42 protein-coding genes and 1 riboswitch (2 of these 43 cut by a window edge) are annotated in these 57,671 nt (G+C 33.0%); of the genes, 32 read left to right on the top strand and 10 right to left on the bottom strand.

All coding sequences use genetic code 11. From position 1 onward, the window contains the following. From HSX10_RS01405 to argH, 4 genes are all read left to right on the top strand, one after another. Positions 1-848, top strand: the 3' portion of a protein-coding gene (locus tag HSX10_RS01405; RefSeq protein ID WP_173586412.1) for a Rossmann-fold NAD(P)-binding domain-containing protein. It extends 88 nt beyond the left edge of the window; the window shows 848 of its 936 coding nt (coding positions 89-936); its start codon lies off the left edge, out of view; it ends in the stop codon at positions 846-848. Positions 849-1,002: 154 nt separating this feature from the next. Then, the gene (gene argB / locus HSX10_RS01400; RefSeq protein WP_173586411.1) at positions 1,003-1,779 is read left to right on the top strand and encodes an acetylglutamate kinase; all 777 of its coding nucleotides are present in this window, start codon (positions 1,003-1,005) and stop codon (positions 1,777-1,779) included. Then, complete coding sequence (locus tag HSX10_RS01395) at positions 1,776-2,837, top strand: M20 family metallo-hydrolase (protein ID WP_173586410.1); 1,062 nt, start codon at positions 1,776-1,778, stop codon at positions 2,835-2,837. The genes argB and HSX10_RS01395 overlap by 4 nt, the downstream gene beginning before the upstream one ends. A 111-nt stretch (positions 2,838-2,948) precedes the next feature. Then, positions 2,949-4,223 carry an argininosuccinate lyase gene (gene argH, locus HSX10_RS01390; RefSeq protein ID WP_173586409.1) on the top strand — a complete coding sequence of 425 codons (1,275 nt, stop codon included), beginning with the start codon at positions 2,949-2,951 and terminating at the stop codon, positions 4,221-4,223. Positions 4,224-4,352: 129 nt separating this feature from the next. Here the strand turns inward: argH and HSX10_RS01385 are convergent, their stop codons facing one another. Then, positions 4,353-5,816, bottom strand: coding sequence for a glutamate synthase subunit beta (locus HSX10_RS01385; RefSeq protein WP_173586408.1), 1,464 nt, complete (start codon positions 5,814-5,816; stop codon positions 4,353-4,355). Between the two features lie 4 nt (positions 5,817-5,820). Beyond that, positions 5,821-10,335, bottom strand: coding sequence for a glutamate synthase large subunit (gene gltB, locus HSX10_RS01380; RefSeq protein ID WP_254453182.1), 4,515 nt, complete (start codon positions 10,333-10,335; stop codon positions 5,821-5,823). Positions 10,336-10,778: 443 nt separating this feature from the next. On the opposite strand from gltB, the gene HSX10_RS01375 reads away from it, so the two are divergent. Then, on the top strand, positions 10,779-11,798 hold the full coding sequence (locus HSX10_RS01375) for an outer membrane beta-barrel protein (protein WP_173586407.1): 1,020 nt from the start codon (positions 10,779-10,781) through the stop codon (positions 11,796-11,798). A 27-nt stretch (positions 11,799-11,825) separates the two neighbouring features. Then, positions 11,826-13,124 carry an ammonium transporter gene (locus tag HSX10_RS01370; RefSeq protein ID WP_173586406.1) on the top strand — a complete coding sequence of 433 codons (1,299 nt, stop codon included), beginning with the start codon at positions 11,826-11,828 and terminating at the stop codon, positions 13,122-13,124. 173 nt (positions 13,125-13,297) lie between these two features. Here HSX10_RS01370 and HSX10_RS01365 read toward each other — a convergent pair whose 3' ends face one another. From HSX10_RS01365 to HSX10_RS01345, 5 genes are read right to left on the bottom strand one after another with little or no spacing between them, the layout of a single operon-like run. Further along, positions 13,298-15,877 carry a phosphoenolpyruvate carboxylase gene (locus tag HSX10_RS01365; RefSeq protein WP_173586405.1) on the bottom strand — a complete coding sequence of 860 codons (2,580 nt, stop codon included), beginning with the start codon at positions 15,875-15,877 and terminating at the stop codon, positions 13,298-13,300. Positions 15,878-15,891: 14 nt separating this feature from the next. Beyond that, the gene (leuB, locus tag HSX10_RS01360; RefSeq protein ID WP_173586404.1) at positions 15,892-17,010 is read right to left on the bottom strand and encodes a 3-isopropylmalate dehydrogenase; all 1,119 of its coding nucleotides are present in this window, start codon (positions 17,008-17,010) and stop codon (positions 15,892-15,894) included. Positions 17,011-17,019: 9 nt separating this feature from the next. After that, on the bottom strand, positions 17,020-17,610 hold the full coding sequence (gene leuD, locus HSX10_RS01355) for a 3-isopropylmalate dehydratase small subunit (RefSeq protein WP_173586403.1): 591 nt from the start codon (positions 17,608-17,610) through the stop codon (positions 17,020-17,022). Next, positions 17,610-18,992 carry a 3-isopropylmalate dehydratase large subunit gene (leuC, locus tag HSX10_RS01350; RefSeq protein WP_173586402.1) on the bottom strand — a complete coding sequence of 461 codons (1,383 nt, stop codon included), beginning with the start codon at positions 18,990-18,992 and terminating at the stop codon, positions 17,610-17,612. Before leuC ends, leuD begins: the two co-directional genes overlap by 1 nt. A 4-nt stretch (positions 18,993-18,996) precedes the next feature. Continuing rightward, the gene (locus HSX10_RS01345) at positions 18,997-20,172 is read right to left on the bottom strand and encodes a 2-isopropylmalate synthase (RefSeq protein ID WP_173586401.1); all 1,176 of its coding nucleotides are present in this window, start codon (positions 20,170-20,172) and stop codon (positions 18,997-18,999) included. 149 nt (positions 20,173-20,321) lie between these two features. Here HSX10_RS01345 and HSX10_RS01340 point away from each other — a divergent pair, with 149 nt between their 5' ends. The 20 genes from HSX10_RS01340 to HSX10_RS01245 all read left to right on the top strand — a co-directional run bounded on the left by HSX10_RS01340 (position 20,322) and on the right by HSX10_RS01245 (position 47,253). Next, the gene (locus HSX10_RS01340; protein ID WP_173586594.1) at positions 20,322-21,872 is read left to right on the top strand and encodes a hypothetical protein; all 1,551 of its coding nucleotides are present in this window, start codon (positions 20,322-20,324) and stop codon (positions 21,870-21,872) included. A 99-nt stretch (positions 21,873-21,971) separates the two neighbouring features. Further along, positions 21,972-22,095, top strand: a riboswitch (SAM riboswitch). Between the two features lie 145 nt (positions 22,096-22,240). Further along, positions 22,241-23,536, top strand: a complete 1,296-nt coding sequence (locus HSX10_RS01335) for an O-acetylhomoserine aminocarboxypropyltransferase/cysteine synthase family protein (RefSeq protein ID WP_173586400.1) — start codon at positions 22,241-22,243, stop codon at positions 23,534-23,536. Between the two features lie 130 nt (positions 23,537-23,666). Then, positions 23,667-24,116: an OsmC family protein gene (locus tag HSX10_RS01330; RefSeq protein ID WP_173586399.1), complete on the top strand. Its 450-nt coding sequence runs from the start codon at positions 23,667-23,669 to the stop codon at positions 24,114-24,116. Between the two features lie 12 nt (positions 24,117-24,128). Next, positions 24,129-25,139 carry an alpha/beta fold hydrolase gene (locus HSX10_RS01325; protein ID WP_173586398.1) on the top strand — a complete coding sequence of 337 codons (1,011 nt, stop codon included), beginning with the start codon at positions 24,129-24,131 and terminating at the stop codon, positions 25,137-25,139. A 215-nt stretch (positions 25,140-25,354) separates the two neighbouring features. Next, positions 25,355-30,445 carry a translocation/assembly module TamB domain-containing protein gene (locus HSX10_RS01320; protein WP_173586397.1) on the top strand — a complete coding sequence of 1,697 codons (5,091 nt, stop codon included), beginning with the start codon at positions 25,355-25,357 and terminating at the stop codon, positions 30,443-30,445. 3 nt (positions 30,446-30,448) lie between these two features. Then, positions 30,449-32,734: a translocation and assembly module lipoprotein TamL gene (gene tamL, locus HSX10_RS01315; RefSeq protein WP_173586396.1), complete on the top strand. Its 2,286-nt coding sequence runs from the start codon at positions 30,449-30,451 to the stop codon at positions 32,732-32,734. A gap of 99 nt (positions 32,735-32,833) precedes the next feature. Next, the gene (locus tag HSX10_RS01310) at positions 32,834-33,307 is read left to right on the top strand and encodes a nucleoside deaminase (RefSeq protein ID WP_173586395.1); all 474 of its coding nucleotides are present in this window, start codon (positions 32,834-32,836) and stop codon (positions 33,305-33,307) included. A gap of 89 nt (positions 33,308-33,396) precedes the next feature. Beyond that, the gene (locus HSX10_RS01305; RefSeq protein WP_173586394.1) at positions 33,397-33,732 is read left to right on the top strand and encodes an arsenosugar biosynthesis-associated peroxidase-like protein; all 336 of its coding nucleotides are present in this window, start codon (positions 33,397-33,399) and stop codon (positions 33,730-33,732) included. A gap of 56 nt (positions 33,733-33,788) precedes the next feature. Next, on the top strand, positions 33,789-34,844 hold the full coding sequence (arsS, locus tag HSX10_RS01300; RefSeq protein WP_173586393.1) for an arsenosugar biosynthesis radical SAM (seleno)protein ArsS: 1,056 nt from the start codon (positions 33,789-33,791) through the stop codon (positions 34,842-34,844). Positions 34,845-34,915: 71 nt separating this feature from the next. Beyond that, positions 34,916-35,596, top strand: coding sequence for a TIGR04282 family arsenosugar biosynthesis glycosyltransferase (locus HSX10_RS01295; RefSeq protein WP_173586392.1), 681 nt, complete (start codon positions 34,916-34,918; stop codon positions 35,594-35,596). An 89-nt stretch (positions 35,597-35,685) separates the two neighbouring features. Beyond that, the gene (locus tag HSX10_RS01290) at positions 35,686-38,880 is read left to right on the top strand and encodes a SusC/RagA family TonB-linked outer membrane protein (protein ID WP_173586391.1); all 3,195 of its coding nucleotides are present in this window, start codon (positions 35,686-35,688) and stop codon (positions 38,878-38,880) included. Between the two features lie 86 nt (positions 38,881-38,966). Further along, a complete protein-coding gene (locus HSX10_RS01285; protein WP_173586390.1) occupies positions 38,967-40,409 on the top strand; it encodes a SusD/RagB family nutrient-binding outer membrane lipoprotein in 1,443 nt (480 codons plus the stop codon). 6 nt (positions 40,410-40,415) lie between these two features. Continuing rightward, positions 40,416-41,756 (top strand): sodium:solute symporter family transporter, encoded by a 1,341-nt coding sequence (locus tag HSX10_RS01280; RefSeq protein WP_173586389.1) that lies wholly within the window; start codon positions 40,416-40,418, stop codon positions 41,754-41,756. Between the two features lie 25 nt (positions 41,757-41,781). Then, positions 41,782-42,609, top strand: coding sequence for a metallophosphoesterase family protein (locus HSX10_RS01275; RefSeq protein ID WP_173586388.1), 828 nt, complete (start codon positions 41,782-41,784; stop codon positions 42,607-42,609). A 30-nt stretch (positions 42,610-42,639) separates the two neighbouring features. Next, the gene (locus HSX10_RS01270) at positions 42,640-43,134 is read left to right on the top strand and encodes a rhodanese-like domain-containing protein (protein ID WP_173586387.1); all 495 of its coding nucleotides are present in this window, start codon (positions 42,640-42,642) and stop codon (positions 43,132-43,134) included. Further along, positions 43,127-43,756 (top strand): TIGR04282 family arsenosugar biosynthesis glycosyltransferase, encoded by a 630-nt coding sequence (locus HSX10_RS01265; RefSeq protein WP_173586386.1) that lies wholly within the window; start codon positions 43,127-43,129, stop codon positions 43,754-43,756. The genes HSX10_RS01270 and HSX10_RS01265 overlap by 8 nt, the downstream gene beginning before the upstream one ends. After that, positions 43,749-44,561 carry a purine-nucleoside phosphorylase gene (locus HSX10_RS01260; protein WP_173586385.1) on the top strand — a complete coding sequence of 271 codons (813 nt, stop codon included), beginning with the start codon at positions 43,749-43,751 and terminating at the stop codon, positions 44,559-44,561. The genes HSX10_RS01265 and HSX10_RS01260 overlap by 8 nt, the downstream gene beginning before the upstream one ends. A gap of 68 nt (positions 44,562-44,629) precedes the next feature. Beyond that, complete coding sequence (locus HSX10_RS01255) at positions 44,630-45,538, top strand: sterol desaturase family protein (protein WP_173586384.1); 909 nt, start codon at positions 44,630-44,632, stop codon at positions 45,536-45,538. 32 nt (positions 45,539-45,570) lie between these two features. Continuing rightward, positions 45,571-46,374, top strand: a complete 804-nt coding sequence (locus HSX10_RS01250; RefSeq protein WP_173586383.1) for a DUF547 domain-containing protein — start codon at positions 45,571-45,573, stop codon at positions 46,372-46,374. A gap of 33 nt (positions 46,375-46,407) precedes the next feature. Then, the gene (locus HSX10_RS01245; protein WP_173586382.1) at positions 46,408-47,253 is read left to right on the top strand and encodes a TIGR04283 family arsenosugar biosynthesis glycosyltransferase; all 846 of its coding nucleotides are present in this window, start codon (positions 46,408-46,410) and stop codon (positions 47,251-47,253) included. Positions 47,254-47,260: 7 nt separating this feature from the next. Here HSX10_RS01245 and HSX10_RS01240 read toward each other — a convergent pair whose 3' ends face one another. Further along, positions 47,261-47,995, bottom strand: a complete 735-nt coding sequence (locus HSX10_RS01240; RefSeq protein WP_173586381.1) for a metallophosphoesterase — start codon at positions 47,993-47,995, stop codon at positions 47,261-47,263. A 186-nt stretch (positions 47,996-48,181) separates the two neighbouring features. On the opposite strand from HSX10_RS01240, the gene HSX10_RS01235 reads away from it, so the two are divergent. After that, the gene (locus tag HSX10_RS01235; protein ID WP_173586380.1) at positions 48,182-49,708 is read left to right on the top strand and encodes a carboxypeptidase-like regulatory domain-containing protein; all 1,527 of its coding nucleotides are present in this window, start codon (positions 48,182-48,184) and stop codon (positions 49,706-49,708) included. A 32-nt stretch (positions 49,709-49,740) separates the two neighbouring features. On the opposite strand, the gene HSX10_RS01230 is transcribed toward HSX10_RS01235, so the two are convergent. Next, entirely contained in the window at positions 49,741-50,757 is a 1,017-nt protein-coding gene (locus tag HSX10_RS01230) for a glycoside hydrolase family 113 (RefSeq protein WP_173586379.1), read from the bottom strand. Between the two features lie 121 nt (positions 50,758-50,878). Here HSX10_RS01230 and HSX10_RS01225 point away from each other — a divergent pair, with 121 nt between their 5' ends. The 4 genes from HSX10_RS01225 (at position 50,879) to HSX10_RS01210 (ending at position 56,171) form a co-directional block, all read left to right on the top strand. Further along, a complete protein-coding gene (locus tag HSX10_RS01225) occupies positions 50,879-52,183 on the top strand; it encodes an NAD(P)/FAD-dependent oxidoreductase (protein ID WP_173586378.1) in 1,305 nt (434 codons plus the stop codon). A gap of 1 nt (position 52,184) precedes the next feature. Next, the gene (locus HSX10_RS01220; RefSeq protein WP_173586377.1) at positions 52,185-53,774 is read left to right on the top strand and encodes a 4Fe-4S binding protein; all 1,590 of its coding nucleotides are present in this window, start codon (positions 52,185-52,187) and stop codon (positions 53,772-53,774) included. A 217-nt stretch (positions 53,775-53,991) separates the two neighbouring features. Then, positions 53,992-54,681 carry a glycosyltransferase family 2 protein gene (locus tag HSX10_RS01215; protein WP_173586376.1) on the top strand — a complete coding sequence of 230 codons (690 nt, stop codon included), beginning with the start codon at positions 53,992-53,994 and terminating at the stop codon, positions 54,679-54,681. Between the two features lie 56 nt (positions 54,682-54,737). Beyond that, complete coding sequence (locus HSX10_RS01210) at positions 54,738-56,171, top strand: cellulose synthase family protein (protein ID WP_217363215.1); 1,434 nt, start codon at positions 54,738-54,740, stop codon at positions 56,169-56,171. A gap of 102 nt (positions 56,172-56,273) precedes the next feature. On the opposite strand, the gene HSX10_RS01205 is transcribed toward HSX10_RS01210, so the two are convergent. After that, positions 56,274-57,365 carry an SMP-30/gluconolactonase/LRE family protein gene (locus tag HSX10_RS01205; protein WP_173586375.1) on the bottom strand — a complete coding sequence of 364 codons (1,092 nt, stop codon included), beginning with the start codon at positions 57,363-57,365 and terminating at the stop codon, positions 56,274-56,276. A 204-nt stretch (positions 57,366-57,569) separates the two neighbouring features. On the opposite strand from HSX10_RS01205, the gene HSX10_RS01200 reads away from it, so the two are divergent. Then, positions 57,570-57,671: the beginning of an MptA/MptB family glycosyltransferase gene (locus HSX10_RS01200; RefSeq protein WP_173586374.1), read on the top strand. 1,263 nt of this gene lie beyond the right edge of the window; the window shows 102 of its 1,365 coding nt (coding positions 1-102); its start codon is at positions 57,570-57,572; the stop codon falls past the right edge of the window.

The raw sequence follows: 57,671 nt of genomic DNA, 5'->3' as shown, positions 1-57,671 counted from the left end.
TTTCAGAATTAGGGAAAAATAAAACCTTGGTTATGCTATTTTTTAACTCGAGCTTAAGAACGCGATTAAGCACCGAAAAAGCAGCAAAAAACTTAGGTATGAATGTGACCATTTTAAATGTTAATGATGCTTGGAATTTAGAGTTTGAAGATGGAGCTATCATGAACATGGACAAATCTGAACACGTTAAAGATGCAGCACAAGTCATTTCACAATATGCAGACATTATTGCCGTAAGAGCTTTTCCGAGTTTAACGGATAAAGCAAAAGATGAATCTGAATTAATTCTGAATAGCTTCAAAAAACACGCAACGGTTCCTATTGTAAACATGGAAAGCGCTACAGCGCATCCTTTACAAGCCTTAGCAGATGCTATTACCATCACAGAATTGACAGAAAAAGCAAAACCAAAGGTCGTTATATCTTGGGCACCACACCCAAAAGCATTACCACAAGCCGTTGCAAATTCGTTTATAGAAATGATGCAAGAAATGGAAGTTGATTTAACCATTACACATCCTGAAGGTTATGAATTAAATGAAGAAATCACCAAAGACACCCCTATAAATTACAATCAAGAAGAAGCCTTAAAAGATGCTGATTTTGTTTACGTAAAAAACTGGAGTAGCTATAAAGACTATGGAAAAGTACTTCATCAAGATGAAAAATGGATGATGACCAAAGCAAAATTAGGTCATGCAAAATTTATGCATTGTTTACCTGTACGACGAAATGTAGTTGTAGAAGATGCGGTTTTAGACAGCGATCAATCCGTAGTCATTAAAGAAGCTAATAACAGAACTTTTGCAGCACAAGTCGTTTTGAAGCAGATTTTGGAAAAAATATAGCTCTTCGAGCGCAGTCGAGACCTCATATACCTCTCGACTGCGCTCGAGGTGACTGACATCGTAAAATAGAATTATAGAAGACCTTGCAGGTTTCAAAAACCTAGCAGGTCTAAAAAAATAGAAATCAAAAGATACTCGCTTTATCGAGCATAACATGGAAACACTAAAAGTCATAAAAATCGGAGGAAACATCATTGATAACGACGTTGCGTTATCATCTTTTCTAAAAGATTTCTCAAAATTAAAAGGCCCTAAAATCCTCGTTCATGGTGGTGGAAAATTAGCTTCAAAACTAGCTACACAAATGAATATTCCTGTAACTATGATTGAAGGCAGACGTGTTACCAACAATGAAACTTTAGATATTATCACAATGGTTTACGCCGGTAAGATCAATAAAAATATTGTAGCACAATTACAATCTCATCAATGTAATTCAATTGGTTTTTCTGGTGCCGATGGCAATTCTATTGTCTCTATAAAAAGACCAACAGAACCTATTAACTATGGGTTTGCTGGAGATGTAAAACAAGTTAATACTGAAACTCTAAAAATACTTCTACAAAACAATATCACACCTGTTTTTTGCGCCATAACTCATGATAAAAAAGGGCAATTACTAAATACGAATGCAGATACTATTGCTTCAGAATTAGCTATAGGTTTCGCAACAAGTTATCTTACAAAATTGTATTATTGTTTTGAGAAAAATGGAGTTTTAGAAAATGTAGAAAATGATGATTCTGTTATAGAAGAAATTAATACCAAAACATACAAAACACTAATTGAAAACGGCATTATTTATGAAGGTATGTTACCTAAACTAAATAATTGTTTTTATGCCATTAATCATAACGTTAAAAAGGTTTGTATTGGAAAATCAGATATGCTTTTCCATACCAATGCTAAACACACAACAATCACAAAATGATAGAAAGACTTACAACAGAAGCCATAGCGTTACTAAAACAACTTATAGAAACGCAATCATTTTCTTCCGAAGAAGACCAAACTGCTTTATTAATTGAAGATTGGTTTAAAACACAAAAAATTCCTTTTAACAGGAATCAAAACAATATTTGGGCGACCAATAAATATTTTGATGAGAGTATGCCTACTCTATTATTAAACTCACATCACGATACCGTAAAACCAAACAACGGCTACACTAAAGATCCACTAAAAGCCATTGTAGAAGATGGTAAACTATACGGTTTAGGCAGTAATGATGCAGGTGGTTGCTTAGTATCTTTAATAGCTACTTTTACTTACTATTACAACAAGAAAAACCTCAACTATAACTTAGTTATTGTAGCTTCTGCAGAAGAAGAAAGCAGCGGTCCAAATGGACTAAATAGCATGCTATCTATTATTCCAAATATAGACGTTGCTATTGTAGGCGAACCAACATTAATGAATCTTGCTATTGCAGAAAAAGGATTAGTGGTTTTTGATGCTAAAGTAAAAGGTACTGCTGGACATGCCGCACACCCAAATGAAGACAATTCTATTTACAATACAATAGAGGTTTTAAAATGGTTTAAAGATTATGAGTTCACCAAAAAATCACCCACTTTAGGTGATGTAAAAATGACGGTAACACAAATCAATGCAGGCAAACAACACAATGCAATACCATCAGAAGTAGATTTAGTGATTGATGTTCGTGTAAATGATAAATATACCAACGAGCAAATTGCTGAAATCTTAAAAAGAAAATCACCCTGTACTAGCATCATACCAAGGAGCTTACGATTAAATTCTTCTTCAATCCCTATAAATCACGAATTAGTAGAAGCCGGAATTGAACTAGAAAGAGAAACCTATGGTTCACCTACCCTATCAGATCAAGCAGTTTTAAGCTGTCCTTCCTTAAAATTAGGCCCTGGCGACAGCACACGCTCGCATACAGCAGATGAATTTATTTATTTAGCTGAAATTGAAGAAGGAATTGATATTTATATTAAATTATTAGAAAAAGTATTGTAAAAACAGAAGAATCAAGATCATATGCTTTATCGCATGAATAAAGAGTCCGTGTTCTAACAGTGAAGCGGTCTTGCTTCTTGGTTCTAAATTTTAAGAATTAAAATTTATATTATGAAATTGTGGGACAAAGGATTTTCAATCGATAAAAAAATAGAATTATTCACCGTTGGTAACGACCGAGAAATAGACATGCATATTGCAAAATATGATGTCCAAGCATCTTTAGCACATGCTATAATGTTAGAATCAATAGGAATTATAACTTCTGAAGAATTAACACAACTTAAATCAGGATTAGAAATATTAGCAACATCTATTAAAGAAGGTACTTTTATTATTGAAGATTCGTTTGAAGATGTACATTCTAAAATTGAACACGAATTGACCAAAACCTTAGGTGAAGTTGGAAAGAAAATTCACACTGCTCGTTCTAGAAATGATCAAGTTTTAGTCGCACTTCAACTCTATTACAAAGAGAATCTAGAAATTATTAATAACAAAACAAAAACATTTTTTGATACCCTTTTAGGCTTAGCCGACACCTATAAAACCAAATTAATACCTGGTTACACACATTTACAAGTTGCAATGCCTTCCTCTTTTGGATTATGGTTCTCTGCTTATGCGGAATTATTAATCGATGATGTTTACGTTTTAAATGCGGTTTCAAAAATAGCAGATCAAAACCCTTTAGGTTCAGCTGCTGGTTACGGAAGTTCATTTCCTATTGATAGAAATATCACCACCAAAGAACTTGGTTTTTCTACTTTAAAATATAACGTTGTTGCTGCACAATTGAGTAGAGGAAAAAGTGAACGTGCTATTGCAAGTGCTTTAGGCGGACTTTGTAACACGATGTCTCGTTTTGCTATGGATATTTGCCTGTATATGAGTCAGAATTTTGGTTTTGTAACGTTCCCTGATGAATTAACAACAGGAAGCAGTATTATGCCACACAAAAAGAATCCTGATGTATTTGAACTGATTAGAGGAAAGTGTAATAAAATTCAAGCTTTACATTCTGAAATGTTACTTATCACCAATAATTTACCAAGTGGTTATCACAGAGATTTTCAATTATTAAAAGAGAACATCATTAATGCTTTTGAAGACGTAAAAGACATTTTAGATATCTTTAATTATGCTATTCAACAAATCATTGTAAAAGATATTGATTTGAAGGATGAAAAATACCAATACTTATTTACAGTAGATAGCATCAATAATTTAGTGGTGGATGGCATGAGTTTTAGAGAAGCTTATCAAAAAATTGGAGGACAAGTCCAAGCTGGTACTTATAAACCAGATTTAGGTAAAAAACATTCTCATATTGGAAGTATTCATAATTTATGCTTAGAAGACATTAAAGCTAAATACCCAAAATAAATACAATTAAAATATAAAATAGTTTAAACAAAAAAAGCATCTGAAATCAGATGCTTTTTAGTTTCTACTCTAACAAAAAGACTACCCCTAGATTTTATAGTAGTAGAAATATTTTTAAAATTGATTTGATTATAAACCAATCAAATCTCCTTCTTCATTTTTAGTTGCTAAATCAGATGTTCCCATTAAGAAAATATCTACCTGACGAGCTGCTTCTCGTCCCTCAGAAATAGCCCAAACAATTAACGATTGTCCACGACGCATATCTCCAGCAGTAAACACTTTTGGTACATTAGTTTGATATTTACCATATTCAGCCTTATAATTAGAACGTACATCTCTGTGAATCCCTAATTGATCAGCTATTGTAGCTTCAGGACCAGTAAAACCAAGTGCAAGTAATGCTAAATCACATTTCCAAGTTTTTTCAGTTCCAGGAACCTCAATTAATTTAGGTTTTTCTCCCGGAACCATTTCCCATTCTACATTTACGGTTTTTAATGCCGTAAGTTCTCCTTTACTATTAGTAACAAATTCTTTTGTATTAATCAACCAGTTTCTCTCCACACCTTCTTTATGAGAGGTAGATGTTTTTAACTGTAACGGCCAATATGGCCATGGTGTAGAAGGTGAACGATGCCCTGGTGGCTTTGGCATAATTTCAAAATTAACAACCGATTTTGCACCTTGACGATTCGATGTACCAATACAATCTGAACCTGTATCACCACCACCGATAACAATCACATTTTTTCCTGTAGCTAATACTTGATTTTTTACTTTTTGACCAAATACAACTTTAGTTTGCTGCGTTAAGAAATCCATAGCTTGCACAACACCATCAGCTTCAATACCTGGTGTTGGTAAACTTCTACGTTCCGTTGACCCACCGCAAAGTACTACAGCATCAAACTTTTTCAATTCTTTAATATCGTAATTTACACCAACATTGACATTGGTTTTAAATATAATTCCTTCAGCTTCTAAAATCGCTATACGACGATCAATAATTCCTTTTTCCATTTTAAAATTAGGAATTCCATAGCGTAATAAGCCACCAATAGCATCATCGCGCTCAAAAACAGTAACCGTATGACCTGCTCTGTTTAATTGTTGAGCTGCAGCTAAACCTGCAGGCCCAGAACCAACAACAGCAATTGTTTTTCCTGTTCTTACCTTTGGCGGTTGTGGCTTAATCCAACCTTCTTTAAAGGCGCGTTCAACAATATTTTTTTCAATATTCTCTATAGAAACCGGATCTTCAATAATACCTAAAACACATGCTTGCTCACATGGCGCAGGACATAAGCGACCTGTAAATTCAGGAAAATTATTTGTAGCATGTAATATCCAAGATGCTTTTTGCCACTCTCCTTGGTGTACCATATGGTTAAAATCCGGGATTAAATTCCCTAACGGACAACCACTATGACAAAACGGAATACCACAATCCATACAACGAGAACCTTGCTCTGTCATACCTTTATCACTTAAAGGCACCGTAAACTCATTATAGTTTTTTACACGATCCTTTACTGGTTTATATGTCTCATCTTTTCTTTCGAATTCCTTAAAACCTGTTACTTTTCCCATTGTCCTATACTGTTTCTAATTCTTCAACCATTTGTTCTTCTGTCGCCAAACGCTTTAAAGCACGTTTGTATTCTGTTGGCATTACCCTAACAAAATGACGTAAACTCACATCCCAATCTGCTAATAAATCAGCACCTCTTTGGCTATTTGTATATTTTACATGCTTCTCTATAATGGCCTTTAACTCAAGTCCATCTTTTTTGAGAATTTTTTCAAACTCTATAGTTTCGGTATTACACAAACCGTTTATAAATTTACTTTCAGGGTCGTAAACGTAAGCGATACCTCCACTCATTCCGGCTGCAAAGTTTCTTCCTGTTTTACCAAGCACTATTACTTTACCACCCGTCATGTACTCACAGCAGTGATCACCAACACCTTCTACCACAGCTGTTGCTCCTGAGTTTCTTACCGCAAAACGTTCTCCTGCAATTCCGTTAATATAAGCTTCACCTTCTACGGCTCCGAATAAACAAACATTACCTACAATAATATTGTCTGCAGCTATAAAATCTGCTTTTGCAGGCTTTTTAATAATAAGTTTTGCCCCCGACAAACCTTTACCTAAATAATCATTTGTATTTCCTTCTAAAGTAAATGTAAGTCCGTGTGCACTAAATGCACCAAAACTTTGCCCTGCCGAACCTGTGAAATTGATATTTAAAGTATCTTCTGGCAATCCTAAATGACCATAAATCTTAGAAATCTCATTACTTACAATTGCCCCAACAGTTCTATTTGTATTTTTAATAGGATACGCTAAAGCCATTTTCTCTTTTCGATATAAAGCACGATGCGAATCTTTTAGTATTTGAAAATCTAAGACATTATCTAAATTATGATCTTGTTTCTCCGTATTCTTAACCACCATTTTACCGTAAGATTCTGGTCGATGTAAGATTGAAGATAAATCTAAACCTTTAGCTTTATAATGCTTAATCGCTTTATTAGCATTTATTTTATGAGTCTGACCAATCATTTCAGCCATCGTTCTAAACCCTAATTCTGCCATAATTGATCTTAACTCTTCAGCTATATAATAGAAGAAATTAATTACATGTTCTGGTGTTCCTTTAAAGTTTTTTCTCAACTCTTTATCTTGTGTTGCAATACCAACCGGACAAGTATTTAAATGACATTTACGCATCATTATACAACCCGAAGCTACTAAAGGCGCTGTTGCAAACCCAAATTCTTCAGCTCCTAGCAATGCTGCAATTGCAACATCTCGTCCTGTTTTTAATTGACCATCACACTCAACAACTATTCTACTTCTTAAATTATTAAGCACTAAAGTTTGTTGCGCTTCTGCCAAACCAAGTTCCCAAGGTAAACCCGCATGCTTTAATGATGTTAAAGGCGAAGCACCTGTACCACCATCGTAACCCGAAATAAGAACAACATCTGCTTTTGCTTTAGCAACACCTGCTGCAATAGTACCTACACCAACTTCAGAAACTAGTTTCACATTAATTCTGGCTTCGCGATTCGCATTTTTTAAATCATAAATTAATTGTGCTAAATCTTCAATTGAATAAATATCATGATGTGGTGGCGGTGAAATTAAACCTACAAAAGGTGTTGAATTCCTAGCCGCAGCAATCCATGGTAAAACTTTTTCACCAGGTAATTGACCACCTTCTCCAGGTTTTGCACCTTGAGCCATTTTTATTTGAATCTCTCTAGCATTTGCTAAATAATGAGACGTAACTCCAAAACGTCCTGAAGCCACTTGCTTTATTGCAGAATTACGACTATCGCCATTTACATCGGGCTGAAAACGTCTTCTATCTTCACCTCCTTCACCTGAATTAGATTTTCCTCCAATTCTATTCATAGCAATGGCTAAATTTTCATGAGCCTCACGAGAAATAGATCCGTAAGACATCGCTCCCGTTTTAAAACGCTTAACGATTTCTGTCCATGGCTCCACTTCATCTAAAGAAATCGGATCGATATTATTAAACTCAAATAAACCACGGATGGTCATTAAATTTTCAGACTGTTCATTAATCGTTTTTGCATAAACATCATAACTCGCCTGATCACTTAACCTTACCGCTTGTTGTAATTTAGCAACGGTTGTTGGATTAAATAAATGCTTCTCACCATTTCGTCTCCATCTGTAATCTCCTCCAATATTTAAACTTAATCGTGTGTCTGATAAATTATCTGGATAAGCATATTTATAACGCTGGTTAATTTCTTTTTCAATTTCATATAAGCCAATACCTTCAATTCTTGACGCTGTATATGGGAAATATTTTTCTACAAATTGAGAATTAAAACCAACAATTTCGAATATCTGAGAACCTCTGTATGAATGTAATGTAGAGATCCCTATTTTGTTCATCACCTTAAGAATTCCTTTTCCTATGGCTTGATTAAAATTATCTACAGCCTGTTGCTCATCCATTCCGGTAATAAAACCATCTTTAACTTGTATTCTGATAATTTCATTTACCATATACGGATTTACAGCACTGGCACCATAACCAAATAGAGTCGCAAAGTGATGAGGCTCTCTTGGCTCTGCCGATTCTATAATAATATCAAAATAAGAACGCTTACGTAAACGGTTCATTTGATGATTCACATAAGAACAAGCTAACAATGAAGGAATCGGAGCAAATTCTTTATTAACCCCTCTATCAGACAAGATAATAATATTCGTTTTTCTTTCAAGTGCTTTTTCAATCTGCACTATAATATTATCTAATGCATCTTCTAAACCATTTAATCCTTTATCTTTTTGATAAAGCATTTCAATTGTTTCTGCCTTAAAACCTTCAACTTTAATATTTCTTATTTTATCTAAATCGTCGTTAGAAATTACTGGATTCTGAATTTTAAGTTTCCTACATTGACGTTCTGTAATGTTAAAAATATTTCTATCCTCACCCAGAGATAAACTAATATCCGTTACAATTTCCTCTCTAATTCCATCTAAAGGCGGATTTGTGACTTGCGCAAATAATTGTTTGAAATAATTTGAAATGATTTGAGGTTTATTTGAAAGAACCGCTAATGGAGTATCAATTCCCATAGAACCCAAAGCCTCTTTTCCTTTTTGAGCCATTGGAGTGATAACCTCTTGAATATCCTCAAAGGTATAGTTGAATAGACGTTCTCTAGTCTTCATATCTATAGCCTCAATCGGACAAGTCTGCCCTGTATATGGAATATCTTTAAGATGTAATCTTGTTTTATCTAACCATTCTTGATAAGGTCTTTCTCTAACAATTTTACTTTTTATTTCTTCGTCATTTATAATACGACCCTGGTTCATATCTACAAGAAACATTTTCCCAGGCTCTAAACGACCATGACTTTCTACATCTTCTGGAGCAATATCTACCACACCAATTTCTGAAGACATAATAAGCTTACCACTCTTTGTAACCGTATATCTAGAAGGTCTTAATCCATTTCTATCCAATAATGCACCAATATAATTTCCATCTGTAAAAGGCACAGAAGCCGGTCCGTCCCAAGGTTCCATAATACATGCATTATAATCGTAAAATGCTTTACGTTCAGGTGACATTGTTTTGTGCTTTTCCCAAGCCTCAGGAATCATCATCATCATGACTTCTGGCAACGATCTTCCTGTATGCGTTAATAATTCTACCACCATATCCATAGAAGCAGAATCTGATTTTCCGGGTAAAATAATTGGAAATAATTTATCTATTTGAGGTCCAAAAACATCACTTTTCATAATCTCTTCTCGCACACGCATTCTACTTACATTTCCACGAAGGGTATTAATCTCTCCGTTTTGACACATAAATCGGAAGGGTTGAGCTAATTCCCAAGTAGGCATTGTATTTGTAGAAAAACGCTGATGCACTAATGCTAAGCGTGTTACCAAATCTGATTCTTGTAAATCTTTATAGTAAGTTCCAATATCTTCGGGCATAATAATCCCTTTATAAATAAGCGTATTAACAGACAAACTAGAAACATAAAAATAAGAACTTTGAGACATTTTAGAATTCGCAATCGTATGCTCAGTTATTTTCCTTGCGGCATATAATTTAGCTTTAAAAACTTCTTCTGAAACCTCATTAGATTTCCCAATAAACAGCTGCTCAATATTCGGCTCTGATGCTAAAGCTATTGGACCTAATTGGGTAGAATCTACAGGCACTTCTCGCCAGCCAATAATTGAAAGCCCTTGAGCAATCACCTCTTTTTCAAAAGTATCTTTACAAAATTTATATTGATTTCTATTTTTAGGCAAAAACACCATTCCTATCGCATATTTGCCACGAACAGGGATTTTAAATCCACAAACGCGTTTAAAATAAGCATGAGGAATATCTATTAATAAACCTGCACCATCACCCGTTTTTCCATCAGAGCTCACACCTCCCCTATGCTCTAATTTTACTAGTATTTCTAGAGCATCATGTATAATTTGATTGGTCTTCTCTCCTTTGAGATTACATATAAAACCCGCACCACAATTTTCGTGTTCAAATTCTGGTAAATAAAGGCCTTGTTTCTTCAGCATAATTCAAAAAATTTTAAAGGTTTTAACACCTCATTACTCCCCTAATATATATGCAATAATTTTATAAAAAAAATAGTTGAAACACTTTTCTCAAATCGATAGTTTAGAGCACCGAAACTAAACATTTTTCAAAATATAACAGTTTAGACTAGGAATTAGCTAATATGTAATATTTAATATTTTTCAAAAAAAATTATTAAATCCACTGTTTAAGCGAGTGAAAAGTAAAAATAACACACTAAATCGTGAATTTTAACAAAAAATTACAGATTGTAAATTATTGATATATCAATAAAAACAGCAAAAAAAAAAATTAACCCTAAAATTTATAGGGTATAAAATTATATATTCGCAAAAATCATCATTTAACCCCTATTTTTTTTAGGGTGTAATTAAATATTGCATAGATTTGAGAGACACTAACTATTTATAAACACTTAATTATGAAAAAATTACTCTCTTTAACTTTACTATTATCAACTATAGTTTTAAGCGCTCAGGACACTGAAGAGACCACAACTAAAAAGTCATTTACCATTAGCGGTAGTGTAGATGCTTATTACCAAACTTATTTAACAGCTTCAGATGATTCCGGACAATCTTTTGGAACTGCTTTTGCAGATCAAACTGGATTTGCTCTAGGAATGGGTAACATTATTGCCAGCTACGAAAGTGGAAAAGTAGGTGCTGTCCTTGATTTAGTAACAGGACCAAGAGGTGGTAGCGCCACATTTAGCAATGACATTGTTGACGGTATTGTAAATCAAGCATACGTTTACTGGAATGTTTCAGAAAGCACCACGTTAACAATGGGACGTTTTAATACGTTTTTAGGATACGAAGTAATTGCACCAGCTGCAAACTTTAATTACAGCACATCTTATTTATTTTCTAGCGGACCTTTCTCTCATGTAGGTTTAAAAGCTGATTTTGCTCTATCTGATGATTTCAGCTTAATGTTAGCTGTTATGAATCCTTGGGATACTAATGACACTTCGACCACAGGTGAATATTCATTCGGAGCTCAATTAGGATATTCTGGTCAATATTTAAATTTATACTACGATAGTGGTAATAACGGCGGGTTAGGTTTTGAAGTTGATTATACTGGCGGATTCGATCTTAACGATAGTTTATTCTTAGGTATCAACGCTGCTTATAATGACAATGATGGAAGTGGTTTTTACGGAGCCGCACTTTACCCACAATACTCGCTTTCTGATGATTTCGCACTTGGATTAAGAGGCGAATATTTTTCATTGCATGATGATGAGCTTGATGATTTACCTAGCGTAATAGGATTAACTGTTACAGGTAGTTACATAGTAGATAGCAACTTAATTATTAAACCAGAAATAAGACTAGATTCTTGGAGCAATAACGATGCAGTTTATTTTGATGCAGATGGAGAAAACTCAAGTAGTTTAGAAGCTTTTACACTTGCAGCAATCTATACTTTTTAAATAAATACACTAACTAACATATACATTATGACAAACATTTTTTTAACATTTATTCCTAGTTTAATTGCAGCGCAAGATGCCGCTACATCTGCAGACATAGAAGCTGCAGTTAGCGCCATAAACGGAGACATGGGAATGCTTTGGATGCTAATTTCAGCAATCTTAGTATTTTTTATGCAAGCCGGATTTACACTCGTTGAAACTGGTATGACGAGATCGAAGAACGCAGCCAATATTGCAATGAAAAACTTACTTGACATTTGCGTTGGATCATTAACCTACTGGTTTGTTGGTTACTCTTTAATGTATGGTGACACTTCTAACGGATGGTTTTTTTGGAGCGGCATAATGCAAGGAGAAGGAGCTGATTTACTTTTCCAAACAATGTTTGCTGCAACAGCTGCAACTATTGTATCTGGAGCAATTGCTGGACGTACAAAATATTCTACTTACGCTATATTTTCAATTGTAATGACTGCTTTAATCTACCCTATAGCAGGTGGATGGCAATGGCAAGGTTCTGGTTGGTTAACCGAACTTGGATTTATTGACTTTGCAGGATCTTCAATTGTACACTCTGTTGGTGGATGGGCTGCATTAGTTGCCGCTTTTATGGTTGGACCAAGAATTGGAAAATACGTAGATGGAAAAGTAATGCCAATACCTGGACATAACCAAATTCTTGCAACCTTAGGAGTATTTGTACTTTGGATGGGTTGGTTTGGATTTAACGGTGGTTCTCAACTTGCTTGGGGTGGTGCCGATTCAATCGCAGCTTCAAATGTTGTATTAGTTACAAACTTAGCAGCGGGCGCTGGTGGTTTAGGCGCATTAATCACAACATGGATATGGTACGGTAAACCAAATTTACCACAAACTTTAAATGGTGTTTTAGCCGGCTTAGTTAGTATTACTGCTGGCTGTGGAAACATGACCCCAATAGGAGCCGTAATGGCAGGATTAATTGGTGGTGTTATCGTTGTTTTCTCTATAGAAATTATTGAGAAAAAACTTAAAATTGATGATGCTATTGGTGCTGCTTCAGTTCACGGTGTTGCCGGAGCTTGGGGAACATTAGTTATTGGACTTTGGGGCGTTAACGGAGACGAAGCTATTGGACTACTTAATGGTGGTGGATTCTCTCAACTAGGAACTCAGGCAATTGGAGTTTTAGCATACGCAGCTTGGTCTGTTACACTATCATTTATTATTCTTAAAATATTAAAATCTACAATGGGTCTACGTGTAAGTGAAGAAGAAGAACTTGTTGGTCTTGACCTTTCTGAGCATGGAGAAATTGCATACCCAGGGAAGAGAGAAAGATAAAATCATTTATTAGTTTAAATCGATAATTAATTTAGTTGTTAAAGTGAAAACCCTCGAAGTATTTTATTTCGAGGGTTTTCTATTACCTTTTGTTTTAGAACTAATGCATAAAAAAAACCTTAGAAGCTTTTATCACTTCTAAGGTTTTTTTATTTACTCTAAATTATTAATTTTTAAGCTGAATTACGACTTGCATTAATATTACCAAACAATGATCGCGTCACCATTTTTTCAAAGGTTTTAATCAACTCCTCGTCTCTTACTTCTGCTTTCTCAAGCTCTTGTATTTGCTTTAAAGCATATTGCTGTATTGTTATTAAAGGTAATACAATTGATTCTCTAACCGCAATTGATGCTTTTCCTGAAGGCTCTTCTTGCATTAAATCTTTATAACCTGTAAGTTTCAAGATTAAACGTTTAGAAGTTTCATACTCTTCATTTATAAGACTCCAGAATTCACCGTACTCTTCATCTTCTGCCATATAACGTGTTAAATCGAAAAACGACTTAGACAAAGACATCATACTGTTTTCAATTAAAGTTTTAAAGAAGTTTGAAGTTTTAAATAACTCTTTAACTTTATCAAATTCACCAATATCTTCATAATGCTTTAAAGCTGTCCCAACTCCAAAAAACCCTGGCACATTTTGTTTTAACTGACTCCAAGAACCAACAAAAGGTATCGCTCTTAAATCTTCAAAAACCAATGCATCAGATTTCCCTCGTTTAGACGGACGACTACCAATATTTGTTTTCGCATAGTACTTAAGCGTACTCATATTCTCTAAATAAGGAATAAATTTTGGATGCGCTTTAAAAGCCGAATAAGCTTCATAACTACGCTCTGCCAAATTAGTCATTACAACTCTATCTTCAGAACGCATTGTTAAATCGACATCACTTAGACTATTACCAATACCAGAACTTATTAATTGTTCTAAATTATATTGAGAAGAATCTAAAGTCCCAAAATTAGAACTAATAGTCTGCCCTTGTATCGTTAACTGAACTTCATTATCTTCTATTGTAGATCCTAAAGACGCATAAAAATCATGTGTTTTTCCTCCTCCACGAGCAGGTGGTCCCCCACGCCCATCAAAGAAAATTACTTTTACACCATACTCTCTAGAAACTCTAGTTAAGTTTTCTTTAGCTTCAAAGATTGCCCAATTCGCCATTAAGTAACCACCATCTTTTGTTCCATCACTAAAACCAAGCATAATAGTTTGCTTATTACCTCTTGATTTTAAATGCGCAGCATATTCTGGATTAGTATATAATTCCGTCATTATTTGAGGTGCATTCTCTAAATCTGTAATCGTTTCAAACAAAGGACCAACATCTACGGTTAACTTATCTTGAAATGCAACTAACTTTAACATCGCAAACAATTGCATGACATGTAAAGTACTTTGATTATTACTAATAATGTATCTATTTGCAGCCTGCTCACCATTCGTTTCCTGAATAGTTTTAATCGCCTTCATCGTTTGTAAAGCCATTAAAGTTTCTTCATCTTTTATTAAAGATAAATCTATTGAACCTTCAATTTTAGATAAAATCTTAACCTGCTCTTCTTCTGATAAATCTTGATAATCTTTAGGGAAAATAGCAGTACCACTTTCTATTAAAGCATTAACCATATTATTAAAAAACTGCTCATGCTTACGACTATCTTGTCTAATATCTAAACTAGCAAAATGAAACCCGAATAAATGCGTTTTGTTGATAAAGCTATTTAACTCATCAACATATAATGACTGATGTTTATCTATAACAATCTGCTTAATAGCTTTTAATTCTGAAACAAAAAATTCTAAAGTTAAATCTGACTCTTTATCTGTAACTAAATTATATAATTCTTGCTCTAAATATGCTATTCTTTCTTCAACCCCCTGAAATGTTAATTTCCTTTTCAATTGTCTTAAGTTTCCATAGTAACTTTTTACAATTGAATTTCTTAATCTACCCGCTACTTTTAAAGTTATTTCTGGCGTTACAAAAGGGTTTCCATCTCTATCTCCACCTGGCCAAAAACCAACATTGATAATATTATTATCGATATGCTCTCCATCAAAAATATTCTGTTGAATATAATCGTAAATACCCCCAAATGATTCATAAAATACATTTTGAAGATACCATATTAAACTTATTGCCTCGTCGTAAGGCGTTGGTTTTTCATGCTTAAAGAAAGGTGTTTTCCCTAATTGCGCTAAAAGATCATTAATTTTAAGCAAATCATTTTCACGAATTGCCGCCGTTAAATCTGTAATAATACCTAAAACTGAACCTGGGTAAAACTGTGTTGGGTGAGCAGTTAATACGATTCGAACTTTAAACTCTTCTAAATATTTTTTTAAAGTTTCTAATTTATTATCTGCTGTAGCTGTTTCTTTTAAACTCCTTAAAGTACCAATACCATCCATATTGTTAACCACAGGAAATGCAGCATCTTCAATTGCATCAAACAAAACGACTTGTCGCTCTATATATTGAATAAATCGAAATAATAAGTTGATTTGACTTTCTGAAGAACGCCTCGCTTGATATTTATCGAAAAAAGAATCCACGATAGTTGTTGGATCCTCATGATTCTCAAAACCATTATGGCAAGTTTCATGAAACAAAGGCAAAAGCGCTCCTGTTTTCGTAACCGAATCAAAAGGCAATGTCATAAATATACTATTGTATATCTGATATTTAGACAATACGTTTTGATTAAAACGTGTTAATTTTGGTTGTGTGGACATTATATTTTTTAAAATTAAATTATAGTGGATTGTCCTAAGTGGATATTCTTAAAATTGATATTTGAATCTTTAGGATGATAAAGAAAATCTTCAATAAAATCACCAACATTAGACGTTGTCACCGTATTTACTACCGAATTTATATCCGGAGTTGTTATGTTTAATTTTAATGATTTTTCTACAGCTAACCTAATTAATTCGGCTTCATTATGTAATTCAAAATGACTCAACAACATAGCCGCCGATAAAATTGAAGCGATAGGATTTGCAATTCCTTTGTTTGCACCTTGAGGATATGACCCATGAATAGGCTCGAACATCGCATATTTATCACCAACCGAAGCCGATGCTAATAAACCAATAGAACCACCAATTACACTAGCTTCATCACTAATAATATCACCAAACATATTTTCAGTTAAAATAACATCGAATTGCTTAGGATTTAAAATCATTTGCATAGCAGCATTATCTACAAATAAGAAATCGAGTTCAACATCTGGATACTGCTCCGCAACTTCTTTTACTACTTTCCTCCAAAGTCTAGAAGATTCTAAAACATTTGCTTTATCTACCAAGGTAACTTTATGACTTCTATTTTCTGCTGCAACAAAAGCTAAATGCGCAATACGCTCAATTTCTTCACGAGAATAACCACATAAATCCGAAGCATAATTTCCATCTTCAGACAGCTGTTTTTCACCAAAATAAATACCTCCAGTTAATTCTCTATAAATAGATATATCTGTCCCTTCAATGATATGTTTCTTTAAAGGAGATTTATCTAATAGCGTTTCATATGCTTTTACAGGTCTAATGTTCGCAAATAAACCTAGTTCTTTACGCAGCTTAAGCAAGCCTTGTTCTGGACGAACTTTAGCAGTAGGGTCGTTATCATATTTAGGATCACCAATAGCACCAAACAAAATAGCATCACTATTTTTACATAATTCTAACGTTTCATCTGGCAAAGCATCATTGTGCTTATCGATAGCAATAGCACCAACATCTGCCGTTGTAAACTTAAAATTATGATTAAATTCTGAAGCAATTGCTTTTAACGCCTTAATAGCCTGATTAGTTACTTCTGGACCAATACCATCCCCTGGTAAAACTGCTATATTTAATTTCATTTGTATGGACTAATATATTTTCTGAGCTTCAAAAGCTTCAATTAATTTTTTATTATTCACAAGGTAATCAATATCATCGTAACCATTGATCATACACGTCTTTTTATAGGCATCTATTTCAAATTTTTCTGATAAATCAGAATCTTTTACAGAAATGGTCTGATTTTCTAAATCAACAAGTAACTCTGTCTCTGAATTAGACGCAATAATCTGAAGTAAGTCACTTAAAAACGCTTTAGAAACCTGAACCGGTAATAATCCATTATTTAAGGCATTCCCTTTAAAAATATCTGCAAAAAAACTAGAGACAACCACTTTAAATCCAAAATCTGTAATTGCCCAAGCCGCATGTTCCCTACTTGATCCGCATCCAAAATTATCTCCAGCAACTAAAATTTTACCTGAATATTGAGCATCGTTAAGTATAAAATCTATATTAACGGAACCGTCTTTATGATATCTCCAGTCTCTAAATAAATTATCACCAAACCCTTTTCTGTCTGTTGCTTTTAAAAAACGCGCAGGTATAATTTGATCGGTATCGACATTCTCAATATTTAAAGGAATGGCTTTTGATTTTAAGGTTGTAAATTTTTCCATTAATTTAAATGCTTTGTTATATCTATAATTTTTCCTTCTACTGCTGTTGCCGCTGCAACTAATGGACTTGCTAAAATTGTTCTTGAACCTTGTCCTTGCCTACCCTCAAAATTTCTATTTGAAGTAGACACACAATATTCTCCTTGTGGAATTTTATCATCATTCATGGCTAAACATGCCGAACACCCCGGTTGACGCAATTCAAAACCAGCATCATCAAAAATAGTTTTCAAACCTTCTTCAATAATCTGATGTTCTACCTGCTTACTTCCTGGAACCAACCAAGCCGTTACATTATCTGCCTTTTTCTTTCCTTTTATATATTTAGCAGCAACCCTAAAATCTTCAATTCTAGAATTGGTACAACTTCCTATAAAAACAAAATTAATAGGTTTATTTATTAAACTTTCACCAGCTTCAAAATTCATATAAGCTAATGACTTTTTAAACGAAGGATTATCATTTACAGGAATCGTTTCTGAAATTTTAATTCCCATACCTGGATTTGTACCATAAGTAATCATTGGCTCAATATCCTCTGCAGCAAAACTATATTCTTGATCAAAAACAGCATCTTCATCCGTAGGAAGGGTTTTCCAATAGGCTACTTTTTTATCAAAATCTTCACCTTTAGGCGCAAATTCTCTTCCTTTCACATAACTAAAAGTCGTTTCGTCTGGAGCAATCATGCCTCCTCTTGCTCCCATTTCAATACTCATATTACAAACCGTCATACGACCTTCCATACTCATATCTTCAAAAACATTTCCTGCATATTCACAGAAATAACCTGTACCAGAATTGGTTCCTAATTTTGAAATAATATAAAGAATAACATCTTTTGGTAGAACTCCTGCTTTCAATTTTCCATTAACCGACACCCTTAAACTTTTAGGCTTAGTAAGCAACAAACATTGACTCGCAAAAACCTGCGCAACCTGACTTGTTCCTATACCAAAAGCAATAGCTCCGAACGCACCATGTGTTGAGGTATGACTATCACCGCAAACCATCGTTAAGCCTGGTTGAGTCACTCCCAACTCAGGAGCCATTACATGCACAATACCATTGTATTTATGACCTAATTGGTATAATGTGATATTGTTTTTTTTACAATTTTTAGACAACTGCTCTAATTGTTTTCTAGAGAGTTCATCTTTTATTGGTTGATCTTGATTTAATGTTGGCGTATTATGATCTGCCGTAGCCACAATTTGATTGGGCCTATATACAGGAATTCCGCGTTCTTCCAATTCATTGAAAGCCTGCGGACTTGTTACCTCGTGTATTAAATGTTTATCTATATAAAGTATCTGTGGTCCATTATCTATCGCATCTACCACATGCGCGTCCCAAACTTTATCGAATAGTGTTTTCCCCATGTATTTAAGCTGAAATTATTTGTTTATAGACACTACTTGTTTCTATAATTTGATGAATATCATTATCGTTGATTTCTTTTTTACGATCTGCAAAACTTAAAAAATTAGAATATACATCATCTAACTGAAGTTTTGTTAATTCGTAACCTACATTTTTAGCTCTGTATGCCAAAGCTGCTCTTCCACTTCTTGCTGTTAAAACAATTGCAGACTCAGTAACACCAACATCTGCTGGGTTAATAATTTCGTAAGTTTCTCTGTTTTTTATCACACCATCTTGATGAATACCAGAACTGTGAGCAAAAGCATTAGCACCTACAATCGCTTTATTTGGCTGCGTATAAATCCCCATATTATCACTAACAAGTTGACTCATTCCATACAACATTGACGTATTAATATTAGTATCTAAATTAAGATAAGGGTGTTGCTTCAATACCATAACAACTTCCTCCAATGCTGTATTACCAGCACGCTCACCAATACCATTGATAGTACATTCTATCTGTCGTGCTCCATTAATCACACCCTCAATAGAATTTGCTGTAGCTAAACCCAAATCGTTATGACAGTGACAAGACAATATAGCCTCCTCAATACCTTTTACATTTTCTTTAAGGTATTTTATTTTTGCTCCATACTCACTTGGTAAACAATACCCAGTTGTATCTGGAATATTTAACACAGTAGCACCTGCTTTAATTGCAGCTTCACATACTCTTGCTAAATATTCATTATCAGTTCTTCCTGCATCTTCAGCATAAAACTCTACATCTTCAACAAAAGACTTCGCATATTTTACAGCTTGAAAAGCACGCTCAATAATAGCTTCTTTGTTTGATTTAAATTTATGAATAATATGAGAGTCTGACGTACCTATACCTGTATGTATTCTCGGTAATTTAGCATATTTTAAAGACTCAGCAGCAACTTTTATATCATTTTCAACAGCACGTGTTAAACCACAAACTGTTGCATTTTTTACAATTTTTGAAATTGCTTCTACAGACTTAAAGTCTCCTGGACTAGACACTGGAAATCCAGCTTCAATCACATCAACTCCCAAAAGATCTAATTGCTTTGCAATGATTACTTTTTGTTCTGAGTTAAGCTTGCAACCTGGCACTTGTTCTCCATCTCGCAGTGTAGTATCGAATATTTGAATACGGTTATTAGACATTTATCAAAATATATTTTATAGTATTGTCTTACGAATATATATTTTGATTTTGCTTTAAAATACCGATCTTAGTTTAACTTTACGATGCCCAGTCGTTAAAATATATTTCAATTAACTGATTAACAGACAGATAAATCTATTCTCAATTGATAACTAAAGACCAAAAAGATAATTTATTCTCACTAGTTAAGTCTTTAACTAAATCTGAAAAACGTCAGTTTAAACTGTATGTTGGTCGGCTTGGTGTGAATTCTGACTCTAAATTTTTGAATCTTTTTAATTTTTTAGACAAGGCTAAAGCCTATAATGAAACTTCAATTTTAAAAAGTAATATTATTAAAAAACAACAGCTTGCAAATGTAAAATCGCATTTATATAAGCAAATTTTAATCAGCTTAAAACTGAATCCTTCACATCAAAACATAAGATTACAAATTAGAGAACAATTAGATTTTGCTTCAATTTTATACCATAAAGGTTTATATAAACAAAGTTTAAAAATTTTAGATAAAGCTAAAGAGCTAGCCATAGTCAATGAAGAAAAAAACTCGGCTTTCGAGATTGTTGAACTCGAAAAAGTTATTGAATCACAATACATTACACGAAGTATTAGCACACGCGCAGATGAACTAGCTGTGCAAGCTAAAGAATTAAGTACACTTAACGTTATAACCAGTAAGCTCTCCAACCTATCACTTCAACTCTACAGCAATATTCTAAAAACAGGTTATGTAAAAAATGAAGATGAAGCCAAAATGGTCATCAATTATTTCAATAAGCAATTACCCAAAGTTAAAATTGAAGACTTAGGGTTTCGAGAAAAATTATGGCTATATAAAGCTAATTTATGGCAAAGCTTTTTACTTCAAGATTTTTTAAACTGTTTTAAGTATGCTTTAAAATGGGTGGATTTATTTTATCAAAACCCAAGCATGATTAATCTTAATCCGGTATTCTTTTTAAAAGGAAACAACTACCTTTTAGAGGCTTTGGTTTTTATTGGTAACAAAACAAAATTTGTAGAAAAATTTAATGACTTTGAAGCCACAGTTCAAAAATTAAGCTTTCCAAAAGACGAAAATGTTGCTTCTTTAGTCTTCCTTTACACTAACTTTCACAAAATTAATCAACATTTTATTGACGGTAGTTTTGCAGAAGGACTCGATATTATTCCGACAATAGAAAAAGAACTAATCCCTTTTGGTGAAAAGATTGACCCACACCATAAAATGATTTTTTATTACAAGTTTGCTAGCTTACAATTTGGAGCAGGCAACAATAAAGAATGCATAAAATATCTTGATAAAATCATTTCTAACAAGTCGCTTTCCATGCGAGAAGACCTACTCTGTTTTTCCAGAGTTTTAAATCTTGTTGCTCATTACGAAGCAGGCTTAGATTACCACCTAGAAACACTACTAAGAAGCACTTACAAGTTTTTAATTAAAATGAACGACCTTCATGAGGTACAAAAAGAAATGATAAAATTCATTAGAAGTTTACAAGATATTTACCCTCATGACCTTAAAAATGCATTTAAAGAATTACACAAAACATTAAAAACTTTTGAAGATCATCCCTACGAGCGTCGTGCCTTTTTATACCTAGATGTTATTTCATGGCTTGAAAGTAAAATTGAAAACAAACCTGTCTCTGAAATTATTCATATTAAATATTTAGCAAAGAATAACTTAATTTAATATGATTTTCATAAAAAACTCATAAAATCGCCAAATTATTTGGATTTGTGATTTTTGTATTGCAATATTTGTGCTCACAAAGTTCAAACACTTACTGAAATGTTATCAAGAAAGGCGGAGGGAATGACCCTATGAAGCCTTAGCAACCCTTAGATTCACTAAGAAGGTGCTAAATTCTACTTAATAATCCGATTCATTAATCGGAAAATTGGATAGATAACTCAAGACTAATTACCCATCTGTAATTAGCATTTTCTTCATAATATTTTTCTATTAAGTATGCTTCACACTTCGATTTAAAATCGAAAATATATGAAGCTTATTTTGGCTTTTGGTTTAATCTTTTATTAACTCAAAAACTTAGAAAAATGAGTACACAAAAATTCGCAACCAAAGCGTTGCACGCAGGACACGACGCAAGTCAAACATCAGGGACAAGAGCTGTTCCTATTTACCAAACATCATCTTACGTCTTTAAAGATTCAGATGAAGCAGCAGGAAGATTTAACCTTTCGGTTCCTGGTTACATTTACACCCGTTTAAACAACCCAACCAACGACATTTTAGAGCAGCGTTTAGCAGCTTTAGAAGGCGGAATAGGCGCAGTAGCAACAGCTTCTGGAACCTCAGCCATTTCTACAACATTACTAACATTACTAAGAGCTGGCGATCACATCGTAGCATCGAGTAGCTTATATGGAGGAACCTACAATTTATTAAGCGTTACACTACCTAGACATGGTATTACAACCACTTTTGTAGATCCTTCTGATCCTGACTCATTCAAAAAAGCAACTCAAGAAAACACAAGAGCCTTTTTTGTAGAATCCTTAGGAAACCCAAAATTAGATGTTTTAGACTTAGAAGCTATTTCTAAAGAAGCAAAAGCTTTTAAGGTTCCATTAATCGTAGATAATACTGTAGCAACACCTTACTTACTTAGACCAATTGAGTACGGGGCAGACATTGTTATTCACTCTTTAACAAAATACATCACCGGAAATGGAACTTCATTAGGAGGTATTATAATTGATAGTGGCAATTTTGATTGGACTAATGGGAAATTCCCAGAATTCACAGAACCATCTGCTGGTTACCATGGTTTAGTTTATAGCGAAGCTATTGGAGCAGCTGCTTTTATTGCAAAAATTAGAGTTGAAGGCTTACGGGATTATGGTGGTGCTTTAAGTCCATTTAATGCTTTTCAAATCATTCAAGGTTTAGAAACTTTAGAATTACGTATTAAAAAACATAGTGAAAATGCTTTAGAATTAGCAAAATGGCTACAAGAACAGCCGGAAGTCAATTGGGTAAACTACCCTGGTTTAGAAACTAGTAAATACAAAAAATTAGCAGACAAATACTTACCAAAAGGTCAGAGTGGCGTTGTTACTTTTGGCGTTGATGGAGGTTACGAAGCTGCTAAAACAATCTCTGACACTACAAAGTTGTTCTCATTATTAGCAAATATTGGAGACACAAAATCTCTTATCATTCATCCTGCAAGCACAACACATCAGCAACTAAGCGATGAAGCGCAATTAACCTCTGGAGTTACCAAAGACTTAATTCGTTTATCTGTAGGAATTGAAAATATAGAAGATTTGAAAAATGATTTAAAAGAAGCTTTTGCAGTTGTAAAACAAAAAGCGCTTCAGCATTAATCAAAAAGTCACTATCACATTAAGCACAGTAAAAAACATAGCAAAATTATTTTTTTGCAGCTGTGCTTTATGTGATATTTTGATGACTCTAAAATTTTAAATTAAAATATTTTCAAAATTAAAAAACAAAATGAGCGATATAAAATTTTCTGTAGCAGGAGCTAGTGCTTCACCTACAAAATTTATAGGAAAAACAAGACAATTTACTTTAGTCGTAGACGAACCTTCTGATTTAGGAGGTACAGATACGGATGCAAATCCGGTAGAATATATTTTAGCTGGTTTTGCGGGCTGTGCTAATGTTATTGGGCATATAGTAGCCAAAGAGTTAGGTTTCACTATAAAAAATTTAAAAATAGAAGTCTCTGGCGAATTAAATCCAAATCGGTTTTTAGGTAACTCCAACAAAGAACGTGCTGGATTTAAATCTATAAGTTTAAATCTTATTCCTGAAACGGACGCAAGTATTGAAACCTTATCTAAATGGCTTCAATTAGTTGAAGAACGATGCCCTGTAAAAGACAATCTTCAAAATAAAACACCTTTAAAAATATCCGTAGTAAAAGAATTTGCGGTTTAAAAAAAACTAGCGATGATAAATCTAAAACATATTACAATTGCTAACTATGCAACCGAAAGTGGTAAGACAACTTCACTAAACTTGTCTTACCAAACTTTTGGTAAACCCCTACATACAGCACCTATTATTTTAGTGAATCATGCGCTAACTGGAAACTCTAATGTTATCGGAGAAAATGGTTGGTGGAATGATATTATCGGAGAAAATAAATGTATCGACACTAATGAATACACAATTTTATCTTTTAATATTCTTGGTAATGGCTACGATAATAAAGCTGAAAACATCATAGAAAATTATAAAGATTTCACAGCAAGAGATATTGCAAAACTCTTTGCCTTAGCAATAGAAGAATTAAAAATTCAACATTTATTTGCTGTCATTGGAGGTTCTGTTGGAGGTGGAATTGCATGGGAATTAGCCGCATTAAAACCGCGTTTAATTAAACATTTAATTCCTATTGCAACCGACTGGAAATCTACAGACTGGGTTATTGCTAATTGCCATATTCAAGATGCGCTATTAAATAACTCTTCTCAACCATTGGTAGATGCCAGAATGCATGCCATGACGTTATACCGAACACCAGAATCTTTAACACAAAAATTTGATCGTACTAAGAAAGACGAATCCTTTTTTAACATTGAATCCTGGCTTAGTTATCACGGTAATGCTCTAAATGATCGTTTTCAGGTTGCTGCATACAAATTAATGAATCAGGTTTTAAGAACAATTGATATCACTAGAGATCGAAATGATTTTTTAGATGTCGCATCTAAAATTGAAAGTGACATTCATATCATCACTATCAATTCTGATTTATTTTTTAAAGCTGATGAAAACTGGAACACCTTTGTTGAACTAAAAGGCAAGAAAGAAAATGTTAACATTCATGAAATAAAATCGATACACGGACACGATGCTTTTTTAATTGAATTTGATCAATTAGCACGCTTTTTGAAACCTATTTTTAAAGCAGAAGTAACTTCTGTTAAAAAAAAACTTGAGCAGCAAGTTGCATAAAAACTAGCATATAATATTAAAAAGAGCCAAACTTATAAGTTTGGCTTTTTTGCTTCAAAGAATCTACAGAACTTTATAACTAAACGACATCTCTTATCTTTTCATCGATATTAATAACAGAACCTTAATAAAATTAGTTAATTTTTAACTCTAGAGCGTTAATATTATTAGCAATAACGACAATTATAATACTTTTGACCGTATATATTTGACTGTTGAATAATACCGAAAATACACCACCCAAAATCCCAACAAAACGAAAGTTTCGTTGGCTACGCAGAACACTACGTATTCTGTTAGGAATTCTTGTGTTTTTATTTTTAGTTATCCTATTTATTAGAAGCCCTTGGGGACAGAACATTATCGTTACTAAAGCGGTTAATTATGTTTCAAGTAAAACAAATACTAAAGTTGAAATAGAAAAATTATTTATCACTTTTGATGGAGACGTTCAACTCGATGGTCTTTATCTCGAAGATACCAAAGGAGATACTTTAGTATATTCAAAATCACTAGAAGCTAATGTTCCACTTTTTAAAATGATAAGAGGAGAAGCAGTTGGTGTAGATGCTTTAGATTGGGAAGGCTTACGTGCTAATGTGATTAGAAAAGATAGTATTGAAGGTTATAATTTTCAGTTTTTAATAGATGCTTTTGCTACAACCGATACAACAACAGTTGTAACAGATACCATTTCTACCCCACTCAACTTAGTGCTTAGCAATTTAAAATTTAAGAATTTAGATATTGTATTTGATGATGCCGTTGCCGGAATTGACTCTAGGTTTAAAATTGGTGAATTGAATGCTAACATGGAAACCACAAATCTAGAAGCCATGATTTTTGAAGCTTCAGATATTGAACTGAATAACTCTAATATTAAATTTATTCAAAAACCTGTAGCGATAGACACCACAACAACCGACAGTACTTTGCCAAAGCTATCTTTCGATAAAATTGCTTTAAATAATGTTGTGACTTATTACGAATCTCAACCCGATCGCCTGATTGCTGATGTTAATATTTCAGAATTCTCAACAGAAGATCCTGTTATAAATTTAGCAGATAGTAATTTTAATCTTAAAGAAATTACACTTAAAAATTCTAGAATAAGTTTAAATACAGCAGCCAAAATTAATGGCCTACCAGATTTAACAGAAGACATAAAAGCGGAAACAGAACCAACCACTTTTGAATGGCCACAAATTAAAATTAATATTGCATCTATAGATTTTGAAAACAATCAAATTGACTATAAAGTAGGTGATGCCATAGCTCAAAAAGATATTTTTAATGCGAATGCTATTTCATTAAACAACTTTACTTTACAAGCTAAAGACATTACTTTAAAAGACAGAAATGCAGGGCTTCAATTAAAAACACTACATTTTAATGAAGTTTCAGGATTGAATTTAAACCAATTGAGTTTCAATCTTAAAATCTCTGACCAAAACTTAAATTTAGAAGATTTAGATTTTAGGTTAAATAATAATTCGGTTTCAGGTTATGCAGATTTAAACTACAATTCACTTTCTTCATTATTAGAAAACCCTAAAAGTACAACGGTTAATTTAGACCTACCTTCAATCAATTTATCTTTATCTGAAATTATAAAATTTCAACCTGACTTAAAAAATAACGAATACATCAATACTTTAAGTAAAAATCAACTTAAAGGAATCTTGAAAGCTTCCGGAAGTTTAGCTTCAATTAATTTAACAACCATGAAGCTTAATTGGGGAAATTCCACCAAAATTTCTGCCAACGGAACACTTCAAAATATTACAAACCCTGAAACACTTCAATTTAACATTCCTAATTTTTCTGCGCAAACAACACGTACAGATATCGTAAAATTTGTTAATGAAGCAGATTTAGGCATTAGTTTACCTAAAGACATTAAACTTATTGGGCAAGCAAATGGTAATCCTGAAGCAATTTCTACTAAAGCAAAATTAAATACCACGCAAGGAATCGCAACCGTTGATGGTAACTTTAAAAATGCAGATACTATTGCTTTTGAAGCCAAAGTAACGATTGAAGATTATAAGGTTAACGAACTATTAAACGATCCACAATTTGGGGCACTAAGCTTTAACATCGATTCTAAAGGAAGCGGAACAAACCTAAATAACCTAAACGCAACTTTAGAGGCGACAGTTTCAAAATTTGAGCTAAATAATTATGCTATTACAGATCTTAATCTTAATGGAAATATTGTAAATGGTGAAGGAAATTTAAGTTCAAAATATAAAGACGACAACTTAAATGCAACGTTAGATGTGTTTATGATTTTAGATTCCGTAGCACCTGAAGCAAAAATAAAACTAGATGTTATTGGAGCCAACTTACAATCCCTAGGCCTAATGAGCCGAAATGTTAAAACTGCACTGTCGCTCGATGCTAACTTTAAAGGCAATAGTGAATTTTACGATGCTTCTGCAACCATAGAAAACGGAGTCATTGTTTATGATAATAAAACATATCTTTTAGGGGAGTTAAACGCTTTAGCCTACGTAAATAAAGACACCACTTCGGTTTCTATATCTAATAAAATGCTCGATTTTAATCTAAAATCTAATGCCAATCCACAAACTTTCAGCAAATCTCTACAACGTCATATACTCAGTTATTTTTATAGAGATGAACAAGTATCAGATACTATTACCGATTTTGTAAAGTTAGATCTTAAAGGCAAAATTTCTCAATCCCCATTACTTAACGATGTCTTTTTGGTCAACGTACAAGATTTAGACACCATTGCTATTTCTATGAATTTCAATGAAAAAGCAAGAATTTTAAAAGCGAAAATAGATGCACCTCATATTAATTATAGTGGAAACACTTTAGATAATTTGACCTTTGCTATGAATACTGACAAAACGGACTTCAATTTTAATTTTGGCTTTGATAACATTACTGCAGGTCCTATAAATATGCCTAAAACAATAATTACAGGCCAGCAAACTAATAATGAATTAGCATTAAATTTCTCTGGTTATCATGACGATAAGAAAATTATGAATGTTAATACTAACATTACTGGTAACCGAGAAAAACTAACTTTTACCGTACAACCAGATAGCCTTTTACTTAATAGTCAACAATGGACAATACCATCAAACAATGAAGCTATTTTAAGTGATAATAAACTCGCTTTTAATGAATTTAAGATTTCTAAAAACAATCAATCTATAGCTTTAACAGATAAACTCTCAGAAATCACAAAAGAGCACATAGCCGTAATCTTTGAAAATTTTGATATCGATGAGTTTTTTAATTACCTAAATCCTGAAACTGAAATTGCTAATGGGCAACTTAATGGAGATTTTATACTCGAGGATCCGTTTACAAACGCAGGGATTATTGCTGATTTAAGTATTTCTAAATTCGAAATGCTAAAAACCGACTTAGGAACCTTTAGTTTAAAAGGAAATTCATTAGACAATAACAGTTATGCTTTTAACGCCGGACTTAAAGATGGTGATATTGATTTTGACCTTAAAGGCGATTATACCGTGTCTAATAATGACGCTAATTTAGATCTTAACTTAGATATTAATTCATTTCAAATGAAAGCGCTTAATACGCTATCATTAGGAGAAGTTAAAGATACTGAAGGAAGTTTTTCTGGTGCTTTTAAAGTTACAGGCACAACATCTAATCCGCAATATAGTGGCTCTATAACGTTTAACAACGCAGGCTTTAACGCCACTAAACTGAATACAAAGTTTACGATGGCTAACGAAACTCTAAATGTGAATAATGATGGACTTTCCATGAAAAACTTCACCATACGAGATGAAAACAATAATAATTTAGTCATTTCTGGATCTGTTGGAACGGAAAGTTTTATTAACCCAACGTTTAATTTAGATGTTAAAGCCACTAATTTTCAAGTATTAAACGCCACAAAAGAAGATAATGAAGCTTTTTACGGCAAAGTAACTTTTGATGCTAATGCTAAACTTACTGGAGATTTACAAATTCCTAAACTAAACGCTAAACTTACTTTAGGATCAGACACAGATCTTAAATATGTAATGCCTGCTTCTGTAGCAAATATTGAAGAGCGAGACGGTGTGGTAACCTTCGTTAATCGTGAAAATCCCGATGCTATTTTAACCCAAACAGAAAAACAAACGGCTACTATTAAAGGCTTTGATATTTCAACGCAAATTAAGGTTGGCAAAAAAGCTTCGGTTACCGTAATTCTCGATGAAGAAACAGGCGACAATTTTAAAGCTGCAGGTGAAGGCGATTTTATTTTTACCATGGTTCCTAATGGTCGAATAACACTTTCTGGTGCTTACGAAATTACTGATGGTCACTATGAACTTAACCTTTATAATTTAGTCAATAGAAAATTCTTAATCGCACCAGGCAGTCGTGTTACTTGGTCTGGAGATCCATTAGATGCCCAACTAGATGTTAGAGCTATTTACAATTTAGAAACCTCAGCGTCCTCACTTATGGCTTCTCAAATTTCGGGTGCAGATCCTTCCGTACAAAGCAAGTATAGACAAGTATTACCTTTTAATGTTTACCTTAATATTGAAGGCGAATTATTACAGCCTCAAATCTCATTTGGTTTAGATATGCCCGAAGAAGATCAAGGCGCTATTGGAGGTCAAGTTTACACCAGAGTACAACAAGTCAATGAGCAAGAAAGCGAATTAAACAAGCAAGTGTTTTCTTTATTAGTCTTAAATCGTTTTTACCCAGAATCAGGTAGTGATGGTAGTGATGGCGGATTTGCAACTATTGCTAGAGATAACTTAAATGATGCCGTCTCTGAACAATTAAATGCATTTTCTGATAAAATAATGGGCAACACAGGTGTAGAATTAGATTTTGGACTAGACAGTTATACCGATTACCAAGGAGACTCACCAGCAGATAGAACTCAATTAGATATTGCAGCTCAAAAGAAACTTTTTAACGATCGTTTAACCGTACGAGTTGGTAGTGAAGTTGATTTACAAGGCAGCAGTGCTTCAGGCGAAGAAACCCCAATTATAGGCAACGTAAGTTTAGAATACACTCTATCTGAAGATGGTAGATATCGATTAAAAGGCTTTAGAAAAAGCGAATTTGAAAACGTTATTGACGGACAAACTATTGTTAGTGGAATTGGGTTAATTTTCACAGAAGAATTTAATCAGTTTAGTGAACTTTGGGATTCTATTTTTAAAGAAAAACAAAAAAATGACGCTAAACTAGAAGCAGAACAAAAAGCTAAAGAGGAAGAACAGAAAGCAAATGAAGAAGTAAATGATAAAGCTGTTGAAACAAAAAAGAATTAGACTTTGAATCATAAATTAAAACATATAATCGCATTTTTATTCTTTGGAATCTTTGTCTATTCTTGTAGTATAACAAAACACATTCCGGAAGGAGACCGTTTGTACACAGGTGCTAAAATAGAAATTGAATCAGACAGTAATGTAGATAATTTAGCAGAATTAAAAACGGAATTAAACAGTGTTTTACGTCCAGAGCCTAATTCAAAATTCTTAGGAATGCATCCTGGGTTATTTTTTCATTACAAAATGCAAAAAGAAAAGCCTGGTTTTATTAACCGCTGGCTTTATAAACAAATAGGAGAAAAACCCGTTTATCAATCTAATGTTTCAACTTTTGAAGTTGAAGACATTTTAGAAAACCGCCTAGAAAATAAAGGCTTTTTTTATAGTAGCGCAAGTTCTTCATTTGAAGAAAAGAAAACAGAAGCTTCCGTAACTTATAACTTAAAAGTTACGACACCTTACGCCATGGAGAATTTTCAGGTAGACTCTATGCCTTCAACCATCTATAAAGATGTAAAAGAAGTTACTGACAAATCCCCGTTTAAAAAATCTTCGCGTTTCGATTTATCTAATATGAAGTTAGAAAGGCAACGTATAGATGCAGCATTAAAACAGAAAGGATATTATAACCTTAATCCAGAATTTTTCGTTTTTGAAGCTGATACCAATCAATATGATAATAAAAAGTTTGATTTATTTCTTAAACTAAAGGCTGAAGTTCCAAAAAAATCAACCGTTCCTTATTATATAAAAAATGTCAATATTTATCCTAATTACAAAATCACGGATTCAACTCAAATTCCTGTAGAACGCGTAAATAGTAAAAATTATTTTCAAGATTCTTTATTTTTCGACCCAAAACGACTCGATAAATTTATCACCATAAAAGAAGGAGAATTATACAATCCTAATACTTCTAAAAACACCTCTAGACGACTTTCAAGTATTGGTGCTTATAAATTTGTAAACATTCAATATAAAGAAATCGACAGTTCCTTAACCGATAGCTTAGCAGCCTTAGAAGCTAACATATACTTATCACCTTTAACAAAAAGAGCTGTACGTGCAGAACTGCAAGCGGTTACCAAATCTAACAATTTTACAGGTCCAAACTTAGCGTTAACTTACAGTAATAGAAATTTATTTAAAGGAGGAGAAACACTTAACCTTAGCACAAATGTTGGTTATGAAACTCAATTTGGAAGCGGAGACAATGCAGGTTTAAGTAGTGTTGAACTAGGACTTAAAGCAGAACTTATATTTCCACGTGTCTTATTCCCTATTAAATTCAACGAAGATTTCTTTGAATATTCTGTACCTAAAACAAAAACAAGTCTTGGTTTAAGTTACTTAAGTAGAAGTGAGTTATACACCTTAATATCAGGAAATGGCCTTTTTGGTTACTCATGGAATGCTAATAAATATATTACATATGAGTTTAATCCAATATCTGTAAACTATACACAACTCGCCAAAACCTCAACGGAGTTTGAAGAAATATTAGACGACAACCCATTTCTGCAACTTAGTTTTGATCAGCAATTTATTTCAGGAATGACATTTTCATTTACCTATAATGAAATGATAGACAGCAACGACCCTCATCAATTTTATTTAAATACCACTTTAGATGTTGCGGGGAATTCCATTAGCCTTTTAGGCCAGTCTGGAGAATCTGGAGAATCAGATACTTTTTTAGGTTTACAATATGCGCAGTACGCAAAGGCTGATGTAGATTTTAGATTTCATCTTAACTTCGGAAAAAATAGGGAACAAACCATCGCTACACGGTTTTTTGCAGGTTATGGCTTGCCCTATGGAAACTCTGAAGTTATCCCTTACGTAAAACAATATTTCTCAGGCGGACCTTACAGTGTAAGAGCTTTTAGCATTCGTTCATTAGGACCAGGAACTTATAACGGAGAATCAGACGATGACAGCAGCAGCAGTTATTTTGACCAAACCGGAAACATTAGATTAGAAGCTAACGCCGAATACCGCTTTCCTTTATTTTCTTTCTTTAAAGGAGCCATTTTTGCAGATGCCGGAAACGTATGGAACTCTAAAGAGAATCCTACTTTTGATGGTGAAGATAAATTCACTTCTAACTTTATAAATGAATTAGGAATGGGAACCGGAATTGGTCTTAGAATAGACGTACAAGGTTTTGTAATACGTTTTGATTTAGCAGCACCATTTCATGATCCTTCTGTAGAAGAAGGAAAACGATGGGACTTTAAAGTTGATGAGCCTGTTTTAAATTTTGCAATTGGTTATTCATTTTAACCCTTCTATTCATCAAATTCTTTCATTTATAAATACCTAGTATCTTTGACATCTATATTTTTTTGAAGCATTAGTTTCAATAAACAGATACAATGAGATATGACAGATAAAGAACAATTTATGAAAGAAGCTGTAAATGCAGCTTTAAAAGGAATGAATAACAATGAAGGCGGACCTTTTGGCTGCGTTGTTGTTAAGGATGGAAAAATTGTAGGACGCGGAAATAATAAAGTGACCTCTACAAATGACCCAACAGCACATGCCGAAGTTACAGCTATTAGAGATGCTTGCAAAAACTTAGATTCTTTTCAATTAGAAGGTTGCGAAATTTATACCTCTTGCGAACCTTGCCCAATGTGTTTAGGTGCTATTTATTGGGCCAGACCAGATAAAGTTTACTACGGAAGTAACCAAGTAGATGCTGCAAATATTGGTTTTGATGACGAATTTATTTACAAAGAAATCCCGCTTCCTTACGAAAAAAGAAGTATTCCTTTTCAGCAATTAGCACGCGAAATAGCCTTAGAACCATTTCAAGAATGGACTAAAAAAATAGACAAAACAGAATACTAAAATGAGTTCTCTTCATAAATTTCTGTAATTTTTACAATTTAACTTCGACATAATACAGTATATTGATTGTTCTAAATCAAAAAAATATTATGTCAAAACCATATTACGATGCTGCGGATTTACGCAAATTCGGAAAAATCACAGAATGGAATGAAGAACTAGGAACTAAATTCTTCGATTATTACGGTAAGGTATTTGAAGAAGGCGCACTAACAGCGCGCGAAAAATCATTAATTGCCTTAGCTGTAGCACACACAGAACAATGTCCATATTGCATTGATGCTTACACAAAAGACACATTACAACGTGGTGTTACCAAAGAACAAATGATGGAAGCCATACATGTTGGTGCAGCAATAAAAAGTGGCGCAACTTTAGTACATGGTGTACAAATGATGAATAAAGTGAATAAATTAGACGGTTAAGCATAAAACCTTAACCTCTTTTTTTTCGTAAGAATTACAACAAAGAGCAATAATTAATGGCAACAAAGTCCCTGAAAAAACTCGGAAACGATTTAGCGCAAAGCAATAAGCAATTAGAAATCCTCTCTAATGGCATTTTTAAAAATGGTGAATTACCAACCTTTAAAGATAAGATTTCAAAAACGAGTCAATTTCCTATAAAAGCAAAAAAACTAGAAATTTTACAAATCAATGTAGGCTACATGTGCAACCAAGTTTGCGACCATTGCCATGTTGATGCTGGTCCGGACCGAAAAGAGATAATGACTAGAGACACCATGAGACAATGTCTTGAAGTGATCAAAAACTCTGGCGCACACACACTCGATTTAACTGGTGGAGCGCCAGAAATGAATCCGGATTTTAGATGGTTTGTAGAAGAAGCGGCTAAAGTTGGTATTACAGATTTTATAGTACGTTCTAACCTAACTATTATTAGAGCTAACAAAAAATACTACGATTTACCAGAATTCTTTAAAAAACACAATGTACATGTCGTGAGTTCCATGCCACACTGGACACGTGGAAAAACAGATAAACAACGTGGTGATGGTGTTTTTGATAAATCTATAAAAGCGTTACAAGAATTAAATGCTGTTGGCTACGGAATGCCAGGTAGCGACCTAAGATTAGATTTGGTTTACAATCCTTCAGGTGCATTTTTACCAGGAGACCAAGCGGCTATGGAAAAAGATTTCAAAAAGGCATTGATGGACGATTTTGGTATTGAATTTCACAATTTATTTGCGATTACAAACTTACCAATTGCTAGATTTTTAGATTATTTAATCGCTTCCGAAAACTACGAAGATTACATGTACTCTTTAGTAGAAGCTTATAATCCTACTGCTGTTGAAAACGTAATGTGTACTAATACACTATCTATTAGTTGGGATGGCTATTTATTTGATTGTGATTTTAATCAGATGTTAGAATTACCCGTAAATAGTAAGTCTAGGCATATTTCAGAATTTAACGAAGAATTATTAGAAGGAAGAAACATCGTTATTTCTCAACATTGCTATGGTTGTACTGCTGGAGCAGGAAGTAGTTGCCAAGGTGTTGTAGCATAAACAAATTCAGATAAAAGTAGAAATATCACAATAGAAACAAAATTACATTCTTGCCTGAGCAGGAATAACCAATGAATAACAAAACCGCCATATTAATCTTTGCAAATTCTGCAGAAAAACAATTGACGTCAAAATCAGTTGCTTCTTCTGACTTCTTTAATTTGCTTGATTCTGATACTGTAAAAACAGTAAAAAAAGCGGGTTTACCTTATTTTCATATTTCTGAGAAAGCGCAAAAAGGACATTCATTTGGAGAACGTTTTACCAATGCTATTGAAACCGTTTTTAACCAAGGGTTTCAAAATGTTATAACACTTGGTAATGATATCCCCAACCTTACCGCTAATCTTATAGTAAAAGCCAAAGATAAATTAGAGAATTCAGATTATGTTTTAGGACCTTCAACCGATGGAGGATTCTATTTAATGGGTTTCAAAAAAGCACATTTTAGTAAAACAGAAATCCAAAATTTACCTTGGCAAACGTCAAAATTAAGACGTTGTTTACATCAAGAATTACAACAACAAAACGAAAGTATTTCTTACTTAGAAACGCTAACAGATATTGATGACACTTCAGATATAGAACTGATCTTAAAAAGTTTTAAGTCTTTAGATTTCAACATTAGAAAACTGCTTTTAAAAATTCTAAAAACAGTAAAAACAATTGTAATAGTAGCCTCTGTTTTTCATGGTAAAACAGTTTTCAAAAAACAATACAATAAAGGCTCACCTATTTTACTTCATATTTAAAATTGGGTTTTAATTTCATTAATTCCTAAGGATTTTTTCTTTCAAATAATCTAACATTTTAAAAAACCGCCACACTTTGTGGTCTACATATGAAGCACATTTACTTATGCTTACTGCTATGCTTTTGCTTTTTCAGTAATGCTCAAATTATAATTACAGGTACGGTTACAGAAGCCGGCTCAAAAAACCCTTTACCATTTGTAAACATTACTGCAAATAACGGTCAGGGAACATCTTCTAACGATGAAGGCACTTATGTTATTACTGTAAATTCTAAGACAGATAAACTCACCTTTTCTTTTTTAAGCTACAAAACACAAACGGTTACTATTGGTAACAACACCATTATTAATATAGAATTGGAAGAAGATTTGGCTGCCTTAGATGAGGTTGTAATTACCGCTTTAGGTCTTGAGCGAGATACCCGAGAATTAGGTTACGCTGTGCAAGCCATATCCTCTAAAAAACTAACGGAAGTAAAAACGGTAAATTTCTTAGATAATTTACAAGGAAAACTAGCAGGTGTAACAGTTACACAAGGCGCAACAGGTGTTGGATCTTCATCTAAAATTACAATAAGAGGAGAAGCTTCTTTTTCTAATAACAATCCTTTATTTGTTGTCGATGGCGTGCCTATAAATAACGAAACCGTTTTTAATTTCACAAACGAAGCTGCTGCTGGATTTCAAGAAATTGATTTTGGTAACGGTGGCATGGAGGTCAATCCGGATGATATTGGATCCGTGACGGTTTTAAAAGGTCCGAGTGCTGCTGCATTATATGGCACAAGAGCTTCTAATGGTGTTATTGTTATTGAAACCAAAAACGGAAAAAACAAAAGGGGTTTAGGCGTTAGTTTTAATTCGTCTCTTTTTGTTGAATCTGCTTTTAAATTGCCCGATTTCCAAAATTCATATGGCCAAGGTAATTCTGGAGAATTTGAATATGTAGACGGTTTAGGCGGTGGTATAAATGACAACATCACTTATTCTTGGGGACCACGATTAGACACTGGTTTGTTAATTCCTCAGTTTGATAGTCCTGTACAATTGGTAAATGGTTCTTTTGTTCGTGGTGGAGACACAGCATTATATGATGGATTAGCAATAACAGCAACACCTTTTACATCAAACCCAGATAACTTAAAGGATTTTTATCAAACAGGAGTTACTACGATTAATAACATATCGATTTCTAATGGGTTTGATACCGGAAATTATAGATTATCGTTCACCGATTTAAGAAGTGAATCGATTATTCCTGGTGTTAATTTAGATAGACAAACCATTTCTACAAAACTGAATTTTAACCCGAGTGACAAAACAAAAATTAACGCTTCCATAAGTTATATTAATTCTAGTAGTGACAACAGACCGTCTAATGGTTATGGTAGCGAAAATGCAAATTATTCACTTGTTGCTTGGGGACCACGCTCTTTAAATATTCAAAATTTAAAAAATTATTGGCAACCTGGATTAGAAGGCACGCAACAATACTCATTTAACTATACCTTTTTTGACAACCCCTATTTCATCTTAAATGAAAACACCAATTCCTTTAATCGCGACCGTATTTTCGGGAATATTTCCATTAAGCAAGGACTAACTAAAAACTTAAGTATTTCCTTAAGAACAGGAATGGATTATAGTACCGAAACTAGACAATTACGTCGTGCTTACAGTAGCAATAGATTTAGTAATGGTGCATACGCAGAACACGATGTCATGTTTAGAGAAGTGAATACCGATTTTTTAATCAACTATAAAAATCAGTTTAATAATATTTCTGTGGATGTGTTTTTAGGTGGAAATAGATTGAATCAAACCGCAACCACAAATCAATCCCAAACGGTCAGTTTAGCACAGCCAGGAATCTTTAATTTAAATAATGCAGCTTCACCTATTGAAACGTTTCAGTTTGAAAGTGAAAAGCGAATTAATTCATTTTACGGAATCACAAAACTAGGTTATAAAGACTATTTATTTTTAGATATTACAGGTCGAAATGATTGGTCTAGCGCTTTAGCCACACCATTTTCTGTAGACGGAACCTCGTTCTTCTACCCTTCTATTTCTTCAAGTTTTATCTTATCTAATGTTACAGAATTACCTCATATCATTTCATTTGCAAAATTTAGAGCAAGTGTTGCACAGGTTGGTAATGACACAAGTGCTTACCAAACTTCTGGTGCTTTTGTATCACAAACACCATACAATAGCGAACCTACGTTTAGCGACCAAGATTTTATTCCCAATGCCAATTTAAAACCAGAAAGCACCACCTCTTATGAGTTTGGTACAGATTTACGATTTTTAGATAATAGATTACGATTCGATTTTACGTATTACAATGCCAATACAAAAGACCAAATTATTTCATTACCAGTTGCCATTTCTTCTGGTTACAGTCAACAAGTAATTAATGGCGGAAATGTAAACACACAAGGAGTCGAAATTGTTTTAGGGATTACACCAATTCAAACGGATAACTTCAATTGGAATAGCACGTTTAACTTCGCCACTAATCGCTCTGTTATTAAAAACTTACCTCAATCGGACGGAAGACTAACCTTGGCTTACAGCAGAATTTATGACAGTGCAAATCAAACCGTTTGGTTTCAAGTAGAAGAAGGTGGACGTGTTGGTGATTTCTACGGAACAGGTTATCAAAAAAATGATAATGGAGAATTTTTAATTGATGATAATGGTAACTATATAGCTGATGATAATTTAAAAAAATTAGGAAATTCTAATTCCGATTTCACATTAGGATGGAGCAATAATTTCAATTATAAAAATTGGAATATGAGCTTTTTATTCGATTGGCGACAAGGGGGCGAAGTCGTTTCTAGAACACGTGCTTTAGGAAATGTTGGTGGTCAACTAGCTGAAACTAGTTACCGACCAGATGCCGGAATTGTTACACAAGGTGTCAATGTAAATACTGGACAAGCAAATACCGTTGCGATTACTGCAGAAAGTTATTACCGACAGTTTTACGATAGAAATCACGAAGAGAATAATGTTTACGATGCTTCCTTTTTAAAACTTCGTCAATTTTCTATTGGTTATACGTTCGATATAAAAGATGGATTTTTAGGTTTGAAAGAAGGTGCTGACATTAGTCTTTCCTTAGTTGGAAACAACTTATTTGCCATAACCGAAAATCCGCATTTTGACCCAGAACAATTAGCCGTTCAAGGCAATGGATTTGTAAGTGGTGTTGAAGATATGAGTTATGCGACCACACGAAGTATTGGTTTTAAAGCCGGATTTAACTTCTAGTTCTCAAGACAGACAATGAGAATCTCAAGAAGAGAAAATAAAAGAATAAAGTTCCCTTTTTCAAGGGAATGAAAATAAAATTTTAAATGAAAAATTTCACATATATACTTTCTGTTTTATTTATTGCAACAACAATGAGTTGTACCAAAGATTTTGAAGACATTAATACCAACCCAAACCAACCAAGTTCAGTCCAACCGAGTTTGTTACTGAGACAAGTTATTTACGATTTTGGAGAAAACATGAGTTACGAAGGTTTTGTTGCTGGTGACTTATTAGCGCAACACAGAACAGCTTTAGATTTCAACCTATTTGATAGACACGCTTTAAAATCACCACAATTAGGAGGTAATCCTTGGCCTATTTTTTACACCAATTTAAGAGATAATGAGATTATACTAAATCAAGCTAGAACCACAGAAACCTTTGCTGTTTATGAAGGTCCTGCGTTAATTTTGAAAGCCTATATGGCTGCTGGCTTAACTGATTTATTTGGAGACGTTCCCTATTTTGAAGCGTTCAATGGTGTTGAAGGCACCGTAACACCAGCATACGATTCACAAGAAGACATCTATCTTAATGAAAACGGTATTTTAGATAATTTAGATAAAGGTATTGCTGCAATTGAAGCCTATACTGATGTAATTCCATTGGAAGGCGATATTTTATTTGATGGCAATTTAGATGCTTGGATAAAATTTGCGAATGCTTTAAAAATTAAACATTTGGTTCGTATTTCAGACAAAATAGATGTTACTAGTGATTTACAATCGCTTTTTGATGAAGGCAATTTTATCACTTCAAACAGCGAAAATGCTATTTTCAATTTTACCAACACAGATCCAAACAGTTTTAGATTAGCACAATTACGAATTGGAGATTTCAATAATTTTGTATTGTCCGAAACTATGGAAGATATTTTAATTGGCTTGAATGACACGAGACTTTCAAGTTTATTTCGTCCGTTTTCAAATTCAAGTACTAATGAATTTAATGGTTTGCTAAATGGAATCGATGCATCTTCGACCTCTATTGCTTTAGCAGATTATTCTTTAGCAAGTACGGCTTTCAGAGAAGATACTTCAACTTTAGATGCTAATTTTATAACCGCTTGGGAAGTACAATTCGCCTTAGCCGAAGCAGCTGCCAAAGGCATTATTTCTGCAGATACACAGACGTTATACAACGCTGGAGTTACGTTAGCATTTGAGTATTGGAACACGGAACTACCTACAGATTACCTTTCTGGTCCTGCTGCTTATAATGCTTTTGGGACAAGTCCGATGGAACAAATTTTAACGCAGAAATGGATAGCCAATGTGATTAATGGTTATGAAGGCTGGATAGAATACCGAAGAACAGGTTTCCCAGAATTGCAAACCATTTCTGCAAGTTTAAACAATGATTTAATCCCGATTAGAATGCCTTATCCTGCTGAAGAAGCAGCTTTAAATTTTGAAAATTACACTGTTGCTGCAACCGCAACAGACAACAATAGTATAAACGTGCCGGTTTGGTGGAATGAATAATGGAATATGGATATAATTAACTGGCAATGGACATTGATAATTGCATCGAGTTTAATACTCTTTATATTATCTCCATTAGCAAAGACAACAGAGGAATTTTTTAAGGCGGTTCATAAAAAGAAAGCACCAAACGCTTTAGTGCTTACCGGAAGCCTTATTATTTCTTGGATTTTTGCCAAGAGCATTACCAATGCCGCAAATCTAGGTTTAAGCTTTGGTATTGTTGGAGGTGTGGCTTATGCTGGTTATTATGTATCGTTTGCTGTCGCTGGTTTATTGATTTACAAAATGCGCGTTGTTGGCGGATTTAAAAGTATTCATCAATTTTTAATCACCAAATTCGGAAAAGGAGCTATGGCTTTGTTTTCTATATTAATTGCCATCAGGTTATTCAATGAAGTTTGGAGTAACACCATGGTTATTGGTAGTTATTTTGGTGAAACAGGCAGTTCCAATTATTATAGGGCCATTATCGTTTTTACTGTTTTAACTTTAGCGTATGCGATTAAAGGAGGTTTAAGTAGTTCTATTTTTACTGATGTGATTCAGATGGTATTATTTAGTATTCTACTTATGGTAATTCTATGGAACATCTTTTCAATAGAAACTTTTAGCGTTACTGATGTCGTCACTTCTGGGACTTGGAGTTTTGAGTTAGGTTTAAACCTTTTCTTCGCTGCCATTATTCAATCCTTTAGTTATCCGTTTCACGATCCTGTTTTAACAGATAGAGCCTTTATCAGTTCGCCTAAAGTGACACGTAAAAGTTTTTTATGGGCGAGTTTATTAGGTGCTATTTGCATTATACTATTTAGCGTCATTGGTGTCTATGCGCAAACCCAAGGTTTTAAAGGTCAAGCCGCCGTAGAAGTTGGCAAAGCCTTTGGTGTGGTTATTTTATTAGTCATTAATTTTATAATGATTACCTCAGCCGCTTCAACACTAGACTCTACGTTTTCGTCCTTTTCAAAATTATTAGCGATTGATTTAGGCATGGTTAACGATTTAACCTTTGGAAGAGCATCCATGGCTGCCATAGCGATTTTGGGCACACTACCTGTTTTTCTTGAAGCCGAAATTTTATCCGCAACCACCATATCAGGAACGATGGTTATTGGCTTAACACCTGTATTCTTATTCTGGAATATTAAAGTTCCAAAACTGAGTTTTTATCTAAGTGTAATTTCTGGTTTAACATTTGGGTTTTTACTCATTTTTGATCTGTTTCCAGAAGTCTTAATTTTTACAGAAGGAAAATATGCGGATTTACTTTGGGTTAATATTTGGGGAATTTTGAGTTGTACTGTTTTATATTTTATTCCGAAATGGTTGAAATCAAATAAATAAGATGTCCACTTGCGTGGAAAATGTTATGGATAAAAACATAGTTGACATAGGAAACCTTTCAGGTAAAGTACTACTCTTTGGTGGTGTTTACAGTAACCTTCAAGCACTTGAAGCACTAATTGCTGTGGCAGAATCTGAAGGTATTGCCCCTGAAAACTGTATTTGTACTGGTGATATTATTGGCTATTGTGCCCAACCTGAAGAAACCATGCAAACCTTTAAAAACTGGAATGCAAGGAGTATTATTGGTAATGTAGAAATACAGTTACGAGATGATGAAGCCGATTGTGGTTGCGATTTCACAGAAGGTTCTCGTTGTGATGGTTTTTCTCAACAATGGTATCCGTATGCTAAAAGTAAACTTTCAAAAACATCTTTAGATTATTTGCAAACGCTTCCAGATCATATAACATTCAACTATGGGAATCAAAAGGTTTCGGTAGTACATGGTTCTTATTTTAATGTTTCTGAATTCATATTTAAATCGACGGATTGGGCAACCAAGCTTCCAAATTTTGAAGCATTACAAAGTGATATTATTATTGCAGGACATTCAGGCTTACCGTTTATAGAGGAACAAAAAGACAAACTTTGGATAAATCCGGGAGTGATTGGTATGCCCGCAAATGATGGTAGTCCTGATGTTTGGTTTACAATTTTAGACGATACTACAAAACCTATACTTGCAAATTTCCGTAAGTTAGAATACAACCATATGCTCACCAACAAATTAATGTTAAACGGATTGTTACCTGAATCTTACGCAAAAACAATTGTAACTGGAATTTGGGACAATATGGAAATTTTGCCTGAAACAGAGAAACTATTAAAAGGAAAAATAATACTATTGTAAGGTTAAACTAATTATTTATACTAAAGCAAAATGCAAAAACTCTTTATATTATCTTTTTTATTCATTAGCACTCTTGGATATAGCCAGGATACGCTGGTAAAGCTATTAAAAAAGTATAATAAAGAGACGATTCCTTATGTTTCTGCTCAAGAATTAGCAACTCAAATTACAGACGCTAGAGTATTAGATACTAGAGAACTTAATGAATACAACGTAAGCCACATAAAAAATGCATTATATGTTGGTTATAAAAAATTCGATATAAATACAGTTAAAAAATCACTCCCAGACACTTTACAAACCATTATTGTTTACTGCACTATTGGAGTGCGTTCAGAAGACATTGGTGAGAAGCTTAAAAAGGCTGGCTACACCAATGTTTATAATTTATTTGGTGGTATTTTTGAATGGAAAAACAATAATTTCCCTGTATTTAATTCCGAAGAAAAAGAAACAGAAAACGTACATGCTTACTCCATAGAATGGGGTAAATGGCTACAAAAAGGTATTAAAATCTATGACTAAATCTCTCGTAATTGTTTTTGTAAAAAACATAAAATTAGGAACTGTAAAAACAAGACTTGCCAAAACTATTGGTGACTATGGTGCTTTTGATGTTTATACCGAATTAGTTAAAATCACAGAAAAAGCAACTAAAGCATTAGATTTTGATAAACGTATTTATTTTTCTAACGCCATTGTAGATGAACAATGGAAAGATGAAATTAAAATGGTTCAGAGCGGAGCAGATTTAGGTGAGCGTATGCTTAATGCTTTTAAAAAAGGCTTTGCAGATGGTTATGAAAAAATCGTACTTATTGGTTCTGATTTACCAGACATTAATTCTACACATATTGAAAAAGGGATAGATGCTTTAAATACAAACGAAGTTGTTTTTGGCCCAGCTGAAGACGGTGGTTATTATCTAGTAGGAATGTCTAAATTAAACACTTCTATTTTCACCGATAAACCTTGGAGTCAACCTAACTTATTAAAAGGTACGTTACAAGAGTTACATAAAAATAACGTTACAGTTAATACTTTAGATATTTTAAACGATATTGATACTTATGAAGATTTAATTGCTTCAAATTTTTATAAATCAAACGTAAAATTACAAGAAAAAATACAACAACTCAATGATTAAATTAATAACAGAAAGCACCGAATATTTACAAAGTAAAGGTTTTAAAAATCCTGAAGTTGGTATCATTTTAGGTACAGGTTTAGGACAATTAATTAACGAGATTGAAATTATTGCCGAGGCAAGCTACAATCATATTCCAAATTTCCCAACTGCCACTGTAGAGTTTCATAAAGGCAAACTTATTTACGGAATTTTAGAAGGTAAAAAAGTAGTGGTTATGCAAGGCCGTTTTCATGTTTATGAAGGTTATAGTTTACAAGACGTTACATTTCCTGTTAGAATTATGGAAAAACTAGGGATTAAAACCTTATTGGTTTCTAATGCAGCAGGTGCTGTTAATTTAGACTTTAAAAAAGGAGAATTAATGCTTATTGACGATCATATTAATCTTCAAGGAAGTTCACCTTTAGCTTTCAAAGGCGTTTCTGAATTAGGAGAACGCTTTACAGATATGAGCGCACCTTATGATGCAGATATCAATTCTAAATTTGAAAACATAGCCAAAGAAAATAATATTACACTACACAAAGGTGTTTATACAAGCGTTGTTGGTCCTCAACTAGAAACACGTGCAGAATACCGTATGCTTAAAATTATGGGTACCGATGCTGTTGGTATGAGTACAGTTCCAGAAATCATTGTCGCTAATCACTTAAAATTAAAAGTTGCCGCTGTTTCTGTTTTAACGGATGAATGCGATCCTGAAAATTTAAGACCTGTAGATATTTCTGAAATTATTGCTATGGCAGAGAAAGCAGAACCAAATATGATTACTCTTTTTAAAGAATTAATTAAAAATTTGTAAGTCTAAACAGATTTAACCTACAAAAGGATTATTAATTAAAAGACTACCCCTTTTTTTTTACAATCTAAATGGAAAAATACCTAGACATATTCACTAAATCTTATTCCAGCTATTGGAACTATCTAAAGTATGAATTCATTGATATTTATCATTGGGATAACTTCTTTTATGGACTTATCCTTATTTCTATTTTAGTATGGATTTTAGAAATTGCTTTTCCTTGGAGAAAGGAACAGGCCCTTTTTAGAAAAGATTTTTGGTTAGATACATTTTATATGTTCTTTAATTTCTTCATACTAAACCTAATTATACTTATTGCACTCTCTAACACGGTTTCTGAAGTATTTAATGATATTTTAGGAATTGTTGGCTTATCCGTTTCAAGTTTTCAGTTATTTGATGTCGATGAACTACCAAAATGGTTAGGGCTTTTTATCTTTTTTATAGTTTCAGATTTTGTTCAGTGGAATACACACCGTCTATTACATCGTTTTGAATGGCTTTGGAATTTTCACAAAGTACATCATAGTATAAAAGAAATGGGGTTTGCTGGGCATTTACGTTACCATTGGATGGAACCCGTAGTTTATAAGTCTATTTTATATATCCCCTTAGCTATTATTGGAGGTTTTGATGCACAAGATGTTGCCATCATATATTTCTTCAACATTGCTATCGGACACTTAAACCATGCTAATTTGGGTTGGGATTATGGAATTTTAAAATATCTATTCAACAATCCAAAAATGCATATTTGGCATCATGTTAGAGAATTACCAAAAGGTGAACGCTTTGGAGTAAACTTCGGAATTACATTAAGTATTTGGGATTATCTTTTTAAAACAGATTACATTCCGCATGACGGAAGAGATATTGAACTAGGGTTTGATGATGATGACATATTCCCTAAAGATTTTATAGGACAATCTGTATATCCTGCATTTTCAAAGAAACGTAAATCTAGCGTTTCAGAATAATTTAACCTTTCTAATTAAACACACATTTAGACATGAAATATTTATCAGTTTTACTAGTTACTATAATTTTTGCTTCATCGTATTCTGGAGCACAAAGTATTAATGAAAACAATTCTATTGAAATTAGTTTGGGCCTAGACGGAACAATAAGTAACGACGGTATTACAGAAACTACTGAAATTATTTACACAGAAGCTTTTGACCATTCTATTTTTAATAAATTACTACAAAAATTCGTTTCTGATAATGGAAACGTGAATTACAAAGGTTTAAAAGGAGAACATAAAACACTTCTAAGTTATATTGATTTACTAAAAACGAATCAACCTAATGAAGATTGGAGTAACAATGATAAACTAGCCTATTGGATTAACGCATATAATGCTTTAACCATAGATTTAATCTTAAAAAATTACCCAACAAAAAGCATCAAAGACATCAAAGATCCTTGGGATCAACGCCTTTGGAAGTTTGGAACTACTTGGCAAAACTTAAATGATATAGAGCATAAAATACTGAGAGGAATGCATGAACCACGAATTCATTTTGCTATTGTTTGCGCTTCTATATCATGCCCTAAATTACAAAACACAGCATTTACGGCTTCTGAATTAGACACACAATTAACCAATGCTACAAAAGAATTTTTAGCAGACACTACCAAAAATGAAATTTCAACAGAAGAAATAAAACTCTCTAAAATCTTTAAATGGTTTAAAAAAGATTTTGAAACTAATGGTAGTTTAATTGACTTCCTTAATCAATATTCTGATGTAAAAATTTCAAATTCAGCTAAAAAAAGCTTCAAAGATTACAATTGGAATTTAAATAAATAAAAATATTCTCGTGCTTTTTTCGTAAATAGATATATGATAAGTATAATTATTCCGGTATTTAACGAGGCTGATAATATTGCCAATTTATTAACGCATCTTTTAGAGAATTCTGAGGGTAAGAATATTTCAGAAATTATTATAGTAGATGGTGGAAGTATTGACGGAACTCAGGATATCGTTAAAAATTTCATCCCTTCGAGTGATTCTGAACATAGTTCAGAATTGTACCGAGAAGCTTTTTCAAATGTTCTCGATACAAAATTCCAAAAAAGGAATTTCACTCGAACTGACGCACAACTAGGTAGCGAAATAGGAGATCCTGAATCAAGTTCAGGATGGCATATTCAATCAAAAATACTTTTTCTTGAATCTTCCAAAGGAAGAGCAAAGCAAATGAATTGCGGTGCAAAACATGCTAAAGGAACTATTTTATACTTTCTTCATGCTGATTCTTTTCCCCCTAAAAATTTTGATCAATTTATAATTAACGAAGTTCAAAAAGAAAATGAAGCAGGCTGTTTTAGAATGCGGTTTGATAGCCATCATTGGTGGCTTAGGTTAGCAAGTTGGCTAACACAGTTTAATTGGCGCGCTAGCAGAGGTGGTGACCAAAGCCAGTTTATAACCAAAACATTATTTAATACTATTGGCGGTTACGATGAAGCTTACGTTATTTATGAAGATAATATGCTGATTAATGAATTGTATGCACGTGATCAATTTACCGTCATCAATAAAAAATTAACAACCTCAGCCAGACTTTACCGCAAACATGGTGTTTGGAAAGTGCAATATCACTTCTGTACCATTTACTTAAAGAAATGGTTTGGTGCTTCTGCTGAGGATTTAGTTGCTTATTACAAGAAGAACATTTGCTAAACGCAACTTACTTTTTTTTATTCCGCCCTATTTCATCAGGGTATAAATCCATCACTTTATTACTTTGAAAAATTTCTTTAGTATCAATATCAATTGCAGATAATTTCCCTTTAAAGGTTGCACCAGTATCTACATTCCAAATATTAGCACAATTCATCGGTTTGTCTTCACCAAAATTAGTTGTTGGTGTGTGACCAATATAAATTTCAGAATATTTTTTTAAGCGATTAGGATAAATCAAAGAATCTAACTTAATATTTTTATCAAATGTTAAGGCCATTTCCCATAATGTTCTATCAAAATAGAAATTTTCGGTATTCAATTCTTTTTCTACACCTTTCATAGAGGTAAAACCTGCATGAAGAAATAATCGGTTTTCAGAATCTATATGATATAATTTTAGTGCTTCAAAAAAATGAAGATGCATTTGTTTTTCTTCATCAGAAAAATCTTTATAGCTTTCAATAGTTTCCTTTCCTCCGTTTTTAAACCAAACTTCATTAACATCTCCCGTTGATAACCATTTTTCGCACCAAACATCGTGATTTCCTTTTATAAAAATACATGCATTCGTTTTAGATAAGTCTATTAGACGTTGAATGACTTGCGCAGCTTCACTCCAACCATCTACATAATCTCCTAAAAAAATTAAGGCATCATCAGAACTTACATTTGTTCTTTCTATAAGTTGATTTAAACCTTTTAATCCACCATGTATATCACCAACAGCTAATGTTCTCATACGATTCTATTTTTTTTCAAAGCTAAAATTAAATTTTAAAACCATACTTTCTAAATCGTAATTTTTAGATCTTAAATTTTCTTGAAGATGTTAAACTTAAGATAAACTATACTTAATAAAGGCATAAAATTGATTTCCAAACCACTACAATATTTTACTTTGCTGGTCAACCAATCAATCCTTAAAATGAAAATCAATCAAACACTATTTGCAATAGTCTTTTTTTCTATTGCTCAATCTTACGCACAACAGACCTTTTCTTCAAAATTATTAGATTCAGAAACCGAAAAACCTATTCCCTTTGCAACTATTCAATTCAACTCAAAAACAGGAGTGATTAGTAACGAAGATGGTGAATTTAACATCACAATTACAAGATCTATAAAAGCAACAGACTCTTTATTTATAAGTTGCTTGGGGTATAAAGAAATACGAGTTCCGCTTATAAACTATGATAATTCTACAATTTACCTAAAGTCGCAATCTTTCGACTTATCTGAAGTATTAGTCACTAATAAAAATTATTCTATTGATGAGATTTTAGATAAAGTAAAAGAAGGTTTAACGACTAATTACGATTCTGACTTTACAAAAAGAAAACTATTTTATAGAGAATCTTATTATACAGAAATGGATAAGTCTGAAGTTAACTTAGAAAAATCTACAATACCCGAATTTAATCAATCAATGATTGACAGTTTAATTCAGATTATGCCAAAAAACACAAGTAGTCATACTGAAATTTTGGGTGAACTTTATGGAAAAATTACACCAGAAGCTGCTCAGAAAATAGAAATATTAAAAGCGTGTAGACTCTATGACAAATCCATGGATATAAATATGGATAATTATGAAAAAAGATTTAATGACATTTTTAAAAAATATGTGAAACGAGATTCTTATTTTAAAATTAAATCGGGCTGGTTTAGTGTGAAAGAAGAAATTGACTCTTCCTTATTTGGTGATAAAAAAGAAAAAGTAATAAATGAAACTTTACTTGCTGAACAACGAAAAAAAGATTCGATTAGAAAAATAGGTTTTAAGCATTGGAAAAAGATGAGTATTCATAAATTTGAAAACAACAATTTTATTGATAAAGATAACGACCTTAACTTTATTCATAAATCTCAACGCTATGAGTTTACTTTAGCCGACTATGCGTACATAGATCAGATGTTTGTATATGTTATACCTTTTAAACCAAAACGCAGCGAAGATTTTGAAGGAACAATGTATGTAAATACAGAAGATTTTGCCGTTGTAAGAGTTGATTATAAAAATGTAAAACCTTTAAGTAGTTTTTCATTGTTAGGCATTTCAACTAAAAAATATTTAAAAGAAGGCACTATCATATTTCAAAAAAATGAAAATGAAAAATATACTTTAAAATATAGAGATGAATCTACAGGCCAAAGGGTTGGTATAAAACGTCCTATAAAAATTGTTGAAAAGAACAAAAATGTACGCGGTAGAAGAAAACAAAATGAATTGAAAGGCGATATATATTTCATTGTTAGAAACATTGATAAGTCTGAACTTATTGTTTTTGACAGTGAAACAATTTCTGAAGCGGACTACAACAATTTTAAAGAGAAAAACTTAGTCACACCAGAACGTCTTAATAAATATGATCCTGATTTCTGGAAAGGTTATAATATTATAGAACCCAATAAAGCCATTAAGGATTTTAAAGCTTTAGAAAGTGATGATTAAGATTATCTAATATAGCCTAAGCTCAATTAATATCAATTGAGCTCACGCCGCTTATAATGCGATTTTATAATGGCTTCTACAGGTTTATTCTGAGGTGTAAATTGATTATTATCTACACCTCCAACTTCATCATGGTTAATAAACCATTTCCATAAATAACCACCAGCAAACCAATCTTCATCCCAAACCGCATCAAATAAAGCTTGGGTGGCATTATTTTGTGCTTCAAGATTTACAGAAGTCATAGAACGATCGTAACGCCAAGGTTCTTTACCCGTATAATCTACACTTCTATAACCAAACTCTGTAAACAAAATTGGTCGGTTTAATTTTTCTGAAAAACCTTTTAATCCTTCTTTATGTTTTACCCAACCATTTATACAATCTTCAATTGTTGGTGTTTGCATAGTACTTACCGGAAAGTAAGCGTCTACACCAACATAATCTAGATCTAACCAAAAAGGTGTTGTCCAAAACTCGTCCCAATTAGCAGCATAAGTTAGCTTACCTGTATAAATCGTTCTAATTTCTTTAATAAGTTGATGCCAATATTCAGGTCTGTTTTTTATAAATTCTTCTAGCTCTGTTCCTATACAAAATACTTCGACATTTAACTCTTCAGACAACTCAGCATAATTTAAAATAAAATCAGAATAAGAGGTTTCTAATAATTTCCAATCTGTTTCAGTACCTGCTTTTAAAAATCCGGTAAACTCTCCATGAGAAATCCACAATTGCGGTTTCACCATCACTCTTATATTTTCGTTATGAAGTGCTTCAATATATTGCTTTGCTCCAGAACGGGTTTCGCCATACCATTGTCGTTTGGTATTATGAGTCACTTTGGGATGCTCTTTATCTCTTACAAATCCAAAAGGCATAACAGCGGCAGCATTAGCATTTATCTGTACCAAGGGTTTTACATGCGAAGAATCTACAACGCCTCTAGAAGCCACAAAGCTAACCCCATTAATTTTAGCAGATTGAGACGGAATCGCAGCACAACCAAAAAACAAAAAAACAAAAAGGCAGTAAAAAAAATATCGCATATTATTAAAAATTATGCCTAAATTTAAAGAAATCTCGCTTATGGGTTAAGGTTTTAACAAAACCTTCGACCTATATGTTTTATCACTAACCTAAATCCCACCGAATATTCGGACATCAACCATGGAACATATCGTTATTATTGGCAACGGCATCTCTGGAGTTACACTCGCAAGACATGTTAGAAAACTTTCAGACAAGAGAATTACAATTATTTCGGGTGAGACCGATTTTTTCTTCTCTAGGACTGCTTTAATGTACATTTATATGGGGCATATGAAATTTGAACATACACAACCTTATGAGAATTGGTTTTGGGAAAAGAATAGGATTGAACTAAAGAAAGGTTTTGTTAATAAAGTTGAAACTGAAACAAAAACACTTCATTTTACAGAAGGAGAAACACTTCAATACGATAAATTAATTATAGCAACAGGAAGTAAACCTAATAAATTTGGTTGGCCTGGTCAAGATTTAGAAGGTACACTAGGCATGTACCACAAACAAGATTTAGAAAAGCTTGAAAAATACGCCCCAAATAAAGAAACTTGTAAACGTGCTGTAATTGTTGGTGGAGGTTTAATAGGAATTGAATTGGCTGAAATGCTAAATAGCCGAAGTATTCCTGTAACATTTTTAGTAAGAGAAGATAGCTTTTGGAATGGCGTTTTACCACAAGGTGAAAGTGAAATGATTAATAGACATGTTAAAAATCATCATATAGATTTACGACTTTCAACAAACCTTAGAGCCATAAATTCTGACGAAAATGGAAAAGTAAAATCAGTAATTATTGAAGAAACAGGAGAAGAACTCGAATGCAATGTCGTTGGTTTAACTGCTGGTGTTGCACCAAATATTGATTTTCTAAAAGATTCTGGTATTGAAATAGGACGCGGTGTAAAAGTGAATCGTTTTTTAGAAACAAATATCCCTGATGTTTATAGTATTGGTGATTGTGCAGAACAACATGAGGCTATTGGAAACCGACGACCTATTGAAGCGGTTTGGTACACAGGCCGAATGATGGGAGAAACTTTAGCCCAAACTCTTTGTGGTAACCGTATAGAATACAAACCTGGTCATTGGTTTAACTCCGCAAAATTTTTAGATATTGAATATCAAACTTATGGTTGGGTATTTGGAGAACGTGGAAGACCTGAACACGAAGTCCATTTTCATTGGAAACATGAAGATGATACAAAATGTATCACGGTAGCTTACGATAAAAACACAAATGTATTTTTAGGAATTAATAATTTTGGAATACGAATGCGCCATGAAGTTTTTGACCGATGGCTTACCGAAAAACGTGATGTAGATTACGTGATAAATCATTTACCTGAAGCTAATTTTGATCCTGAATTCTATTCAAAATTTGAAAAAGATATTTTAAAAGCCTACAATAACCAATTACAAACTGTATAAAATGAGCAACAAATTAAATCATAGTATGTCATTGGCAAAGCCAGACGCTTTAGACATTACAACAAAACAAAAAGTAGCGCTTGCTATAGGTGTCATTGGGTTATTTATATTCACATTAGCTCTTTTTAATACTAACTTCCCTAATAAAGGTTTATTTCTAACACTTTCATTAGGATCTATAATCGGTGGTATTATTATATATTCTAGAGAAGCTTACCTTACCAAACTAGAAGGTATAAAAAATGATGGTGTTTGGTTTAAATCCATATCATCACGTGGAATTCTAGGTTGGATTCTAGGTGTTCTTTTAACCACATTTTACATTGTACTTTATTTCTTTCCAAAATATTTAGGCTTGGGGACTGATGGAGAAGCAAATACAGGTTTAATTAGTCTTTTTGATCCTTTAAGTCATTTATTAAGTGGAAGAGATGCCAGTCAATGGTTTGTCTACGGAACACTTTATACCGTTGCAATATTAGCTTTTGGTTATAAATTTATTCTAAAATATAGACATAATCGCTACCAACAATTACGTACCGTTTCAGTAATGTTTTTTCAATTAGGTTTTGCCTTTTTGATTCCTGAATTCATGTATGTAATGAATAACGATTTACCTTACTATGATCTTAAAAGTATTTGGCCTCTTAATTATTACATTTTTGATGAATGGTCTGTAAATGGTTTTCTCTCTAATGGTAATATTGGTATTGCCTTATTGTTATTTGGTATCATATCTATATTTGTAATCACACCAATTTTAACCTTTAAATATGGGAAACGTTGGTATTGTTCTTGGGTTTGTGGTTGTGGTGGTTTAGCTGAAACTGCAGGTGACTCTTTTAGACAATTATCTTCCAAAAAGATGTCTGCATGGAAATTAGAACGTTGGTTAATCCATACCGTTTTAGTATTTTCTGTAGTGATGACAGTTGCTATGATTTACACCTATTTAGGTTACGACAAAAATGATTTCTGGTTAACAAGAGATGTTTTTATCATTTCTGTTATCGGCTTTTTAACTTTAGTCTTTGCAGTTGTAATGATCTTTAAAAGACACGAATTAGGTAAAGATGCTAAATACGGAGCTATTGGTTACTTTATTGTTATTACGCTTTTGCTTGTAATGCATTTTACAGGAACTACAGATCAGCTTTTTTATATTAAAGCTAGTGCCTTAAGATCTGCTTATGGTATTTATATCGGATCTATTTTTTCTGGAGTTATAGGAACAGGGTTCTACCCTATTTTAGGAAACCGCTCTTGGTGCCGTTTTGGTTGTCCTATGGCTGCTATTCTTGGTTTTCAACAACGTTTGTTTTCTAAATTTAGAATAACAACAAATGGTGGTCAATGTATTTCTTGTGGTAACTGTTCTAACAGTTGTGAGATGGGAATAGACGTAAGAGCTTATGCTCAAAAAGGTGAAAACATTGTACGATCTAGTTGTGTCGGTTGTGGTGTTTGTTCTGCTGTTTGTCCAAGAGGCGTTTTAAAATTAGAAAATGATTCAATGGAAGGACGTATTAACCCAACAGAAATCCTTTTAGGAAACGATGTTGATTTAATGGATTTCGTTAATCAGAAATAATTTGGTTCTAAACTCATTTCAATATTAATACATAATTAAAACGTTCAAAATAATTTTGAACGTTTTAATTTAAATATTGCATCAAGACTTACTGTATTTCATTTCACAAATTGTAACCTTAGTATATTCCACATTTAATAGTTTACAATTAGCTTAGTGTAAATTTTTAGACAAAAAAATTTTCAAAACCGTATTTTAGCGCTCATAAATAGATTAAATGCCCAATATAAAAGTTATTATTCCTGCTTATAACGAAGAAGAGTCAATTCCTCATGTTATAAAAGACATTCCTGCTATTGTCGATGAAATTATTGTAATAAGCAATAAATCAACCGATAACACTGAAATCAATGCCAAAAAAGCGGGTGCTACCGTTTTAATTGAAAATAGAAAAGGGTATGGTTATGCTTGTTTAAAGGGGATGGAATATATTTCTCAACAAAAAAATAAGCCAGATATTATTGTTTTTTTAGACGGAGACTACAGCGATTATCCAGAAGAATTAACCAAAATAATTCAACCAATTTTAGAAGAAAACGACGACTTTGTTATTGGTTCTCGTGTTAAAGAATTGCGAGAAGAAGGCTCAATGACCATACCTCAAATTTTTGGTAATTGGCTCGCAACAAGCTTAATGAAATTATTTTTTCGTTCTACTTTTACAGACCTAGGTCCCTTTAGAGCTATTAAATATGATAAGCTTTTAGGACTAAAAATGGAAGACAAAACTTATGGATGGACAGTAGAAATGCAGCTCAAGGTTTTGAAGCAAAAACTACGCTATAAAGAGGTCGCTGTTAATTACAGAAACAGAATAGGTGTCTCAAAAGTTTCAGGAACGATAAAAGGTGCTATCTTTGCAGGCATAAAAATCTTGACATGGATTTTTAAATACAGTTTTAAGTGATTTACCTTCAATACACCATCATCGTTATTTACACTGTTGCTATAGTGCTCATATTTATGTACGCCCTAGCACAGTTAAATTTACTCTACAATTATCTTTCTTCAAAAAAGAAGAGAGAAACTTGTGACAAGTTTAACTTTTCAAACTCTGAAGAGATTCCGTTTGTGACCATCCAGCTCCCCGTATACAATGAAATGTATGTGATGGATCGCCTGTTGGATAACATTGCCCTTATGGAATACCCAAAGGACAAACTAGAGATTCAAGTTTTAGATGACTCTACAGATGAAACCGTTGCAACTACAAAAGCTCATGTAGATCGGTTAGCTAAAACAGGCCTAGATATTACACATATTACAAGAACAGATAGAAGTGGGTTTAAAGCTGGTGCACTTAAAGAAGGTTTAAAAATTGCCAAAGGTGAGTATATTGCTATTTTTGATGCTGACTTTTTACCTCAACCCAATTGGTTAAAACGTACTATTCCTTATTTTAAGAATGAAAAAATTGGTGTTGTTCAAACCCGTTGGGGACATATAAACAGAAACTATTCTTTACTTACTAAGATACAAGCTTTTGCTTTAGACGCTCACTTTACGTTAGAACAAGTAGGAAGAAACAGTAAAGGTCACTTTATAAACTTTAACGGTACTGCTGGTGTTTGGCGTAAAACATGCATTATTGATGCTGGAAACTGGGAAGGTGATACGCTTACTGAAGATTTAGACTTAAGTTATAGAGCACAATTAAAAAATTGGGAATTCAAATATTTAGAAGATGTTGAAACTCCTGCTGAATTACCGGTAGTTATAAGTGCTGCACGTTCTCAACAATTCCGTTGGAATAAAGGTGGCGCAGAAAACTTTAGAAAAATGCGTTCTCGTGTTTTAAAGTCTGATAATATTTCTTCTAAAACCAAAGTACACGGTATACTTCACCTTTTAAATAGCACCATGTTTTTAAGCATTTTTACGGTTGCTATTTTAAGTATTCCAATGTTATATATTAAAAACGAATATGCTCACCTAAGAAATTACTTCTACGTAATGAGTTTCTTTGTTATGAGTACCATTATCTTTTTTGTTTGCTACTGGTTTATGTATAAGAATATTTACGGTAGTGGATTTAAAAAATTCTTCAGCTATATTGGTATGTTCTTTACTTTTTTCTCAATAGCCATGGGCTTTTCGCTTCATAATTCTATTGCAGTAATTGAAGGTCATATTGGAAAAAGAAGTGAATTTGTTCGTACACCAAAGTTTAATATTAGTACGCTAAAAGATTCTTGGAAAGGCAATAAATACTTAATGAAAAAGGTATCTCCTCATGTTATTATTGAAGGGTTCTTGATGCTTTATTTTGCATTTGGAATGTATAGTGCTTTTATTGTTGGAGATCAGGGTGGTGATTTTGGGTTGTTTCCTTTTCACTTAATGCTTTTCATTGGCTTTGGTTATGTATTCTTTAAATCATTATCATCTAAGGTTTAAAAAAACATCTAAACATAAAATATCCGTAAAGTCTTTAATTATATTATAAAGATTTTACGGATATTTTTTTGCTCTAACTTAGAGTTATATTACTCTCAACACTTATTTAGTAGGTAATGTAACTTTGTTTAAAGTAAATTCCATTTCAGAAATATCTCCTGAAATTTCGTTAATCCTAGAGTTTGTAAAATACAGTTCGTTATTATAGATACTAAACGTATCTGCCCATTTTACCTTATCACCTTCTACTAAAGTAGAAATACTTCCATCAGCTTGTCTATATTGTATTTTATTATGCTCTAAATCCGCATAATACAAATTACCGTTAGCATCTAAAATCATTCCATCTGGCGCAGATGTTTTTGCTATAAACCTAACTTGGTTTTCTATCTGAGTTTCATCTTCAAGATCAAAAGCACTGGTAGGAATAGCATATAAACTATAACCCGTAAGTGCATGGTAATACAATGTATCATTGTTTGTATCTAAAGCAATACCATCAGAGTTAATTGCTCTTTCCCATTTTTTATCACCAAAGGTTAAGTAAGAAGCTTCGGCACTAGTAGATTTATGATTATCTAAAACTCTTTTTGATACTTCAGAATTCATATCTAAAATTACTAATCCTGCATGACCAGAATCTGTAAAATAGATTTTCTTCTTTTTCTTATCTACACGAAGATCATTTATATAAGAATCCGGATGGTAACTCCCTTCAGAAAGCTTATAAACTTTGCTTAAAGTGTTATCAGCTAAATTAAATACAAAGACACGTGGGGCATCTAATACATTTTGAAACAACTGACTTCTTGTATCTAAAACATATAGTTTATCTTCAAAAGCGACAACAGATTGCACGCCTACAAACTTATCTTCAACAACTTCGTCTCCAATTTTCCACGAATTCCATTCTGTATTAGGAAAACTTATCTCTTCTTTATTCTTATTAACTTCAACTACAGAATTTTTAACTCCTTCTCTCCATCTTGGGAAATTCACAAAAATACGACCATCATTAGCAACCGAAACTCCTGTAACCTGTTGCCCTTTAAAACTTATAACTTCATTTACTTGTAATGTTGTTGTTGTTGTATCCTTTTTTGTGTTTACAACTGGTTCTACTTTTGACTGACTAGCGTCTTTACATGAACTCAGTACAATAAAAAAAGCAACGAAATAAAATATATTCTTCATAAAATATGTGATTTTTAGTTACTCAAAAGTAGTAAAGATTACTTTATTACACTTAGATTTTCAGCAGGAAGAGCTATTTAATAGAAGTATATTTATATAAATAATCTAGTAAGTGTAAGCTTAGCATTAAAAATGAGTCTTAAAATACCTAACTATAAATTTAGCAATTAACTAAACCCCACAAATAATATTTATATTTGATTTATGCTAAACAACACCTTATATTCAAAGCTAAAAAAGTCTTCTATTTTATTAGTTGTTGCAAGCATAATCTTCTATTTTGTTTTTGCTTATTACACCACAAGA

Origin of the sequence: Winogradskyella undariae, assembly GCF_013285155.1 — a bacterium.
Classification (GTDB): domain Bacteria; phylum Bacteroidota; class Bacteroidia; order Flavobacteriales; family Flavobacteriaceae; genus Winogradskyella; species Winogradskyella undariae.
This window is presented reverse-complemented; position numbering and strand designations above follow the sequence as displayed.

What these genes read in the sequence shown, in the direction of transcription:
- HSX10_RS01205 (WP_173586375.1), bottom strand. Translation starts at nt 57,365, where the DNA reads ATGAAGAATATATTTTATTTCGTTGCTTTTTTTATTGTACTGAGTTCA.
- HSX10_RS01295 (WP_173586392.1), top strand. Translation starts at nt 34,916, where the DNA reads ATGAATAACAAAACCGCCATATTAATCTTTGCAAATTCTGCAGAAAAA.
- HSX10_RS01260 (WP_173586385.1), top strand. Translation starts at nt 43,749, where the DNA reads ATGATTAAATTAATAACAGAAAGCACCGAATATTTACAAAGTAAAGGT.
- HSX10_RS01240 (WP_173586381.1), bottom strand. Translation starts at nt 47,995, where the DNA reads ATGAGAACATTAGCTGTTGGTGATATACATGGTGGATTAAAAGGTTTA.
- leuC (WP_173586402.1), bottom strand. Translation starts at nt 18,992, where the DNA reads ATGGGGAAAACACTATTCGATAAAGTTTGGGACGCGCATGTGGTAGAT.
- leuB (WP_173586404.1), bottom strand. Translation starts at nt 17,010, where the DNA reads ATGAAATTAAATATAGCAGTTTTACCAGGGGATGGTATTGGTCCAGAA.
- HSX10_RS01220 (WP_173586377.1), top strand. Translation starts at nt 52,185, where the DNA reads ATGAGCAACAAATTAAATCATAGTATGTCATTGGCAAAGCCAGACGCT.
- HSX10_RS01235 (WP_173586380.1), top strand. Translation starts at nt 48,182, where the DNA reads ATGAAAATCAATCAAACACTATTTGCAATAGTCTTTTTTTCTATTGCT.
- HSX10_RS01290 (WP_173586391.1), top strand. Translation starts at nt 35,686, where the DNA reads ATGAAGCACATTTACTTATGCTTACTGCTATGCTTTTGCTTTTTCAGT.
- HSX10_RS01310 (WP_173586395.1), top strand. Translation starts at nt 32,834, where the DNA reads ATGACAGATAAAGAACAATTTATGAAAGAAGCTGTAAATGCAGCTTTA.
- HSX10_RS01375 (WP_173586407.1), top strand. Translation starts at nt 10,779, where the DNA reads ATGAAAAAATTACTCTCTTTAACTTTACTATTATCAACTATAGTTTTA.
- HSX10_RS01345 (WP_173586401.1), bottom strand. Translation starts at nt 20,172, where the DNA reads ATGTCTAATAACCGTATTCAAATATTCGATACTACACTGCGAGATGGA.
- HSX10_RS01370 (WP_173586406.1), top strand. Translation starts at nt 11,826, where the DNA reads ATGACAAACATTTTTTTAACATTTATTCCTAGTTTAATTGCAGCGCAA.
- argH (WP_173586409.1), top strand. Translation starts at nt 2,949, where the DNA reads ATGAAATTGTGGGACAAAGGATTTTCAATCGATAAAAAAATAGAATTA.
- HSX10_RS01385 (WP_173586408.1), bottom strand. Translation starts at nt 5,816, where the DNA reads ATGGGAAAAGTAACAGGTTTTAAGGAATTCGAAAGAAAAGATGAGACA.
- HSX10_RS01215 (WP_173586376.1), top strand. Translation starts at nt 53,992, where the DNA reads ATGCCCAATATAAAAGTTATTATTCCTGCTTATAACGAAGAAGAGTCA.
- HSX10_RS01395 (WP_173586410.1), top strand. Translation starts at nt 1,776, where the DNA reads ATGATAGAAAGACTTACAACAGAAGCCATAGCGTTACTAAAACAACTT.
- HSX10_RS01245 (WP_173586382.1), top strand. Translation starts at nt 46,408, where the DNA reads ATGATAAGTATAATTATTCCGGTATTTAACGAGGCTGATAATATTGCC.
- gltB (WP_254453182.1), bottom strand. Translation starts at nt 10,335, where the DNA reads ATGCTGAAGAAACAAGGCCTTTATTTACCAGAATTTGAACACGAAAAT.
- HSX10_RS01325 (WP_173586398.1), top strand. Translation starts at nt 24,129, where the DNA reads ATGATAAATCTAAAACATATTACAATTGCTAACTATGCAACCGAAAGT.
- HSX10_RS01365 (WP_173586405.1), bottom strand. Translation starts at nt 15,877, where the DNA reads ATGTCCACACAACCAAAATTAACACGTTTTAATCAAAACGTATTGTCT.
- HSX10_RS01275 (WP_173586388.1), top strand. Translation starts at nt 41,782, where the DNA reads ATGGATAAAAACATAGTTGACATAGGAAACCTTTCAGGTAAAGTACTA.
- arsS (WP_173586393.1), top strand. Translation starts at nt 33,789, where the DNA reads ATGGCAACAAAGTCCCTGAAAAAACTCGGAAACGATTTAGCGCAAAGC.
- leuD (WP_173586403.1), bottom strand. Translation starts at nt 17,610, where the DNA reads ATGGAAAAATTTACAACCTTAAAATCAAAAGCCATTCCTTTAAATATT.
- HSX10_RS01255 (WP_173586384.1), top strand. Translation starts at nt 44,630, where the DNA reads ATGGAAAAATACCTAGACATATTCACTAAATCTTATTCCAGCTATTGG.
- HSX10_RS01305 (WP_173586394.1), top strand. Translation starts at nt 33,397, where the DNA reads ATGTCAAAACCATATTACGATGCTGCGGATTTACGCAAATTCGGAAAA.
- HSX10_RS01270 (WP_173586387.1), top strand. Translation starts at nt 42,640, where the DNA reads ATGCAAAAACTCTTTATATTATCTTTTTTATTCATTAGCACTCTTGGA.
- HSX10_RS01285 (WP_173586390.1), top strand. Translation starts at nt 38,967, where the DNA reads ATGAAAAATTTCACATATATACTTTCTGTTTTATTTATTGCAACAACA.
- HSX10_RS01335 (WP_173586400.1), top strand. Translation starts at nt 22,241, where the DNA reads ATGAGTACACAAAAATTCGCAACCAAAGCGTTGCACGCAGGACACGAC.
- HSX10_RS01280 (WP_173586389.1), top strand. Translation starts at nt 40,416, where the DNA reads ATGGATATAATTAACTGGCAATGGACATTGATAATTGCATCGAGTTTA.
- HSX10_RS01330 (WP_173586399.1), top strand. Translation starts at nt 23,667, where the DNA reads ATGAGCGATATAAAATTTTCTGTAGCAGGAGCTAGTGCTTCACCTACA.
- HSX10_RS01230 (WP_173586379.1), bottom strand. Translation starts at nt 50,757, where the DNA reads ATGCGATATTTTTTTTACTGCCTTTTTGTTTTTTTGTTTTTTGGTTGT.
- HSX10_RS01265 (WP_173586386.1), top strand. Translation starts at nt 43,127, where the DNA reads ATGACTAAATCTCTCGTAATTGTTTTTGTAAAAAACATAAAATTAGGA.
- HSX10_RS01225 (WP_173586378.1), top strand. Translation starts at nt 50,879, where the DNA reads ATGGAACATATCGTTATTATTGGCAACGGCATCTCTGGAGTTACACTC.
- argB (WP_173586411.1), top strand. Translation starts at nt 1,003, where the DNA reads ATGGAAACACTAAAAGTCATAAAAATCGGAGGAAACATCATTGATAAC.
- HSX10_RS01250 (WP_173586383.1), top strand. Translation starts at nt 45,571, where the DNA reads ATGAAATATTTATCAGTTTTACTAGTTACTATAATTTTTGCTTCATCG.
- HSX10_RS01210 (WP_217363215.1), top strand. Translation starts at nt 54,738, where the DNA reads ATGTACGCCCTAGCACAGTTAAATTTACTCTACAATTATCTTTCTTCA.